The organism is Streptomyces sp. 1114.5, from assembly GCF_003635085.1.
Lineage (GTDB): Bacteria > Actinomycetota > Actinomycetes > Streptomycetales > Streptomycetaceae > Kitasatospora.
Genome location: NZ_RBXE01000004.1, coordinates 1 through 57,671, shown reverse-complemented (window position 1 = coordinate 57,671; position 57,671 = coordinate 1). Strand labels below are relative to the sequence as shown.

Sequence of the window (57,671 nt, the reverse complement as noted above, 5' to 3'; positions counted from 1 at the left end):
GACCACCTCGGCCAGGGCGGCGCCCTCTACAACGTCCCGATCGCCACCCGCCTGCGCGGCCCGCTCGACCACGCCGCGCTCGCCGCCGCGATCACCGCGCTCACCGAGCGGCACGCCGTGCTGCGCACCCGCTACCCGAGCCGCGACGGACAGCCGTACCAGCAGACCGTCCCGGCCGCCCCGGTGCCGCTGCCGGTCCTGGACGCCGAGACGGACCAGGCGGCCACCGAACGGCTCACCGCCGAAGCCGCCCGCCCCTTCGACCTCGCCGCCGGGCCGGTGCTGCGCGCCCTGCTGCTGCGGCGCGGCCCGGAGGACCACACGCTGGTGCTGACGATCCATCACATCGCCGTCGACGGCGGATCCCTGCCCGTCCTGGCCGCCGACCTCGCCGCGCTCTACGCCGCCGCACGCGACGGCGCCGAGCCGCAACTCGCGCCGTCCGGACCGCCGTACGCCGAGTACGCCCGCCGGGAACGCGCCCGCGACCCCGAACTCACGGCTGCCGCCGACACCCTCGCCGCCCGACTGGCCGGCGCCCGCCCGCCGGCGCTGCTGCGCCCCGTCCCGCCCGGCGCCCGCGAACGCCGGGCGGCGCTGCACGCCGCCCCGCTGGACCCCGCCGTGGTGGCCGGCCTGCGCAGCCTCGGCGCCCGGCACGGCGCCACACTGTTCACCGTCGTGCTGGCCGCCGCGTTCGCCACCCTGCGGACGGCCTGCGGGCAGAGCGACCTCGTCCTCGGCTGCGCCAGCGGCCACCGCGCCCGGCCCGAACTGCGGCGCACCGTCGGCCTCGCGGTCAACACCCTTGCGGTACGCGTCGATTCGGCCGAGGACGCATCGTTCGCCGAACTGCTGGCGGACGTGCGCGGCCGGCTGCTCGACGCGCAGCAGCACCACGAGGTGCCCTTCGACCTGGTGGTCGAGCGGCTCGGCGCGACTGCCCGCGGCGCGGACGGCACCCCGCTGCTCTCGGTCACCTGCGACCTCGTCCATCCCGTCGCGCCGCTCACGCTGCCCGGCCTCGACTCCGAGAACGTGGAACTCGACCTGGGGCTCGCCAAGTTCGGGCTGGCGCTGCTCCTGGAGGACGGCCCGGAGCCGCGCTGCCTGGTCCAGCACGACCGGGACACGCTGGACGTGACCACCGCCGGGCAGCTGCTCGACGCCTTCGCCGCCCTGCTCACGGCCGTGGCCGCCGACCCGGAGCAGCGGATCTCGGAGCTGCCCGGAAGCCTGCTGGTCGCCGCCCGGCACCCGGTGGTGGAGGGCCTGTCGGCCGAGCCGGGCGTGATCGAGGCAGCCGTGGTCGAAACCGCCGACGGCCCGCCGCTCGCCTACGCGGTGGTGCGCGGACCCGTCGCCCCGAACGGTGCCCAGCTGCGGGCCGCCCTGCGCCGTCGCCTCCCGGCCACCGAACTCCCGGACGCGGTCACGCTGGTGGACCGGATCCCCCGGCACCCCGACGGCACCCCCGACCACGGCCGGCTGCCCGGCGCCGCGGCGCACGGGGGCGGAAATCCGCCGAGCGGTCCGGTGGACACCGTCCGGGAGGCCTTCGGCGAACTGCTGGGCACCACACCGCCCGCCGACGGCGACTTCTTCGCCCTCGGCGGCCACTCCCTGATCGCCGTCCAGCTCGCCGAACGCCTGCGCACCCGGATCGGACTGCCGCTCACCGGCCTCGACGTCCTGGAGCGGCGCACCCCGCGCGCCCTCGCCGCCCTGCTCGCCACCCGCGAGGACGAGCGCCGCGCCGCCGTCTCCCGCACCGGCGCCCACCCGCGCACCCACGCCCGCGGCGGCACCCGCACCGGCACCGTGCTGCTCACCGGGGCCACCGGCGGCGTTGGAGCGGCCGTCCTGCAGGAACTGATGGCCCAGGGCCGGCCGGTCCGCGTCCTGGTCCGGCCCGAGTCGGCGCACCTGCCCGCCCTGAACGGCGCCGAACTGGCGGAAGGCGACCTCGCCGACCCGGACAGCCTGCGGCGCGCAGTGCAGGACGTGGACGCCGTCATCCACTCCGCCTGCACCTTCACCGACCACGCCACCGACCTCGCCGCGATGCGCACGCTGCTCGACGGCTGGCGGGGCGGGCCGTTCGTCTTCGTCAGCAGCATCGACGCGTACGGCCGACCGGCGGACACCGAGGTCCCCGAGGGCGGACCGAGCGGTCCGGCGGTCACCCCGTACGGGCAGGCCAAGCTGGACTGCGAGCGGATGCTGTTCGAGGCCGCCGGCCGTGGCCCCGGCCGTGGGCCGGTCACCGCCGTCCGCGCCCCGATCGTCTGGGGCCCGCACCACCGGCTGCGCGACCAGCTCCGCTGGGGCCCCACCGGCGACCTCTACCAGGCCGCGCTGGCCGGCCGGCCGATCGGCCTGCCGGAGGTCTCCGAGGGGGCCTGGTACGGCGCCTCCTGGGTTCACGCCGCGGCCCTGGCCCGCGCGCTCGCGGCCTGCGCCGTACCGGACCACCCGGCGGCCGGGCGGATCGTCAACGCGGTGAGCGGACACGTGCCCTGGGCGGAGTTCACGGCCGAACTGGTCCGGCTGCTCGGCTCCGCCAGCCCGCTGAGCGTCGGCCCCGGCGCCGAACAGGAACTGCGCCGCCCCTGGCGCTACCGGTCCGAGACCCTGGCCGGCCCGCTCACCCCCGAACCGGGCGAGGACTGGCGCACCGTCCTGGCGGCCATGGTCGGCTGAACCGACCCGAGCCGACCCGCGCCGGGCGGAGGGGTCCGCCGTCCACCGGACCCCTCCGCCCGGCTGCCGCAGCTGCCGGCCGGGTACTCGCCCGTCCCGTGGTCAGTGCCCACCCGGTATCGCGCTCGGCTCGGCGAGGAGGTGGATCTCGTGGACGGCGTTCCGGTCGCCGGTGAGCGGCTGGACGCGGCCGGCGGAGTCGGTCGCCCGGCAGCGGATGCGGTGCGGGCCCGGGGCGAGGTCGTGGCGGAGGCGGAAGCGCTGCCAGGCCGGGTCCGGGCCGCGCCGGTCCAGGGTGGCAGGCTGCCAGTCGGCGTCGTCCACGGCGATCTCGACCGACGTCACCTCGGTGGAGCTCCAGGCGTAGCCGGCCAGTTCGCAGCTGCCGGCCGGGACGGAGCTTCCGTCGCCCGGGGTGAGCAGCTTGCTGCTGACGTCCTTCTCGCGGACCGGCCGCGCCTCGTACTCGCCGGGCAGGACGCGGGTGTAGAGGCGGGTGGTGAAGACGTGGTCGGGGCGGTCGGCGGCCAGCACGATCCGGCTCAGCCACTTGACCGAGTTGGTGCCGAACATCCGGGGCGCCACCGCCCGCAGCGGGTAGCCGTGGTCGGGGCGCAGCGGCTCGCCGTTCATGGTGTGGGCGAGGACGACCTCGCTGCTCGCCTGGTCGAGTGGCAGGTCCTTGAGGTAGCTCAGGCCGCTCTCGCCCGCGAAGTCCCCCGTGTCCGCACCCTCCAGCCAGACGTGCCGGGCCTGCGGGAGCGGGCCGGCGAGCTCCAGCACGGCGGCGAGCGGGACTCCGGCCCACTCCAGGTTGGTGACGGCACGGGTCGGCACGGTGGGGCGCAGCGGGTTGCCGAAGCACTCGTGGACGGCCGTGAGGCGGATCTGCGGCAGGGCCTGGACGGCTGGGAAGTCCAGCCGCAGCGGCCGTTCCACCAGGCCCTCGACGGTGAGCGACCAGGTCGCGCGGTCGAGCCGCGGGTGCGGTCCGAGGTGGTTGCGGACGAAGACCTCGTCGACCGGGGTGAGGAAGAGGTCGGGTGTCTCCGGATCGGTCCTGATCATGTGTCGTGCCCCCGTGTCGAACGTGCCGTTCTTGCCGTCGTGTGCGATCGACAGTACAAGGAGGGACTGACAACGCCCGGAGAAGGGCCCCGGGCGGTCGGCCACCCGCTCATCCGATGGTGACCACCCGGGCCCACTCCGGCGGCGATTCCGGCCGGTAGTCCGGGTCCTCCGCGGCGCCCTCGTCGTGGTGGCCGGGGCGGGGGAAGAGGCCGACGACCGTGCGGCAGGGCGGTGGGGCGGACGGCCACGGGGTCTGACCGTCGGTCAGGGCCACCACGACGTCGGGCCGGGGGCGGTGCGCAGGGCGGCGCGGAAGCCCCTTCGCGGTGTCCGGTCAACCCGCCGGATGGCTGGCCGAATCGGCCCGCCTCCGCCGCCCGGCGGGTCGCGGCGGCCAAGTCGTCGGAGCAGACTGGCCGGTGTACCGCAGTCCCGACCCGCGAGGGGGCAGGCATGTCCGTACGAACCGGCAGGCGCAGGGCAGTTGGAGGGCTCCGGACGGCGGTCGGCGCGCTCGCCGTCGCCCTGGCGGCGGGAGCGGCGGTCTCGCTGCCCGCGGCACCGGCGGAGGCGGCCGGCGGGGCGGGTGGCAAGGTCGTCTACCTCACCTTCGACGACGGCCCGAGCCCCGCCTACACGCCCAAGGTCCTGGCGACGCTGGCCCGTTACGGGGTGCAGGCGACCTTCTTCGAGATCGGGCAGAACGTCGAGGCCCATCCCTTGCTCACCGCGCAGGTCGCCCGCCAGGGCCACAGCGTGCAGAACCACTCCTGGTCGCACCCCGACCTGCGCAGGCTCTCCGGCGCCGCCCTGGACGCGCAAGTGGCGAACACGGACCGGGCGATCCGCGCCAGCACCGGCCGCACCCCGAACTGCCTGCGCCCGCCGTACGGCGCGGTCAACGGCACGGTGCGCTCGCACGCGGCGGCGCTCGGCAAGCAGGTGGTGCTCTGGTCGGTGGACCCGGCGGACTGGTCCCGGCCGGGGACGGCCACCATCCGGTCGCGGGTGCTGAACGGCGTCCGCCCGGGGTCGGTGATCCTGCTGCACGACGGCGGCGGTGACCGCAGTCAGACGGTGGCGGCGCTGCCGGCGATCATCTCCACCCTCAAGGCGCGCGGGTACGGCTTCGCCACCCTGTGCCGCTGAGGCCGTTCGGCCGTTCGACCGCACCGCCGGACGGCCGAACGCCGGGTGGTCCGATAGTGCTTTCCCATTTGCCTAAACCATTTAGGTAATCCCATACTGGATGTAGCGCACCGGCGTGACAGCGCCGGTGCCGCAGCACACCGGTACGGGAGGAAGCACATGGCACGGGCAGGCCTGACCGTCGAACGCGTGGTCGCCGCAGGCGCCGAGCTCGCCGACGAGGTCGGATTCGAGCAGGTCACCGCCGCCGCTCTGGCCCGGCGCCTCGGCATCCAGACCGCCAGCCTCTACTCCCACGTCAAGAGCTCGCAGGACCTCAGGACCCGGATCGCCCTGTACGCCCTGGAGGAACTCGCCGACCTCGTCGCCGACGCCCTCGCCGGACGCGCCGGCCGCGACGCGCTCGGCGCCTTCGCGGACGCCTACCGCGACTACGCGGCCCGCCATCCCGGCCGCTACGACGCCACCCGCCTGCGCCTCGACGCCGAGACCGCCGCCGCCAGTGCGGGCGTCCGGCACGCCCAGATGACCAGGGCGATCCTGCGCGGCTACGACCTCACCGAGCCCGAACAGACCCACGCGGTCCGCATGCTCGGCAGCGTCTTCCACGGCTACATCAGCCTGGAAGCGGCCGGCGGCTTCAGCCACACCGCCGTCGACCCGCGGCAGTCCTGGGACTGGATCATCGACTCCCTGGACACCCTGCTGCGCGCGGGCGGAGCCCGCACCGCCACCTGAACTCCCGTACGGCCCCCGCGAGTCCGCGGCCCCGTACGACGACCCGAAGAAGCGCCATGACCACGATCACCACCCCCGTCACCGAAGACCTCCTGCACGGCCACCTCGACGTCGAGCACACCCGCCGCGGCCTGCTGCCGCACCGTCTCCCGGCCCGCGCCCGCCGCCGGATCCCAGACGACCAGCTCGCGATGGCCGAATCCCAGCCCTCCGGCGTCCGCCTGGCCTTCCGCACCCGCGCCACCGCGATCACCCTGCACACCGTCCCCACCAAACGCGCCTACCCCGGCGTCCCGAACGTGCCCGACGGGGTCTACGACCTCCTCGTGGACGGCGTGCTCACCGCACAGGCCACCGTCGCCGGCGGCAACCTGCGCACCGTCGACCTGGCCACCGGCCGCTTCGAGCTGGCCGAAGGGCCCGCGGGCAACGCGGAGTTCACCGGTCTGCCGGACCGGGACAAGACCGTCGAGATCTGGCTCCCGCACACCGAGACGACCGAACTGATCGCCCTCGGCACCGACGCCCCGCTGTACGCCCTGCCGCTGCACGCTGCCCCGCCCGGAGCGGCCGGCCCGCGCAAACGCTGGGTGCACCACGGCAGTTCGATCAGCCACGGCTCCAACGCCGCCCACCCGACCGGCACGTGGCCCGCCCTGGTGGCACTCGGCGCGGGACTCGACCTGGTCAACCTGGGCTTCGGCGGCAGCGCCCTGCTCGACCCCTTCACCGCGCGGACGATCCGCGACACCCCCGCCGACCTGATCAGCCTCAAGCTCGGCATCAACCTCGTCAATGCCGACGTGATGCGGCTGCGGGCCTTCACCCCCGCCGTCCACGGCTTCCTGGACACCATCCGCGACGGCCATCCGACCACACCGCTGCTCGTCGTCTCCCCGCTGCTCTGCCCCATCCAGGAGGACACTCCCGGCCCGCTCGCCCCCGACTTCAGCGACGGCACGCTCCGCTTCCGGGCCACCGGCGACCCGGCCGACCGCGCGGCCGGCCGCCTCACCCTCACCCTGATCCGCGAGGAGCTGGCCCGTATCGTCGCCGACCGCCGTGCCGACGGCGACCACGCCCTGCACCACCTGGACGGCCTCGCCCTCTACGGCGAGCCCGACCACCACACCCACCCGCTCCCCGACGGCGTCCACCCCTCCCCGGAGGCCCACCGCCTCATCGCCGACCGCTTCACCCGCCTCGCCCTCGCCCCCGACGGCCCACTGCCCTCCTGATCCGAGGGGCCGTGGGCGCCGGTGGGCAGGGGGGTGGGTGTCCGGTCGGTGGTCACCCGGTGGGGGTGGCGGGGCCGGGCAGTAGGATCGGCGGCGTTGCATTCCCGTACACCGCCGGTAGGAGGCTTTTCATGGCTCAGGTCACGCTGAAGGGGAACCCGGTCCAGGTCGGCGGCGCGCTGCCCGCCGCCGGCGCCCAGGCCCCCGCGTTCACGCTGGTCGGCGCCGGACTCGCGGACACCTCGCTCAAGGACTTCGCCGGACAGCGCAAGGTCCTCAACATCTTCCCCAGCATCGACACCCCCACCTGCGCCACCTCCGTGCGCACCTTCAACACCCAGGCCGCCGCCCTGGAGAACACCGTCGTGCTGTGCATCTCCGCCGACCTGCCCTTCGCCCAGGCCCGCTTCTGCGGCGCCGAGGGCCTGGACAACGTCAAGACCCTCTCCACCCTGCGCGGGCGCGACTTCCACGACACCTACGGCGTCGCCATCAACGACGGCCCCCTCGCCGGCCTCACCGCCCGCGCCGTCATCGTCCTCGACGAGAACGACACCGTCCTGCACACCGAACTCGTCCCCGAGATCGCCGACGAGCCCGACTACCAGGCCGCCCTCGCCGCCCTCAACTGACCCACCCCGCACCGACACCACAACGGCCCGCCCCCACACCACGGGAGCGGGCCGCCGTGCTACCGGTCGTCACCGGAGCGGTGCGGTCCCCGGCCGGTGCGGCCGGGGTGTGCGGCGGTCGGTGGTCAGTTGAAGACCGCGACGTCGGTGCGCATCGGCAGCGGGCTGCCCCAGCCGATGTTGATCTTGAACGTCACCACGCCGTTGCCGGGGGCGATGCTCGACACCTGGAAGGCCGCCGCACCGACGAACCGGTTCCCGTTGGCGTCGATCTCCGAGGCCGTGATGACGACCGTCGAGTCGATCCCGATGACGTTCCACGGGATCTGGAGGTTGAACGTCCCGTTGCCGGGGGTCCACGTCCACCACCCCCGCCACACGGCGCCGACGTTGCCGCCGATCGCGAGGCCCTGGTGCTGGTCGGTGGACTGCGAGCTGCTCGCGATCTGCGGCACCTCGGAGGCGGAAAGTTCGGCTGCGGACATGACGGCTCCCCTCGCGCCGGAAGGGCCCTTCAAGCCCTCCGTATACGTTGAGTGTCCGTTAGTGCGCGCAGCGTCACAATCACTCGTGCGAGTGAACCTCCGGCGTGTCGCCCCCGCCGCGGGGGAGGGCACCCGCCTCAGGAGTGGCGGTCGAGGAGGGCCTGGAGGTAGTCCTCCAGGCGGGCGGTGAGGAGGGCGGGGGTGAGGTCGGCGCGGCCCAGTTCGCGCCAGGGGGTGGCGACCTTCTCCGCGTCGGGGGCGAAGGCGAGGGCGTCGAGCAGTCGCCAGTACAGGTGGTCGCGGTCGTCGCCGAGCGGGGCGCCGGTGGCGCGGTAGTGGTCGGCGAAGGCCAGGCCGGCGGCGGGGCCGTGGAGCAGGGCCAGGGTGGTGGAGCAGTGGGCGACGTCGAGGTCGCGCGGGCCCCAGGAGGTTTCGACCCAGTCCACGACGCCGCTGACGGCCAGGGTGGCGCCGCTGCCGGTGAACAGGACGTTGCCGGGGTGGAAGTCGCGGTGCAGGAAGTGCGGGCGGTGCGCGGGTGGTTCGCGGCGGATCGCGTCCACCGCCCGGGCCCACAGGTCGGGGCGGCTGGTGTCGGCGGGGATGCGGACCAGGTCGGGGGCGGTCCACGCCTGCCAGGTGCGGGGGCGCCGGTCCTCGCCGACCTCCAGCGCGTGGATGGCGGCCAGCTGGGCGGCGAGCAGCTGCGCGCGCCGGGTGACGTCCTCGTCCTGCACCAGGCGCACACTGCCGGGCAGGTGGGTCATCATCAGCGACGGGTGGTCGCAGTGGGCCGCCTGCGCGTCGAGGGCGACCGGCCGTGCGGCCGGGATCCCGACGTGCTCCAGCAGGCGCAGCACGTCGGCCTCGCGGGCCAGCATGGCAGGGGCGTGGCGGCGGTAGAAGGGCATGACGAAGGAGCGCAGCACCAGCGCGTACGGGGGTGCGCTGCCGGGGCCTTCGATGTCCAGACGGCGCATCCGCGAGGTCCACCCGCCCTTGAGCGCCGTCACCCGCGCTATCCGCTCGCCGGGCGCGAGCGCCCCCTCGGCCCACCGCCGGGTGGCGGCCCACCCCTCCCCGGAGTCGCCGCCCTCGGTACTGGTGCCGCCGCTGCCGATGCTGCCGTCGTCGTTACCGATCATGGACCGACAGCCTACGTCCCCGGCCCGCGCCCGCCCCCGGCCTGGTCCCTCCGTGCGGCCGGTGATGTGTCAGGCCCGGCCGGGGAGTTGGCGGGCTTCGGCGTCCGCGGCGGCCACCACCGCCGTGAGCAGTCCGGGGAAGCGGTCTTCGAGTTCCTCGGTGCGCAGGGCGTTCATCTTGGTGGTGCCGACGTAGTACTGGCGCAGCAGGCCGGCTTCCCGGAGCACGGTGAAGTGGTGGCTGGAGGTCGAGCGTCCGACCGGCAGGTCGAAGGAGCCGCAGCTGAGGTCAGCGCCCGAGTGGGCGAGCGTGCGCACCACCGACCTGCGGGCCGGGTCGGCCAGTGCCTCCAGTACCTGTTGGACGTTCACGTCCTCCACGCCAGGGTGCACGATCACCCGTGCTGCCACGCGCGCCCGTCCCACACCCACCACCCCTTCCCAACGTCGACCCCCGTCTGCCGTGTGGTCAAAAGCCGCGCGGTGTGCGTGACTTCACGCTCCGACGCTACTACGCCGGGCGTGCCTGTCGCGTCCACCGCAACACCTCCGCAACACGCCCGCCGGACACGTGCCGGTCACCCGGGGCGGGCTCGGCCCGGCAGAGGGCGCCCGGCGGGCGGTTGCACGCCCCGGCTCGCGTGCCCGGGCGGTACGGGCCGGTTCGTGGCGGGAGTCAGATCGTGGCGGGAGTCAGGGCGTGGCCGGGCCCGTCCCCGGGAGGAGAGTCGGCAGGGCGGTGCTGTGGAGGAGGTGCGCCCGTGCGGGCAGGGCGGTGTGCAGCAGGGGGTCGTGGGCGTGGGGGTTCGGGTCCGCGATGGCGTCGGACAGGAGGTGGAGGCGGTAGTCGCGGTCGGCGGCGTCGGTGACGGTGGACAGGACGGCGCCGCTGGTGCTGAGGCCGCAGACGACCAGGGCGGTGATGCCGTGTTCGCGCAGTCGTCGGTCGAGGCCGGTGCCGGACAGGGCGCTGTGGCGGGTCTTGCGGATCAGGAGGTCGCCGCCGCGGGGGACCAGGCGGGGGTGGAGGGCGGCAGCGGGGTCCTGGTGGTGCAGGGCGCGGTGGTGGGCCACTGCGGCGAAGGTGGCGTTGGCCCCGGGGACGGCGTCCCAGTCGGCCTCGGTGAAGGCGGTGCGGACGAACACGACGGTGGCGCCGGCCGTGCGGGCGTGGGCGAGGGCTGTTTCGACGCGATCGAGGAGGGCGTCGCGCCGGGTGTCATCGGGCAGGGCGGCCAGCACCGCGGGCTGGCAGTCCAGGACGAGGAGCGCGGTACGGGCGGGGGCGAGGGCAGAAGTGGCGTTCATGGGGTGGTCTCCGTGCCGGTGGCCGGGCGGGGGCAGGGCGGGTTTCAGGAGGGCGTGCGGGCGGGTCGTGGTTCGGGCCGGGCGGTCCGGGCGGTCCGGGTGGGCCGGGGGAGCAGGAGGGGAGTGGTGAGGATGAGCAGTCCTGCGGCCGCGAGGGCGGTGCGTGGGCTGGTGGCGTCGGCGAGCAGTCCGCCGAGTGCGGTGAGGGTGGCGATGGCCGTCTGCTGGCCGATCGACCAGGCGGTCAGGGTGCGGCTGACGAGGTGCTGGGGGGTCTGTTCGAGCCGGTAGGCGGCGAGGACCGGGGTGTACAGGCTCATGTGGACGATGATCGCCAGTTCGACGGCCATCACGGTGAGCAGGCCGACGATGCCGGGACGTACGAAGGCCAGGCCGATCAGCCAGACGGCGCGCAGGGTGCCGGCGGTGCGCAGCACCCGGGTCCGACCGTGCCGGGCCACCACGCGCGGGGCCAGCCGGGAGCCGAGCAGGCCGCCGAGGCAGGGGAGGGCGAAGGCCAGGGCGTACTGCCAGGCGGGGAAGCCGAGTCGGCCGAGCAGGAGGACGGCCAACAGCGGTTCGGTGGCCATGATCAGGCCGGAGACGAGCATGTTGTTGAGGTAGAGCGCCCGCAGGGTGCGGTCGCCCAGGATGTGGCGCCAGCCCTCCAGCAGCGCGCCCGCCGGCACCGGGCCCCTGCCCCCGTTCGTGTTCGTGCTCCCGTCCTCCGTGCGGGGTGCTTCCTCGCGGCGGCGGATCGCGGTGATGCCCAGCGCGGAGAGCAGGTAGCTGAGCGCGTCGGCCACCACGGTGGCGACCGGTCCGAACAGGCCGACGGCCGCCCCGCCCAGCGGTGGCCCGATCGCGATGGAGCTCCAGTTCGTGGACTCGAAGCGGGCGTTGGCCACGAGCAGGTCCTGCGGCCGTACGAGGGCCTTGAGGTAGGCGCCGGTGGCCGCACCGAAGGCGATCTTGGCCGCGGCGACGACGGCGGAGACCACGAGCAGCTGGACGAAGCCGAGCAGGCCGAGCGCGTAGGCGACCGGGATCGTGGCCAGGGCGGCGGACCGGACCAGGTCCATCGCGATCATGACGGGGCGCTTGCGCCGCGACTCCATCCACGGCGCGAGCGGCAGCGCGACCAGCGCACCCACCGCCGGCCCCACCGCGGACAGCGCGGACACCTCGCCCGGGCCCGCGTGCAGTGCCAGCACGGCGATCAGCGGCAGCGCCCCGAAGCCCAGCCCGGATCCGTACGCGCTCACCGCGTACGCCGCCCACAGCCAGCCGAACTCCCGTCCCAGCGCCGCCCGGCCCGACGCCGGCTCGCCCGGTTTCGCCTCGCCCGTCATGCTGCCCCCACACTCCCGTCCGAACAAACCGAGGTTGACCGGAGAGAGCTAACCGAGCAGCACAACGGCCGGTCAAACAACCGAGCTCCCCGATCTGCACAACCATTCGTTGTTCCCTAAGGTGGATCGGCATGGACCTCGAAGCCGTACGCACCTTCGCCGCGGTCGTCGACGCCGGCCAGTTCCAGAAGGCCGCCACCGACCTGTCGCTCACCCAGCAGGCCGTCTCCAAACGCATCGCCGCCCTGGAACGCGACCTCGGCGTACGGCTGTTCACCCGCGCGCCCCGCGGCGCCGAACTCACCATCGACGGGCGGGCGTTCCTGCCCCACGCCCGCGAACTGCTGCGCGCCGCCGAACGCGCGCTCGCCTCGGTGCGCCCGGGCAGCCGCCCGCTGCGCGTGGACGTGATCGCCTCGCGCGGCGCGGCGGCCGGCCTGATGCGCGACTTCCACCGTGCGAACCCGGGCGTCGACCTCGACGTACTGATGCTGGTCGAGATCGAGACGGCCCTGGCGGCGATCCGCTCCGGTGCGATCGACGCGTCCTTCCGCGCGGTGGGCGCACCCGGGCGGCCCCTGCCCGAGGACATCGCCTCCGTGCGGGTCCTGGACGAGCCGCTCCAGCTGCTCACCGGCCCCGCCCACGTGCTGGCGGGCGCCCGCCGGGTGAGCCTCGCCGAACTGGTCGGGCACCGGATCTGGATGCCCGGCATCGTCCCCGGCACCGAGTGGGGCGCCTACTACGACGACCTCGTCGCCGAGTTCGGCCTCACCATCGAGGCCACCGGCCCCAACTTCGGCTCCGACGCACTCCTCGACACCATCGCCGACACCCCGGCCCTGGCCACCTTCATGGGCGAGCACACCCGCCTCATCTGGCCGGCCGACCACGGCCTGCGCCGCATCCCGATCACCGACCCCACCCCCGTCTACCCGCACTCCCTCCTCTGGCACCGCGACAACCCCCACCCGGCCCTGCCCGCCCTCCGCACCCACCTCGCCGCGACCACCACGGTGCCCACCACCTCCAGCACCCCCGACACCTGGCTCCCCACCTGGACATCCCCCCACTGAACCCCGCCGCCGCGCCTGCTGCCGCCGCCGTGACCGCTTCCGCCCTCTCTCGACGCCCGCCGCCCGCGCGCGGCGCCGAACCCGCGCACCCCGGGCCGCCCGCCGTCTGCCGCTCGCGGGCGTCCCGGGGTGCGCGGCGGCCGGTCAGGGGGTGTGGATGCCCTGGCCGGGGGTGAGGATCCCGGCGGGGTCGTAGCGGTGCTTGGCCCGCACCACCCGTTCCCACAGCCCGCCGTAGTGGCGCTGCCAGTCGGTGCCGGTCATCCCCGGGACCGCTCCGATCAGGTAGCGCTTGCCGCCGAGCCGGACGGCCCGGTCGTAGAGCCGCCGGTTGCGTTCCAGCATCGCCGCCGTGTCGGCGCCGGGGCCGGGGAAGGCGAGCAGGTCGAAGTGCCAGCCGATGTCGGAGTCCGGGAGCACCGCGAGCGGTGTCCTCACCTGCTCCCGCCGGTACGGGTAGAACAGCAGCAGCCCCGCGCCCAGATCCTGGGCCGTCAGCACCTCGGCTGCCTCCGCCATGAACACCCGCGCGGTCGACGCGGGCAGGAACACGCTCAGCCACGGCTTCGGCAGCCCCCAGAAGCCCGTGGCGCGCAGGTATCCGGCGAAGGCGTCGACCCGGAAGGCGTACTCGCGCCGGCTCTGCTCCACCACCGACACCCCGTCGGCCGCCGGGCGCAGCCCTGCCAGCAGTGCCTCGCGGTCCACCGTCTGCCCTGCGTCGGCGAACGCCACCAGCTCCGCCTTGTAGCGCCACCGCGTCCCGTCCGTGCTGCGCTCCACGTCGCCGACCTGCAGGTCGAAGCGGCCGTCGGCCATGACCTTCTCCTGGTCGGTGAGGTAGGTGTCCAGGTCGTCGTAGTACAGGGAGAACACGTGGGCGCGTTCGCGGACCGGGACCAGGGCGAGGGTGGCGCGAACGATGATGCCGGCCTGTCCGCCGCCGGCCAGGACGGCCTCGAAGAGGTCCCGGTTGCGGGTGGGGGAGGCCGTCACCAGTTCGCCGGCGCCGGTGACCACGTCCAGTTCCAGGACCTGATCGGTCTGCAGGCCGTGGCGCTGCACGCCGCCGCCGATCCCGCCCACGCTGAGCGTGCCGCCGACCGACAGGTGCAGGTAGTCGGTCAGGCACGGCGGTACCCAGCCCGCGGCCAGTCCTGCGTCGACCACCTGTGCCCAGGTCACGCCGGCCTCGACCACGGCGCGCCCGGGGCGTACGGAGACGATCTCGGACAGGCCGCGGGCGTCGATCGCGATGCCGCCGCGCGGGTTGGCCTGGCCGTAGCTGGAGTGCGACTCCAGCCCGGCCTCGCCGACCTGCGCCAGGTCCCCGCTCTGCCCGTTGACGGCCACCGGGATGCGGTGGCGGCGGGCGAAGGCCACCACCTGCTGAACGTCGCGCACCGAGCCGGGCCGCAGCACCGCCCTGGGCGCGGCGCTCACCAGGTGCCCGAAGTCGCCGCGGAACCGCTCCGGTACGGCCCCCTGGAGCGTCACCGTGCCGTCCAGCGGCGGCAGTCGGACGATGTCGGCGCCGGGCTCGGCGGCCCAGGCGCGGGCGGCGGTGTCCCAGCCGGTGACGGTGGCGGCGGCCCCGAGGGCGGCGACCCCGGCGGCGCTGAGGAGGGTGCGGCGTGACGGTGCTGGCCTGGACATATCAGAGGTTCTCCGATCAGTCGTCAAAGAGGGATTGTCGTACCGTAGCCGTCCCGTTTTCCGGTTGCCGTCCCGCCCGCTCGGCTCATCGCCGCCGTTGCCGCCCGCGCCTCTTCCGCCTTGTGGTCAAAATCCGCGTGGTGTGCGTGACTTGAGGTCTCGGCACTGCTCCGCTCGACGGGTCCGCCGCGTCCGCCCGTGACATTTCCGCGGGTCCGCGGGTTGGGGGTGTGTTCGGCGTAGTGTCGGTGTGTTGTCGGGTCGTCGGGGTTTCGGTGGGAGTGACTGGTAATGGTGGATGCGCGGGCCGGATTGCCGGTGGAGCTGGATGATCTGGTGGATGTGCCGGAGCTGGTGACGGCCTTCTACGCGGTGCGTCCGGATCCGCTGGAGGTGGGCCAGCAGGTGGTGTTCGGGACGTCGGGGCACCGGGGTTCGTCGCTGGACGGGTCGTTCAACGAGGACCACGTCGCGGCGGTGACGCAGGCGATCTGTGAGTTCCGGGCGGGGCAGGGGGTGGGCGGCCCGCTGTTCCTGGGAGCGGACACCCACGCGTTGTCGGAGCCGGCGCGGGTGACGGCCTTGGAGGTGTTGGCCGGCAACGGCGTCGAGGTGCTGGTGGACGAGGGGGGTGGACACACGCCGACGCCGGCCGTTTCGCATGCGATCCTTGCCCACAACCGGCGCAGTCCGCGGGCGTTGGCGGACGGGATCCTGGTGACGCCTTCGCACAATCCGCCGCGGGACGGCGGCCTGAAGTACAACCCACCGAGTGGGGGGCCGGCGGGTTCGCAGGCGACGGGGTGGATCCAGGACCGTGCGAACGAGCTGATCCGCGAGGGCCTGCGGGGGGTGAAGCGGGTGCCGTACGCGCGGGCGTCGGCCGCGGCGACGACGGGCCGCTACGACTTCCTGGGTGCGTACGTGGAGGATCTGCCGTCGGTGGTGGACGTGGCGGCGGTGCGTGCCTCGGGGCTGCGGATCGGGGCGGATCCGCTGGGCGGGGCGTCGGTGGCGTACTGGGGGCGCATCGCGGAGGTGCACGGGCTGGACCTGACGGTGGTCAATCCGGTGGTCGATCCGACGTGGCGGTTCATGACCCTGGACTGGGACGGCAAGATCCGGATGGACTGTTCGTCGCCGTACGCGATGGCCTCCCTGATCGGTGGTCGCGACCGGTTCGCGATCGCGACGGGCAACGACGCGGACGCCGACCGGCACGGCATCGTGACACCGGACGGCGGGTTGATGAACCCCAACCACTATCTGGCGGTGGCGGTGGACTACCTGTTCCGGCACCGGGCCGACTGGCCGGCCGACGCGGGGGTGGGCAAGACGCTGGTGTCCTCGTCGATGCTGGACCGTGTCGCGGCTGATCTGGGGCGCACCTTGGTGGAGGTCCCGGTGGGGTTCAAGTGGTTCGTCGACGGCCTGTTGGAGGGCTCGATCGGCTTCGGCGGGGAGGAGAGCGCGGGGGCGTCGTTCCTGCGCCGCGACGGCGGGGTGTGGACGACGGACAAGGACGGCATCCTGCTCGCCCTGCTGGCATCGGAGATGACGGCCGTGACGGGCGAGACGCCCAACGCCCGCTACCGGGAACTGACGGACCGCCACGGCGATCCGGCCTACGCCCGGGTCGACGCTCCGGCGGATCGCGAGCAGAAGGCCCGGCTGGCGCGGCTGTCCCCCGAGCGGGTCGGCGCCGGGGAACTCGCCGGGGAGAAGATCACCGCGGTGCTGTCCCACGCTCCGGGCAACGGCGCGGCGATCGGCGGCATCAAGGTCTGCACGGACAGTGCGTGGTTCGCCGCTCGTCCGTCCGGGACCGAGGACGTCTACAAGATCTACGCCGAGTCCTTCCACGGCCCCGATCACCTCGCCCGGGTCCAGGACGAGGCCCGCGCCCTGGTCGGCGAGGTCCTGGCAAGCTGACCGCCCCGCCCGTACGGCCGACCCGCGCGCCGGGGTCGGCCGTACGGACGGGATGCGCCGCACCGACCCCGACACCCGCTTCCCCGGCCTGCTCGACGCGCTCCTGGCCTCCTCCGCCGCCCCGCCACCGGCGGTTGGGCGTAGAACCTGTACGGTTCCCGGACGGGCCGGGTGAGCCGGGCGGCGAGTCGGCAGGGGAAGGACGGACTGTGCAGGTCAGAGGTGTGCTCTTCGATGTCGATGACACGTTGTTCGACTATTCGGGGTCGGAGGAGGCCGGCATCCTCGCGCACCTGCGGGAGTCGGGGCTGCTGGAGCGTTTTGCCTCGCCGGCGGCGGCGCTCGACGTGTGGCGCAGCATCATGCGGGTGCAGTACGGGCGTTTCCTGGCCGGTGAGTTGACGTTCGCGGGGCAGCAGTGCGAGCGCACCCGGCAGTTCCTCGCCCATCTGGGTGAGGGCGGCGCCGAGCAGCTGACGGACGGGCAGGCGGCAGCCTGGTTCGCCGGTTATGCGGTGCACCGGGATGCGGCCTGGGCTGCGTTCCCCGATGCCGCACCGGTGCTGGCCGCGCTCGCCCCCGTCTACCGGCTGGGTGTCGTCTCCAACTCCTCGGTCGGCCACCAGCGCCGCAAGCTGGACGCCGTCGGGCTGCTGGGTCATTTCGAGGACGCGGTGCTGGTCTGCTCCGACGAGTTCGGCCAGGCCAAGCCCGCTCCCGGGATCTTCCGGGCGGGCTGCGAGCGGCTGGGCCTGGCCCCGCACGAGGTCGCCTACGTGGGGGACAACTACGACCTGGACGCGCTCGGTGCCCGTGACGCGGGCCTGCGCGCCTTCTGGCTCGACCGCAGCGCGGGAGGCGCCGTGGTGGGGGAGGGCATCGGTGTCCTGCACGCGCTCACGGACCTGCCCCACGCGCTGGCTGCGCACTGACCGTAGCCCGCCAGTCCGAGGGTCCTCCGCCTTCGGGTCGGTGACCTACAGTCATGCCATGCGTGCACACCGTGACACGGCTCGGCCTGGGGGGCGGCTCCCCACCCTCACTGCGCTGCGCTTCGCCGCTGCCCTTGCCGTCTTCCTCTTCCACGTCTTCCTCACCACCGATCCGCTGTACCCACAGGCACCCCTGACCCTCTTCGCGGACCCGCGCACTGCTTCCGTCCTCGCGTGCGTCACGTCCAAGGCCGGCTATGCCGGGGTGTCCTTCTTCTTCGTTCTCAGCGGCTTCGTGCTGACCTGGTCGGCGCGCGGCCCGGAGCCGCCCGGGGTGTTCTGGCGCCGGCGGCTGGCTCGGATCTATCCGACGCATCTGGTGTTGTGGGTCGCGGCTCTCCTGTTGTTCGCTCGGGCCGGGCCGGTGCGGGTGTGGTTGCCGAATCTGCTGCTCGTGCATGCGAACTCGCCCGATGCGAACGTCAATTCTGGGATGAACATGCCCAGTTGGTCGCTCTGCTGCGAGCTGCTGTTCTACCTGCTCTTCCCGCTGCTGTACCGGGTGCTGCGCCGTCTGCCCGAGCGGGGCGTGCTGCCTGCTGCCGGCGTGTGTCTGCTGACGGCCGCGGTGGTGGCCCTGGTCGATGCCGTCCTGTTGCCCGGGCGGCCGAGGATTCCCCAACTTCCTGTTTCGCTGGACCAGTTGTGGTTCGGCTATCTGTTCCCGCCGGCCCGGCTGCCGGAGTTCGTCCTGGGGATGCTGCTGGCCCGTGCTGTCGCCGCGGGCGTTGCGCCGCGTCTTGGCCTGGCCCCGGCTGCCCTTCTGCTCCTGCCCGCGTACGCGCTCACGCTGGTGGTGCCCTCGCCGTTCGACTTCACGCTGCCGATGGTCGTGCCGCTGGCCCTGGTCATCTGCGCCGCCGCTCACCGGGACCTCCACCGTCCGTGCCCGGCGCACCCGTTGGGGCAGTGGCTGGGCAAGGTCTCCTTCGGCTTCTATCTGTGCCAGGGCGTCGTCCTCTTCCACGGCCGCCCTCTCCTGTTGGGCGAGCGCACCTTCGCCGCCCCGGCCGCGGCCGCGCTCACCCTCGCGGCCTTCGCCGTGACACTGGGGGCGGGGGCGCTGACGTACACGGCGGTGGAGCGGCCCGCTGTGGGGTGGCTCGCCCGGGCGGGTACGCCGGCGCGGGGCAGCGGCAGGGAGTGGGCCGGCTGACCGGAGGAGCGGTCTGTTTCTGATATGGGAAACGCTATGTTGCTTTCAGAAGGTTGACAACCATATCGTTGCGTCACATCAGAGTCCGGGCAGGTCAGCTGCGAGAAACCGTTGCGACAGGCGAGGTCTAACGCAACGTCACCTGTCGAACTCATTGCAATGGATGCGAGATGAACGCTAGGGTGGGGATCAAGGACCGCAGGAGCGTCGAGGACCTACCGAGGAGACCGTGATGCCGGGAGGCAGGCTCACCCAGCAGGAACGCCGGCAGATTGCGCTGGGACTGGCCGACGACCTCCCCTACGCCGAGATCGCCCGCCGCCTGGAACGCCCCACCTCCACCGTCACCCGTGAGGTGATGCGCAACGGCGGCCCCACCGCCTACCGCGCCGACCTGGCCCACCGCGCCACCGAACGCCGCGCCCACCGCCGTAGGCCGGCCCCCGCCCGGGGACCGCAGGCCGGCGACCAGGCGCACGGGCGCGACGGCCAGGCCGTGGCCGAGTACGAGGAGTCGCTGACCACCGTCCTCATGGGCTCGGGCCTGTCCAAGATGACGGCCCGGGTGCTGACCTGTCTGTTCACCACCGACGCGGGCAGCCTGACCGCCGCCCAGCTCGCCCAGCGCCTCCAGGTCAGCCCGGCCTCCATCTCCAAGGCGATCGCGTTCCTGGAGAGCCAGAGCCTGGTGCGCCGCGAACGCGACGAACGCCGCCGCGACCGCTACATCGTCGACGACGAACTCTTCTTCCAGGCGACCATCGCCAGCGCCCGCGCCAACGACCAGCTCGTCGCCACCGCACGTCGGGGCGCCGCCGTCCTGGGCGCCGACACCCCCGCCGCCCACCGCCTGGAGAACGTCGCCCGCTTCCTCGACTTCATCAGCGAAAGCATCGTCCGCGCCGCCGAACAGGCCCGTGACGTCCTCCACACCAAGCCGGCCCCCGCCCCGGACCCCGTCCCCGTCCTGGACCACCAGTAGCCTCCCGCCAGGGCAGACCGGGGGTCGGTGGCAGGCGGCCTGGGTGGGCCAGTGCGCGGGTGCGGGGTCAGGTGGCGTCGGGCAGGTGGCGGCCCGCCGCGAGATCGGCCATCGTGCGCAGCCGGGTGAAGTAGGCGGCGCAGTAGGCCTCGTCGAGCACGGGCACGACCGTGGCGAGGCCGGCGATGCGCGACCACAGGGCGGCGACGCCCGCGCCGTCGAGTCCGCCGTCCAGCTCCCGCCGCACGAGGCCGGCGACGTCGGCGTCCAGCAGGACCAGGTCGGTGCCGTCGATGTCCACGCCGCGAAAGCTCGCCGGGAACGGGGCGCTGCGGTGCTCCTCCCACAGCCGCGCCAGCCGGTCATGCGGCCCTTGCGCCCCGGCTTCCGTCTGCGCCTCGGCCTCAGGCCCGGGCAGCAGCAGGGCGACGCTGTCGAACACGGCGCGCAGCAGGTCGACGGCCCTGACCGGGTTGACGGTGGCGCTGGTCGCGCTGCCCGTCGCGAGCCGCTCGCGCAGCAGCAGCGCGCGCTCCAACTCCCCGGCCAGGTACACCGAGACGAGCCCTGCCCCGGCGGCCCGGGTGATCAGCTCCCGCAGCGGGGCCCGGGCGCCCAGGCGCTCGGCGAGGACCTGCTCCAGGGCGGACAGGGCGTGCGTGACGGCGACCGTCGCGAACTCGTACCGGTAGTAGGAGTGCCGTACGAGCTCGCGGGAGGTCTCCAGCGTGCTCATCACGGACATCGGCGCGCCCTCGGGCAGCACCAGGTCGGCGACCAGCGGGTGCATGCCCGGGTAGCCGGGCACGACATCACGGACGCGCAGGTCCGGTACGGGAGTGTCCATCCCCGCAGTCTCCCCGCCCACCGCCCGCCCCTGCCACCGGATTCACCCAACAGTCCCGAGCCGGACGAGTTCTGCCTCGACTGACCATCGCGCGAGCCGGGGGGACGGCGGGACAGCCGGACACTGGCCAAGAGGCCGTTCATCGGGGGAGCGGCCCTCCGGCGAGTGCGGCTGCTGCTTCCCCGGGTCCGGAATTCCTCCTGTGCTCGGCGAAGCGGGCGAACAGGCCGCCTGCCCGTCCTTCGCCACGGCCGGTGCGACGGCTGGGCTCAGGGGGTGAGCACCAGGCGCCCGCGCAGCCCGCCGTCGGCCAGGCGCCGGTGCGCCTGCGCAGCCTGCTCCAGGGGGAGGGTGTCCGCCACCCGCAGGGTGAGCCGGCCGTCGCCCGCGAGCGCCGCGAGACGCCCCAGGGCGGGTCCGTCGGCGGTGATCCAGACGTTGGCCACCCGGATTCCGCGCAGCCCCACCGGTTCGCTGCCGCCCGCCACCGCCACGAACGCCCCGCGGCCGCGCACCGCGCCCAGTGCCCGGACGCCCAGCAGGGCCGCGTCCACCGCACCGTTGACCCCGCCGGGGACCAACTCCCGTACGGCTGCTGCCACATCGCCCACTCCGCGGGGGACGAACCACTGCGCGCCCAGGGACCGGACGAGCTGTTCGTCGTCCTCTCCGGCGAGGGCGACGACCCGAAGGCCCCGCAGCGTGGCCAGTTCGACCGCGAAGCCGCCGACACCGCCGGCCGCGCCGGTGACCATCAGGGTGGAGCCGGCGGGCAGGTCGAGCAGGTCGAGGGCCTGCAGCGCGGTGAGCCCGTTGAGCGGCAGGGTCGCGGCGGCCGCCAGGGAGAGGCCGGCGGGGGCGGGGGCGAGGACGTCGGCGTCCAGGACCACGTGGTCGGCGTAGGTGCCCAGGTCCACGTCCAGGCGGTCGCGCAGTCCCACCACCCGCTGCCCGGGCGCAACACCCGTGACCCCCGGCCCGACGGCGTCGACCGTGCCCGCCACGTCCCAGCCGATTCCCGTCACCGCCCGGGGCGCCATCAGCCCGGCCACGGCCAGGGTCCCGGCGCGGGTGACCGCGTCCACCGGGTTGACCCCGGCGGCCGCCACCCGCACCCGCACCTGCCCGCGGCCCGGCCGCGGCAGCGCCATCTCGACCAGCTCCAGCGCCTCGGGACCGCCGAACTCCCGCACCACCACGGCACGCATCACGCACACTCCAGTCGACTCGACACAGCAGATCCGGGAACAGGGCCCAACCTAAGGAGAGTTACTCCCCATCAGGAAGCACGCACTTCAAGGTGCGTACCGCACGCAGAGGAGAGCGAGCCCGTGCCCACCACGACCGCCGCCCAGCGCCGCGCCACCGAGGCCGCCGGCTACGACGCCTACCTCGCCCAGTGCCCGGCCCGCCAACTCCTGGACCGCATCGGCGACAAGTGGACCAGCCTGGTCGTCAACGCCCTCGCCGACGGCCCACAGCGCTACAGCGACCTGCGCCGGCGGCTGGCCGGGGTGAGCGAGAAGATGCTCACCCAGACCCTGCGCGCACTGGAGCGCGACGGCCTGCTCACCCGCACCGTCACCGGCACCGTCCCGGCCCGAGTCGACTACGAACTCACCGCGCTCGGTCAGGGCTTGCTGCCGCTGATGCAGGCCATCAAGGCGTGGGCGGAGTCCCACATGCCGCAGGTGCTGGCCGCCCGGGCCGCCCATGACGGCGGGAGCGGGGGTGCGTCGGAGTGAGCGCGCCCGGGCCCGGGTACAGCGGCCTGAGTTCAGTGGCCCGAGTTCAGCGGCGCGGGGCCGTGCGGCCGCGGTAGGACTGCGCGGCGACGCCCAGGCCGGCGGTCACTCCCGCCGCAGGGTTACCCCGGTCCGGCGCGCCCTCCTCCCGGGAGGGGAGAACGGTCCCCGACCGGTGCGGGAGGGCTGAGCCCGTCACGCCTCAGGTCAGGGCGGCGGCCAGGCGCTCGGGCAGGGTGGCGTACGGGCGGCAGGCGAGCACGGGCAGGGCGTGGGCGGCGGCCTGGGTGGCGAGCCAGTGCGAGTAACGGGCGCTGACGGCGGCGCGTTCGTGCTGCGGGCCGAGGCCGGGCTCGCGGTCCGCGTAGTTGGCGGCGATGCGTGCGGGGTCGTCCTCGTGGAGGAAGAGGGCCCGTACCCGCCGGCCCCGGGCGGCGGCTTCGGCGCCGGCGCGGGCGGCGGCGGCCGGGGTGAGGTAGTCGCCTTCGACGATGGCGGGAACGTCCACGGTGAGGCGGTTGCGCACGACGCCGAGCAGGGCGTCGTCCAGGGCGCGGGCGGTGGCGATCTGCAGGGCCAGGACGCGGTCGGCGCTCATGGTCTCCTCCGCGGCGCCCGGGGCGCCCTGAGCGGCGGCGAAGAGGTGCAGGCCGGGGTGGGTGGCCGCGGTGGTGGCGGCCTGCAGGGCGGCGACGACGTCGTCGAACTCCACGGTGAACGCGCCGTGCCGGGCGGCGAGGAGGGCGGCGGCACGGCTCTTGCCCAGGCCCGAGGCGCCGCCGATCAGCAGGACGTCCCACGGGGTGTCGTCGGTGTGCATACCGGCACGGTAGGCGCTCCGGGGTCCGGGCCGGTTCGGCGGGGTGGGTCCGGTGCGGGTGTGGGGGTCAAGCATTACGGCCGGTGTCCGTGCTGCCGTCCAGGCGGCTCTGCCAGGCGGTGAGCAGGTGCTGCAGGGCGGCGGCCTCCTCGGGGGAGAGGTGGCCGAGCAGGCGGTGCTCGTTGCGCAGGTGGGCCGTGAAGGCCTCGTCGATCAGGCGCAGGCCGGCGTCGGTGAGGGCGACCACGCGCCCGCGCCGGTCGTCCTCGGCGGGGCGGCGGGCGACCAGCCCGGCGCGTTCCAGGCGGTCGATCCGCTTGGTCATCGCGCCGGTGGTGACCATGGTGTGGGCGGCCAGTTCGCCCGGTGCGCGCTCGTAGGGGGCGCCGGCGCGGCGCAGGGCGGCGAGCACGTCGAACTCGCCCTCGCCGAGGCCGTACCGCTGGTAGACGAGGGTGAGCTCGGCGGTCAGGCGGGCGGCGAGGCGGTGCAGGCGGCCGATGACGGCCAGCGGGGAGACGTCGAGGTCGGGGCGTTCGCGCCGCCACGCGGCCTGGATCTGCTCGACGTGGTCGGGGTGCTGCTCCGGGCGTTCCATGCTGCCCATCGTACTCCCAATAGCTTCCGAGGAAGTTATATTGTCTTCCATGGAAGCCAATGCCCGGTGGGTGCTGCCGACCGCCCTCGCCCCCCTTGCGTGGGGCGCCAACTACTACGTGACCCACGCCTACCTGCCCGCCGGTCACCCGCTGTGGGGAGCGGTCCTGCGCGCCCTGCCCGCCGGTCTGCTGCTGCTCGCCCTGGCCCGCCGCCGCCCGCACGGCCCCTGGTGGTGGCGCAGCGCACTGCTCGGCCTGCTCAATACCGCCGTCTTCTTCGTCCTGCTCTACCTCGCCTCCCAGCTGCTGCCCACCAGTGCCGCCGCCACCGTCATGGCCGCCTCCCCGCTCGCGATGCTCCTCACCGCTTGGGCCCTGGCCGGCCGGCGCCCGCACCGCGCGCACCTGGTCGGTGCGGTGGTGGGCCTGGCCGGGGTGGCACTCACCCTGCTCGGCACCGGCGGTGCGGTCGGCTTCGGCGGACTGGCGGCATCAGCGGCCGCGATGCTGGTCTCCTCCGTCGGCTACGTGCTCGCCGCCCGCTGGCGTGAGGGCGCCGATCCGCTCGCCGCCACCTCCTGGCAGCTGACCGCCGGGGGCCTGATGCTGCTGCCGTCGGCCGTTGCCGTCGAGGGCGCACCCCCGCCGATGGACACCTCCACTCTGCTCGCCTTCGGCTACAGCACCCTGATCGCGACCGCACTCGCCTTCGCCTGCTGGTTCGCCGGGCTGCGCCAACTGCCGGCCGGGACGGTGGGCCTGCTCGGCCTGCTCAACCCGCTGACCGGGGTGCTGTTGGGCACCGTGCTGGACGGGGACGCCTTCGGAGTGCGCCAGGGGGCGGGCCTGGCGCTGGTGACGACCGGGATCCTCCTGGGCCTGCCGCGCCGCGGCGGCGCCCGGCCGGACGGCGCCAGGCCCGAAGCCGCGCAGCCCGACGCCTTGCATCCCGCCCCTGACGCCCCTGATGCCCCTGACGCGCCTGACGCGCCTGCGGGGCCTTCTCGGGTGCCGGACGGGCGCTTGCCCCCCGAGGCCGGGCGACGTGATCCGATGGCGGCGGCATCGCGTGCCGGTGACGGACCGCGTCAGGCATGGAGGTGCCCGACCGAAAGGGATCCGCCACCCGTGGCCTCCCCCGACAACGGCCGTACGGCCGCCCTCAGCCTTCAACTCACCCTTGCACACCGGGAACTGCGTCGTCGCCTCGCCGAGGTCCGCGCCAACCTCGGCCGCCCCCGCCCCGCGGGCGACGACCACCTCCTCACCCACTGCCTGGCCTTCTGCACCGCCCTGACCAACCACCACCAGGGCGAGGACGACGGCCTGTTCGCCCAACTCCTGCGCGAGCGCCCGGACTTGGCGCCGACGATAGCGAAACTCGTCGAGGACCACGGCTTCATCTCCGCCATCCTCACCCGCGTGCGCGACCTCACCCAACAGTCCGCCGCCGGTTCGCCCGATGCCGACCGGGAGGCCATCGCACGCGAACTCGACGGCCTGGCCGCCATCATGGAGTCCCACTTCGGCTACGAGGAACGGGCCCTGGCCGCTGCCCTCGACGCCGGGGTGGACGACGACGGCTGGTCGCGGCCGGTCCTGCAGTTCGGGACACCGTGAAAAACCCTTCGCCCCGCCGCGCCCGTCGTCCCTAGACTCGCCACGCAGCCGCGCCCCACTGTGCGCGGCGACCGTACCGGCGACCGTACCGGCGAACGAGACGACGAACGAGACGAGAGAGGGGGCGAGCGGCCGTGCCGAAGCAGCGTGCTGCCGCTCCCTCTCCCGCGTCGCGGTACGAGGTGATCCTGGTGTCCCCGTCCTTCCGGTGCCCGCTGCGCGGCCGGCACCGGAGCAGTGCCGCCGCCATCTGAACCCTGGTCCTCCGAGCCCGCACGGGCTCCGCCGGTCAACGCCGTTGACGGATGATCGGAGTCGGCTCGGCACTGGCAATCGCGCGCCCACCCGTAGGAACCGCCTCGAAAGGCACCCGGGCCATGCGCACCGACACCACCACAGCCACCACCGCCATTTCCGCCGTCCGCAACCTCGGCATCCTCGCCCATGTCGACGCCGGCAAGACCACCGTCACCGAACGGATCCTCTACCTCACCGGCACCACCCACAAGCGCGGCGAAGTCCACGACGGCACCACCGTCACCGACTTCGACCCCCAGGAACGCGACCGCGGCATCACCATCTTCGCCGCCGCCGTCAGCTGCGCCTGGGCCGGGCACCGGATCAACCTCATCGACACCCCCGGCCACGTCGACTTCGCCGACGAGGTCGAACGCTCGCTGCGCGTCCTGGACGGCGCGATCGCGGTGTTCGACGCGGTCGCCGGTGTCGAGCCGCAGAGCGAGTCCGTGTGGCGCCAGGCCGAACGCCACGGCGTGCCCCGGATCGCGTTCGTCAACAAGCTCGACCGCGCCGGCGCCGACCTGGACGCCGCCGTGGCCTCCATCCGCGAGCGCCTGCACCCGCGCCCGCTCGCCGTCCAACTGCCCATCGGCACCGAGGAGTCGTTCACCGGCGTCGTCGACCTGCTGCGTCTGCGCGCGCTGACCTGGCACGACGACGGCACCCCGGTGGACGGCCCGGTCCCCGTCCACCTCACCGACCAGGCCGCCGAGCGTCGGCGCGCCCTGGAGGAGGCCGTCGCCGAACTGAACCCCGAAGCCCTGGAGGAGTTCTGCACCCACGGCACCGTCACCGCCGCCACCCTGGCCGCCGCCCTGCGCGAACTGACCCGCACCGGCGAGGCCGTGGTGGTGCTGTGCGGCTCCGCCTACCGCAACCGCGGCATCGAACCCCTCCTGGACGCCGCCGTCGCCTACCTGCCCTCCCCACTCGACGTCCCACCCGTCCACGCCACCGGGGCAACCACCGGCACGACCGTCGACGCGACGCAGCAGCGCACCGCCGACCCCGAACAGCCCCTGACCGCACTGGCGTTCAAGGTCGTCGCAGCCCCCACCGGCCGCCTGACCTACCTGCGCCTGTACGCCGGCACCCTGCACAAGGGAGCAACCGTGCTCGACGCCGCCACCGGCCGCACCGAACGCATCGCCCGCATCCTGCGCGTGATGGCCGACCGCCACACCGAGACCGACCACGCCTGCGCCGGTGACATCGTCGCCGTCATCGGCCCCAAGGCCGCCCGCGTCGGCGCCACCCTGTGCGACCCCGACCACCCGATCCTCCTGGAGGCACCCGTGAGCGCCGAACCCGTCGTCACCGTCGCCATCGAGGCCCGCCGCAGCGCCGACACCGACAAACTCGCCACCGCCCTGGCCCGCCTGGCCGAGGAGGACCCCTCGCTGCGCCTGGCCACCGATCCCGAGACCGGCCAGCGCACCCTGTCGGGCCTGGGCGAGCTGCACCTGGAGGTGGCGGTGGAGAAGGTGCGCCGCGACAGCGGCATCGAGGCGGTCACCGGGGCACCGAGGGTCGCGCTGCGCGAGGCCCTGGTCGAGGGCGTCACCGGCTTCGTGTACCGCCACGCCAAACAGGACGGCGGCGCGGGCCAGTTCGCCCACCTCGTCCTGGACGTCCGGCCCCTGGCGGACGGCAGCGAGGCGGAGTTCGTGTTCTCCTCGACCGTCACCGGCGGGCGGGTGCCGCGCGAGTACGTGCAGGCCGTCGAGGCCGGCTGCCGCGAGGCCCTGGCCGAGGGGCCGCTGGGCGGCCACCCGGTCACCGGCGTCGCCGTCACCCTCACCGACGGGGCCACCCACCCCAAGGACTCCTCCGAGCTCGCCTTCCGCACCGCCGCCCGCCTGGGCGTGCGCGAGGCGCTACGGATCTCGCGGATGCGGCTGCTGGAACCTGTCGCGGAGGTGACGGTCACCGTCCCCGAGGACGCGCTCGGTACCGTCCTCGGTGACCTCGCCGCCCGCCGCGGCCACGTCCGGGCCACCACCCCCGGGCGCGGCACCAGTGCCCAGGTGAGCGCGGTGGTACCGCTGGCCGAACTGTTCGGCTACGCGGGCCGCCTGCGCGGACGCACCCAGGGCCGCGGCACCTTCACCACCCGCCCGGCCGGCTACGCCCCCGCCCCGCGAGCGCCGGCTGAGCCCGCCGCCCGGCCCCGCACTCCACGGCGGGGCCGGGCGCCACGGAGGCCTCGGCCTCCCACGGTTCACAGGGCCCCGGCCTCGGCCGCCGTCCACGCCGACGGGTACAGCGGCCGCCAGCCCAGGTCCCGGCGTGCCGCCGCCGTGGACACCTGCCCCTCCCACGGGTCGAACGTCGTCTGCGACGAACCACCCGGGTGCGTACGGTCGTTGAGGACGTGCAGGTCCCAGGCCGTCAGCGGCGCATCGTCGGCGACGTTGTACGTGCGCCCCTCGATCCCGGGCGCCGTCGCCGCCCGCCACAGTGCCTGCGCCACGTCCGCGTGGTGCACCACCGCCAGGCGCTGGTGCGGGGGCCAGTGCGCGGCCCACTGCAGCGACTGCGCCAGGTGAGGGTCGCCCTGCCCGTACACGAACGCCAACCGCACCACCACCAGCGGCAGGGCGGCCTCCGCCTCCAGTGCGCGCAGTCCGGTCTCCGCCGCCGCCTTGGACGCCGCGTACGCCCCCCACGCCGGGTCCGGCGCCGGCCGGTCGCCCTCCACGGCGGGGCGGCCCAGCCCCCGCCCGTACACCAGGTTGGTGCTGGTGTGGACGAACCGGGCCACCCCGGCCTTCGCGGCTTCCCGGCCCAGTGCCACCGCAGCGTCCCGGTTGACGGCCCACGCCGTCTCGTCCGGCACCCCGCGCAGTGCCGCCGCCACGTTCACCACCACGTCGGCCCCGTGCAGCGCCCGCGCCCGGTCCGCCTCCTCGCACAGGTCGCCGACCACCACCTCCACCCCCAGCCGGGCCGCCGCGGCCGCCTTCGCCTCGTCCCGCACCAGCACCCGCACCGAGGAGCCCTGCTCGCCCGCCCAGCGCACCAGCCGCGGCACCAGCCGGCTCCCCACCGAACCGGTCCCGCCCGTCACCAGAATCCTCGCCATGGTCCGTCCCCTCCAGGGAAGTCGATGTCCTCCGACACCCACCACCCTGCCCGCCCCGCACCCGGCCCGGCAGAGACCTCCCGAACCAGGGACCGCCGATCCCTGGATACCGCCCACCCCCGCAGGCCATGCTGGGGAGCATGATCGACCGCGCGGCGCTGGCCGACTTCCTCACCCGCACCCGGGCCCGGCTCACCCCCGCCGACCTGGGCCTGCCACCCGGCACGCGCCGACGCACCCCCGGGCTGCGGCGCGAAGAGGTGGCCCAGGTGGCGGGACTGTCGGTCGACTACTACGCGCGCCTGGAACAGCGGCGCGGCCCACAGCCCTCACCGCACCTGCTCGCCGCCCTGGCCCGGGCCCTGCGCCTGAGCGAGGACGAACGCGACCACCTCTTCCGCCTCGCCGGTCACGAGCCGCCGCGCCGGCACGGCCCGCTGGGCCACGTACGCCCCGGACTGCTGCTCATCCTGGACCGCTTGCACGACACACCCGCCCAGGTCGTCTCCGACCTCGGCGACGTCCTCGCACAGAACCCGATGGCCGCCGCCGTCTTCGGCGACCTCGGCGCACTGCCGCCGCCGCGGCGCAACCTGCTGCTGCGCTGGTTCACCGAACCCGGGGCCCGGGACCTGTTCCCGCCCGAGGACCACGAGGACCTCGCCCGCGCGCACGTGGCAGGCCTGCGCGCCGCCCACTCCACCCGTCCCGCCGACCCGCGCGCCGCCGAACTGCTGCGGCAACTCCTCGCCAGTGGTGGGGAGTTCGCCGCCCACTGGGAGCGCCACGAGGTCGCCCAGCGCCGCAGCGGCCGCAAACGGCTGCTGCACCCGGTGGTGGGGCCGCTGGAGCTGGAGTGCGAGGTCCTGGCCGCCGGCGGCGAGAACCAGCTGCTGCTCGTGCACACCGCCGCACCCGGCAGCGAGTCCGCCTCCCGCCTGGAACTGCTGCGCGTCGTCGGCGCCCCGGCCTGATTCCCCGGGCCTCAGGCCCCCGCCCGGCGTCCGGGCCCTGCTGCGCCGTACCGCCGGCCGCTGCCCGTAGGCTGGGCGGGGCCGCCGACGGTACGGACCGTCACCAGCAGGGCGGAACACGACACAAGCGGGCAGGCAGAGCCGATGCAGTTCGACGACCAGGGCGACCTCGACACCTCGCAGGTGGACGACCGGCGCGGCATCCCCGGCGGAAAGGTCGCCATCGGCGGCGGGGCCGTGGGCCTGATCGCGGTCCTGTTCGCGATCGTCCTCGGCGTCGACCCGCAGCTGCTGGGCCTGTCCTCCGGCAGCGCCTCCACCTCCTCCACCGGTGTGCGCACCGCCGGCGAGGCCCAGCAGGCCTGCAAGACCGGCGCGGACGCCAACAAGCGCCAGGACTGCCGGATCGTGGCGGTCACCAACAGCCTGCAGGACTTCTGGCGCACCGAACTGCCGCGCCGCACAGGCATCCCGTACAGGAACGCCGAGACCGTGCTGTTCACCGGCCAGGTCTCGACCGCCTGCGGGGCGGCGACCTCCGCGGTGGGGCCGTTCTACTGCCCCGGCGACAAGAAGGCCTACTTCGACCTCGGCTTCTTCAACGAACTCTCCGCCCGCTTCGGCGCCAAGGGCGGCCCCTTCGCCGAGTCCTACGTCGTCGCGCACGAGTACGGCCACCACATCCAGACCCTCACCGGCGCGATGCAGAAGGTCGGCGGCGACCGCCAGGGCGCCAACAGCGCCGCCGTACGCCTGGAACTGCAGGCCGACTGCTACGCCGGGGTGTGGGCCCACCACGCCACCACCACCCCGCAGCCCTCTACCGGGCGCCCGTTGATCGCTTCCCTCACCGACCAGGACATCGCTCAGGGCCTGGATGCGGCCGCGGCCGTGGGTGATGACCGGATCCAGCAGCAGGCCACCGGGCGGATCAACCCGGAGGCGTGGACGCACGGTTCCGCTGACCAGCGCAAGGCCTGGTTCACCACCGGCTACCGCGGCGGCGACCTCGCGCAGTGCGACACCTTCTCCGCCGCCAAGCTGTAGCCGGCAGTCGGTCCCGCCGGTTCGTCAGCTGCCGCCGCCCGTCGCCCCGCTTCCGGTTCGCCGATCGAGCGCTCCACGGGGGACGTCCGCCACGGTCCGCCGCCACCGCGCAAGGCCGCGCGACGGCGGCACGTCCTCACTCCGGCGCGCTGACCCTGACTCCCATGGCGCTGCCGCTGCCGACCGAGGCACCCCGGCAGCCGTTCCGGGGCCGGTACCCCGGGGTCTGCCGACGACTGTGCCCCGCCGTCTCTGGGAGACGGCGGGGCACAGGACCTGCGGGTTCCCGCCGGCTAGCTGCGCCCGGCGGTGCGGGTGCGGCGGGTGAGGGAGTCGAGGACGACGGCGGCGAGCAGGACGGCGCCGGTGATCATGTACTGGATGGCCTGGGCGGCGTGGACCATGTCCAGGCCGGTGGTGATGGACTGGATGACCAGGATGCCCAGCAGCGCCGACCAGGTCTTGCCGCGCCCGCCGAAGAGGCTGGTGCCGCCGATGACGGCAGCTGCGATCGCGCTCATCAGTACGTTGCCGCTGCCGAGCTGCTTGTCCGCCGAGCCCTGCTGGGAGGCGATGAAGAGGCCGCCGAGTGCGGCCAGCAGCGCGGAGAGCATGAAGACGGAGATCCGCACCCGGGCGACGTTGATGCCGGCGCGACGGGCGGCCTCCACACCGCCGCCGACCGCAAAGATCTGCCGGCCGTAGGAGGTGCGGCGCAGCACGAAGTCAGTGAGGACGACGACGCCGAGCAGCACCACCAGGGGCAGCGGCAGGCCGCGGTCCTGGTTGAGCATGTAGGCGCCGGTCAGGGCGAGGACAGCGAGGGCGCCGGTGCGCAGGGCGATCTCGCCGGTGCCGCGCGCGGGCAGGCCGGAGGCGGTGCGGCGGCGGGCGTCCAGGAGCTGGGCGGCAAGGAAGGCGGCGACGGAGAGGACGGCGAGGAGCCAGGCGTAGAGGATGTCGCCGTCGCCCAGGAAGTACGTGTCCAGGTTGGCGACGATGCCGTCGTTGATGTTGTTGACGGTGCCGAGCTTGCCCAGCGTGTAGTCCTGCAGGCCGCTCCAGGCGAGCATGCCGGCGAGGGTGACGACGAACGCGGGGACGCCGATCCTGGCGAAGAAGAAGCCGTGCAGGGCGCCCAGGGCGACGGCGGCGGCGAGGGCGAGCAGGATGGCCAGACCCTCGTTCAGGCCTTCGCGCACGGCCAGCACGGAGGTGAGGGCGGCGCTGACGCCGGCGACGGAGCCCAGGGAGAGGTCGATCTCGCCCAGCAGCAGGACGAAGACGACGCCGACGGCGATCAGGCCGGGGCCGGCGATCCACTTGGTGATGTTGGTGAGGTTGTCGGCCTGCAGGAAGTGGCCGGTGATGCTCTGGAAGATGACGGCGATGAGGACGAGGCCGATGACGACGGGCAGTGAGCCGAGGTCGCCGCTCTTGATCCTGCGGCGGAACTCCTCGGCGTAGCCGCCCAGGCCCTGGCGGCGCACCAGCAGGCGGGGGTCGACGGCGCTCGCGGCGGGGGCCGTTCCGTCGGCGGGAGTGGTGGCCGGGGTGGGGGTGGTCTGGCTGGTGCTCACTTCGCTTCCTCCGCGATGCGTGCCTGGCGCCGGGTGACGGCGTTGTCGGTGGCGCCGGTGATGGCGGAGATGATCTCCTCGTGCGAGGTGTCGGCGACCGGGAAGACCCCGTTGTTGCGGCCCAGGCGCAGGACGGCGACGGTGTCGGCGACGGCCTTGACGTCCGCCATGTTGTGGCTGATCAGGATCACGCCCAGGCCGCGCTCGCGCAGGCGCTCGACGAGGTCGAGGACCTGGGCGGTCTGCTCGACGCCGAGGGCGGCGGTGGGCTCGTCCAGGATGACGATCTTGGGGTCGCCGACCAGGGCGCGGGCGATGGCGACGACCTGGCGCTGGCCGCCGGACAGGGCGGCGATGGGGATCCGGACGCTCGGGATGCGGATCGAGAGGGTGTCCAGCAGTTCCTTGGCGCGCCGTTCCATGGCGACCTCGTCGAGCGTGCCGTGGCGGCGCAGTTCGCGGCCGAGGAAGAGGTTGGCGACGACGTCGAGGTTGTCGCACAGCGCGAGGTCCTGGTAGACGGTGGCGACGCCGAGGGCCTGGGCGTCCTGGGGGCGCTCGATGCGCACCGGACGGCCCTCCCAGCTGATGCTGCCCTCGTCGATCGGGTGGACGCCTGCGATCGTCTTGACCAGGGTGGACTTGCCGGCGCCGTTGTCGCCGACGAGCGCGACGACTTCGCCGGCGTGGACGTCGAGGTCGACGTCGGTGAGCGCTTGGACGGCTCCGAAGCGCTTGGAGACCTCGCGCAGCGCCAGTACGGGTGCGCCTGTCACGTGAACCATCTCCTGCGGGGTTGTACGGGGTGGGGTGGGGGGTGCGAGGGCCGGCCCCGCACGCGCCCCGCCCACCCCTGCCCGCCCGCGCTCGGGGGCGGGCGGGGCGGGGCGGGTTACGGGAGGGGGTGCGGGGCCGGTGCCGCGGGGCCTACTTGATGCCGGCGGTGGCGCAGGCGGCGGCGAAGTCGGCGGTGCAGATGTCGGCGGCCTTGTAGAGGCCGTCGGCGATGACCGTGTCGTTGATGTTCGCCTTGGTGACGACCTTGGGCTCCAGCAGCTTGGCGGGGATGCCCTTGTCGGTGGCGCTGTCGACCGTGGAGGACGCGACGGTCTTGACGTCCTTGCCCTGCAGGAGGTCGACGGCCAGTTCGGCGGCGTTGTCGGCGAGGGGCTTGTAGGCCTTGTAGATGGTGTAGGCCTGGTCGCCGGCGACGATGCGCTGGACGGCGTCGAGTCCGGCGTCCTGGCCGCCGACGGGGATGGTGATGCCGGCGCTCTTGAGCTGGGTGATGATGGCGCCGGCCATGCCGTCGTTGGCGGAGTAGACGGCCTGGAAGCCGGTCTTGCCGAACTGGGTGATCGCGGCGCCGATCTTCTGGCCGGCGACGGTGGGCTTCCATTCGCCGGACTGCTCGTAGACGACCTTGCGGATCTTGCCGTCGAGGGCCTTGTGGGCGCCGGACTTGAACTGGGCGGCGTTGGGGTCGGCCTCGTCACCGTTGATCATGACGATGTCGGAGTCGGCGGCCTTGGCGCCGAGTGCGTCCAGCAGTGCCTGGCCCTGGAGTTCGCCGACCTTCTCGTTGTCGAAGGAGACGTAGGCGGCTACCGGGCCGGTGGCCAGGCGGTCGTACGCGACGACCTTGACGCCCTTGGCGGCGGCCTCCTGGACCCAGGACTGGGTGGACTTGGCGTCGAAGGCGTCCAGGACGATCACCTTGACGCCCTGGGCGATGAGGGTGTCGAACTGCTGCTTCTGCTTGGCGGCGCTGCCCTCGGCGTTGCTGTAGAGCACCTTGCAGTCCGCGCACAGGGCCTTGACCTTGGCCTCGATGAACGGGCGGTCGAAGGACTCGTAGCGGGTGGAGGAGGCGTTCTCGGGCAGCAGCAGGCCGATGGACTTGGTGTCTGCGGCGGCGGCGCTGTCCTTTTTGTCGGCGCCGGCCTTCCCGCAGGCGGCCATGGACAGGGCCAGCGCCATACCGGTGGTGGCGATGACGGCGCGACGCATCGTGGCGTTCATGTGGGGGTGCCTCTCCCTGACGTCGCCGCGACTCTGCGGCTGGGTGGGGGGAGTTAAACCTGGACCCGCGCATGACGTCAACAAGTAAACCGACTCAGACCGGAATATGCCTCTATTCGTTATCTTCATGAACACTCGACCCGGGCGGACCACCGGGCCCGAGCAACGGGGTAGGTCAGAGGGTCGGCACAGGGGGAACGGGGTGGAACAGGGGGCCGAGGAGGGGGCGGAGTAGCGGGGTGTCGCAGCAGGGAACGGAAGGGGGCTTCGGGTGATGGAGAGGTGGGGGGTTTGTGGATGAGCCTGCCGTTCAAGAGTTTGACTGGAAGGCCGAATGCATGTCAGGGGCACGTCAATACGGACGAGGGTGTCCGCCGCTCCCCGGTGGCAGCGGACACCCTCTTTCCCGTGGGTGACCGAGGGTGAAGGGCCGTCAGGGGCCGATCCGGGTGGGGGCGTCTGCTGTCCCCGGTGCGGCAGGCACCCCCGGGCTTGTGTCCGCGTGCTGTGCGCGGATGCGGATGTGATGAATGGTCAGGGACGGTCGAGGGTGATCGAGTTGATCGGTCCGAGGTCGTAGTAGACGCCGTTTCGGGCGGGGATGTCGTAGACGCAGTTCGTGCCGCCGGAGCCGCGGCACAGGTGGGCGTGGGCGCCGGCGGTCTGGTTGTTGAGGATCCAGTGGTTGCCGTACTGGTTGCTCAGGTTGTGGGCGCCGTAGCTGTAGTAGACGTCGGTGGGGGACAGGGCCGGGTTCTGGTTCTGCGGGTAGATGCAGACCGCGCCCGAGGGGCAGTTCGCCCAGGAGCCGTCCGCGGCGCCGGCACTGCCGGTACCCATCGCGGTCAGGGCGGCGGTGGCGAGGGCGAGGGCGGCTGCGGTGTGCGTGATCGCGCGCATGGGGTGGTTCTCCCTTGGCTGGTGCGGGGCCCGGCGGGTCGGCCCCGGCCGGTGCCGTCAGCGTAGGGACGGGGCCCTGGGCAGCGGTCCCTGACATCTGACAGGGGCGCGCCTGCTTGCCGCGCCCCTGTCCGGCGCGCCGGACCCGGCGGGGGAGGCCTTCGCCGGGGGCCTGGGGGTTTCGGTGCGGGTGGCCGGGGCCGGGGCCGGGCAGGGCAGGAGCAGGAAGCCGGCCTGCCCGACTTCCTGCTCCGGCCCGCAGGCCCGTGCGGCCCGCAGGCCCGCCAGGCCCGTGCGGCCTGCAGGGCCCGCGGGTTCAGTGGGGGTGACCCAGGTAGGGGAAGTGGGGCAGCAGGTCGGTGTGCGGGCCGATGTGGTCGGTGGCCACGGTGGCGTCGGTGAGCATCGACAGCCGCGTCGAGGTGACGTCGTCGGTCAGCGTGCGCCCGTTGGGGTAGCCGGGTGGGCGGGTGCGGTCGTAGCGCAGGATGTCCGGCAGGACGATGCGCAGCTGTGCTTCGGCGGCCTGGGTGGTGTATCCGCCGAAGTGCTGGAGCTTGGCCGTCCACGGTTCCCGGTAGGTCTGCCAGTCCTGGGCGGGCTCGCCCGCGTTGTAGGCGTCCTTGGCGTCCTCTTCGTTGAAGTACGCCGTCAGCGACGGATGCGCGCCGCGGTCCACCGACACCAGGTGCCCGTCCTTGCGCACGCTCACCCGCGCCCACACGCCGATCTGCGGCGCATCGCCGAACTCCGCGTCCGGTGCCTCCAGCACGATCCCGAAGACGTTCTTGTCCGCGCCCCAATCCACCCCGGTCCACTGGAAGTCGTGGACGATGCCGTCCAGGTCGGCGAAGAACGGGTCGCTGCGCAGTCCCGCGCTCACCCGGTAGGGGCCCGCCTCGACCACGGCCGGGTCGGCGGTGAAGCTCACCGGCGCGCCCGAGGCCAGTACCTGCCCGGTGGCCTCGTGCCCGCGGGCGCCTTCGCCGGTGGCGCGGCGCACCGTCATGGTCTGCGCGCCGTCCACGGGTTCGGAGAAGGTGAAGCTGAACGCGATGTCGGCCCGGTTGTCGCCGTCGGTGTCGATGTTGATCCGGTACACCGCCTGCGGGTGGAAGGCCTGTCCGCCGGTCGGCGCGACCGGGTTGACGTTCATGATCAGTACGGTGCGGCCCGCCACCGGCGAGGCGAAGGCGAACAGGTCGGTCAGATCCAGGCGCGCGTCACCGTCGGGTGAGCGCAGGTTCGGTCCGCTGAGATGGTGTGACAAGACGCTTCTCCTGAACATCGTGCGTACGGGCCCCGCCCTCGGGCCATTGCTAACACGCCCGCCCCGCCCAGGGCCCGTCACACTGCGCCGCGTGGGGCCTGCCCTGCCTTACCGGCCGCACGGCAGGGCAAGCCGGGGGAGTTGGGGCGAGGGGAGGGGCCCTGGCCGGCCCGGTGGTCCCGGGGATCGCCTCGCCCCGGGGAATGGTCACCCCGCTCGGCAGGTGGATGTCCTGGACGGCGTAGCGCAGCGGCAGGTGCGCCACCGGAGCGTCGCGGCCCAGCGTCTCCTCGACCACGTCGTTTGGCCGGCCTTGCCTGCGCGCACCCGGGCGAGCCGGTCGGGTGGTTCCCGCCGTCGGTCCCTGCCGCCCGCCCCCGCCCCCGCCCCCGCCCCCTGCCGCCGGTCCCCGACCCCTGGTCCCCGCCGGTCCTCGCCGCCGGACGGGTGATTGCCCCCGGCCCCGGCGCGCGGCGCCCGCCGGGGCGCTGGCGGCGCGTCGAATACTCGCGCCCAGGCGGCGCACGGCCGCTCCGCCCGGACGAGGGAGGACCCCCATGCGCCACCACGGCCCAGCCCGCCCCGCCGCCGCGCCCCTGCCGGCGGCCCTGCTGCTGAGCGCAGCGCTGCTCGCAGGGTGCACCGCCGCCACCGCTGGCCCCGAGGCCCCGCCCAGCACCACCACCCCCACCACCACAGCGGCCACCGCCCCGGCCACCGCGCCGCCGCGCCAGCCCCCGCCCCAGCTGACCGACCAGCAGGTGAACTCTGCCGTCGAGAGGATCGACGGCTACGTCCAGGACGCGATGCGCCGCACCGGCGTGCCGGGCCTGGCCCTGGCCGTCGTCCACCACGACAAGGTGATCCACGTCAAGGGCTTCGGCGTGCGCGAACTCGGCCGGCCGGACACCGTCACCCCCGACACCGTCTTCCAGCTCGCCTCCCTCTCCAAGCCGATCTCCTCCACCATCGTCGCCGGCGTCGTCGGCCACAAAACCGTCGCCTGGGACGACCCCGTCTCCGCCCACGACCCGGGCTTCGCCCTCGCCGACCCCTGGGTCACCGGCCACGTCACGATCGCCGACCTGTTCTCCCACCGCAGCGGCCTGCCCGACCACGCCGGCGACCTCCTCGGCGACCTCGGCTACCAGCGCGACTACATCCTCCAGCACCTGCGCGACCAGCCCCTGGCCCCCTTCCGCGCCTCCTACGCCTACACCAACTACGGCCTCACCGAAGCCGCCGTCGCCGTCGCCAAGGCCAGCGGCACCACCTGGGAGGACCTGGCCGCCGCCACCCTCTACAAACCGCTCGGCATGAACTCCACGAGCTCCCTGCGCTCCGCCTACGACAACGCGCCGAACAAGGCCACCGCGCACGTGCACACCGCCGCCGGCTGGCAGGTCTCCACCACCGAGAACCCCGACCCGCAGTCCCCGGCCGGAGGCGTCAGCTCCACCGTGCAGGACCTCGCCCGCTGGATGCGCCTGCAGCTCGCCGACGGCGCCTTCGAGGGCCGCCAGGTCATCGACGCGGCCGGCCTCGACCACACCCGGGTCCCGCACATCGTCTCCAACCCGCCCCAAGCTCCCGCCGCCGTCGCCGGTTTCTACGGCCTGGGCTGGAACGTCAACCAGGACTCCCACGGCCGGCTGCGCCTCAACCACTCCGGCGGCTTCGACCTGGGCGCCGCCACCACCGTCACCCTGCTGCCCTCCGAACAGCTCGGCATCGTCGTGCTCACCAACGCCCAGCCCACCGGCCTGCCCGAGGCGGTGGCCGAGGAGTTCTTCGACGTCGCCCAGAACGGCCACGAGAGCGTCGACTGGCTCACCTTCCTCGGCAAAGTCGTCCCCGCCGCCGCCGAACCCCAGGTATCCCCGACCGACTACACCAAGCCCCCGGCCGGCGCCGCCCCCGCCAAACCGGACGCCGCCTACGTCGGCACCTACGCCAACGGCTACTACGGCCCGCTGACCGTGACCGCCGGCGCCGGCGGGCTGACGATGAGCCTGGGCCCGGGCAACCTCCAGTTCCCGTTGCGGCACTACGCCGGCGACGTGTTCAGCTTCCAGACTCGCGGCGAGAACGCGGTGGGCCTGTCCGGGGTGACGTTCACCGTCGCCGCCGACGGCAGGGCCACCGAGGCGGTGGTCGAACAGCTCGACCACGAGGGCCTGGGCACCTTCACCCGCGGCTGAGCCCGCCCGGGGCCGACAGGCCGGCGTTCGCGGGCCTCACGCGTGGGAGCTGATCACGCCGCCGGCGGACAGCACGATATAGATGCCGTTGGCGACGGCACCCGCGTCGTGCCGGTCCGCCTCCAGCGCGCCCATCACCGCGTTGTCGCTGCCCAGGACCTGCGCACGGTAGTGGAGTTCACCGACCTTGGTGACCTTGGCCCGCCAACCGCCCGCGAGCGTGAACGTGCCCGGCCCCTGCTGCTCGCCGCCCATCCACGAGTGCACCGTACCGTCCATCGACAGCACGACGAACATGCCGTTGCCGTCCAGCCCGGCATCGCCGTCGTGGGTCTCCAGTGTGGCAAGGACCGAACCCTTGTTGACGATCCTGGCGCTGTAGTTCTGGTTCCCGCTCGCCTGGACCTCGGCCGTACTGCCGTCCACCAGCGTCTGACCGCGCGCCGGGGACGTCCCCTTGCCCGTGGCAGCCGCAGCGGCGGTGGCCTTGGACGAGGACGGCTTGGGGGAGACCGGCACGGTGGTCGCAGGCGCGGAAGGCGCGGCGGACGTCGCGGTCGCGGTGTCCGCAGTCGGCGCGGCAGGCGTGGTCGCCGCGGCGGTGCCGTGCGCGTCGGAGGAAGACGAGGAGGAGCACGCCGCCGCGGCAGGGACGAGCAGAGCGGCGGCCAGCACAGTGCCGGCCAGACGGGTCGTCACGAGAGGCATGCGGGATCTCCTGAGCACAAGGACGGGTGAGAGCACGAACAGTGCGCGGCGTGCACGATCGAACCTAGTGCGAACAGTCGACGGAATGACGCCTTCCGTGTCACCGCACTGCAACGCCCGCCCCGGCCGCCCTCCGTGCTGCGCCGCAGGTGCATCAGCGGCGAGTCGTGGCCGACACTACGGGCCAGGTGCGGGGTGACCAGGGCGTGCTCGTCGAAGCGGAACACGGACAGGAAGTGGAGGCGGTACCTGTCCTCGGGCTTGCGCTGCAGTGTCTGTGGCAGAGCGGGCTGCTTCAGGCATACCGAGGTAGGTGGTGTGGGCGGGGAAGTCCTCTGACCGGGTCTCGGGGGTCAGCTGCGTCCACACCGCCCCGGGGCCGGGCCGAACGGAACGGGTAGACGGCGAACACTTCCCGGTCGTGCCCGGTTTTCAGAGAGCCGGGGTTCCACTGTCTTAGCTGTAACACCGGCCCGGGATGCCGGCTGGTGGGGGGGGATGGGTGGGCTGCGGTTCTGTCTTGTTGAAGTGTTGGTTGTGGATGGTGGCACGGTCTCTCCGACCGCCCGTGTCACTGTCTTGCTGCGGTGTGTCGGTGGTTTGTTCGGTGTCTGTTTCGTCTCGGTCGGTGGCCTGTCGCGTCGCGTGGTTGTCTTCCGGGCTGGCCGGGTTGTCGAGGTCCTTGCCGGATATAGGGGGAGGAGGAAGGCCGCTGCCGGGGTGGCGGGTTGGTCGGTTCGGCGGGGGGGCGGGCGGGGGTCTGGTGGCCGGGGTGTCAGGGGGTGGTGCAGACGGCGGTGGCGCGGATGGATTCGTTGACGGTGTTGGTGTTGGTGCCGCGTACGACCCAGGCGCTGCCGCTCGGGTAGGAGTCGGTGAAGAAGATTTTGAAGGCGCTGGTCTGGCCGCCGCCGCCGGTGGGTACGTCGCCGGAGGGGCAGTCGACGGTGGCCACCGCGTTGCCGCCCGGGCCTACCACGACCCAGTCTCCGGTGACCTGCACGTGCCCGGCCAGCAACGAGGCGTCGGTGACGGCCGGGTCGCCCGGGACGGTGACGACCGGCTTCGCGGCGGGCTTGGCGTCGGGCCGGTCGGCGGGGCCGGCGTCGGCGATGGCGGCCGCGGTGCTTGCGGCCAGGAGCCCGAGGGCGGTGAGGGCGGCTGCAACGACGGGCTTGCGGCGGGCGGTGCGGGTGGTGGGGGTCATGGCGGTCTCCTGGGTCGTGTGGGGTGGGGGCCGGGGGTGCAGTGCAGCGCAGTGCCGGATCGGGCGGCGCTTCGTGATGTCCCGTCACCGGTTACCCTGCGCGGCCTGCGCGTCCTGTGCGTGCGTGTGGCGCTTCACCCGAACGGGGCCTGCCTGCGCACCGGGCGGCCCTGCGCCGCGGAGTGGGAAGTCGGCGCGGGCGACTTCCCACTGCGGGTCACTCCCGTCGTGCCTGCTACCGCTGCGGGCGCAGGTCGGGGTCCGAGGCCGGGTCGAGGTGGGCGGGCTTGTCGGGGTTGGACGCCGGTGCAGGGCTCGGAGGGCGTCGTCGGTGATGTCGAGTGCGATGGCGGTGGCGGTGCGCTCCTGGGGGTCGGGCAGGTTGGCGCCGGGGCGGCGGGTGATCCACTTGGCGCGGGTCAGGTTGAGGAAGGTGTCCTGTACCGGGTCCTCGGTGTCGCCCACCGAGCCCGTCATTTTGTGAGCGATGGAGAACAGCAGCGGCCGGTACCCGGCCGCCGCCTCCGCCCCTGCCGGCCCCGCAGCCACCGCAGCCCCTGCTGGTCCTTCCGCCGGATCTTCCCCGCCTGCGCTGTCTGGCTGTGGGTGGCGCACGTCACATTCGGGTGGTGTCACAGATCGCTTGGTTGTCCTGTCTTCATGGGCAACAGCGGACAACGTAGCGAGGAGCGCGTCATGGAAGCCCGTCTGAACCCGTTCACCAGCCCCGTGATGGGCAAGGTCTTCAAGCATCTGATCGCCGCGAACCAGGCGCTGCTGGCCTCCACCCTGCCCCTGGCCACCCAGGAGCTGGTGAAGCTGCGGGCCAGCCAGATCAACGGCTGTGGCTACTGCGTCGACATGCACTTCAAGGACGCCGTCCACGGCGGCGAGGACGCCACCCGGCTGAATCTGGTCGCCGTCTGGCGCGAGGCGACGGTGTTCACCGACGCCGAGCGGGCCGCCCTGGAGCTGGCCGAGGAGGGCACCCGCCTCGCGGACGCGGCGGGCGGGGTCAGCGACGAGGTGTGGGCCAACGCCGCCAAGTACTACGACGAGGAGCAGCTGGCGGCGCTGGTGAGCCTCATCGCGGTGATCAACGCCTTCAACCGCGGCAACGTCATCACCCGCCAGCGCGCCGGCGGCTACCAGCCCGGACAGCACCACAGCCTCTGACCCGCAACCGCTGCCCGCCCGGCCCCGTACGTCCGTACGCCCGTACGCCTGCAAGGAGAGTGCCCGTGAACCTCGCACTGTGGATCGTCGCCGCAACGCTGGCCGCCGCCTACCTGGCGGGCGGTGTCTTCAAGCTGGCCGTGCCCAGGGCGAGGATCGCCGCCGCCGGGCACAGCGGCCGCTGGGTCGAGGACTTCAGCGCGGGCGCGGTGAAGGCCATCGGGGCGGTGGAGATCGCGGCGGCGGCGGGGCTGGTGCTGCCCGCCGTCTGCGGTATCGCGCCGGTGCTCGTCCCGCTCGCCGCCACCGGGCTGGTGCTGCTGATGGCCGGCGCCGCCGTCGTACGGGCACGGCGCCGGGAGTACCGGCTGGTGGCGGTGGACGCGCTCTACATCCTGCTGGCCGCCTTCGTGGCCTGGGGCCGCTTCGGCCCCGCACCGTTCCTCAACTGACCGGAAGAACACGGACAGCGGGGCGGGCCGCCCCCACCCGCCCGCCCCCCGCCGCCCGCCCCCGCCCGGGCTCACCCCGGCAGGGCCACCGCCGCCGGGGTCCAGCACCCGGCCGCGCCGTGGCGGACGGCGAGGTGGCCGACACTGCGCCACGGGCCCGGGCGCAGGGCGCGGCCGGTACGGCGCACGCCAGGCCGCCGGGGGCGGTGAAGGTGAGCAGTGGGTGCTCGTCCAGGCTGCCGATGTGCAGCAGGCTCTCCCAGCGGCCCGGGCCGAGTCCGGCGCCGGGCGGGGGGCGCGTCTCCTGGCCGGCGATGCCGGCGACCTGCCCGGCCGTCAGCAGGTGGGCGTTGCAGGGCATGTTCCCCTGCACCGGCGGGTTGTGGAAGGCCGAGCCGCCGCCCTGTACCGGTGAGCGTCCGGCGAAGGACAGCGTGCCCGCCGGCGGGTGGCCGCTCCTCCGACAGCGTCCACAACCGTCGCCCGGCAGCCGGGGTGGCTGCGCGCCGCGCCTGCCGGGCGCTCGCCGTGCAGGTGGCAGGCGAGGCGGGCGGCGTGCAGGTTCGGCCTGTACGCCACGTACCGGATAGACCGCCCTCGCCTCCCGTCCGGGCCGGCCGGGGATGCCCCTCCGCCCCCACCGGGTGACCACCGACCGGACACCCACCCCCCTGCCCGCCGGGACAGGGCCTGTTCCGCCTCACGCCTGCGTGCCCGCCCCCGTGTTGGTGTCCGCGCCCGCGTCCGCGCGGGGGTCGGGGAGCGTGAAGCCCACACCCGTGAGCTCCTTGGTGGGGTTGTCGTTTCCTGGTTGTCGGTAGTGTGCCGGGCGCGGTGGTGTTCGTCGCCCTCCTTGTTTTGCTGGGGTGGTGTCGTGTGGTGGGGTGTTTGGGCTTCATCGGCGGGTTGATCGGCGGTACCCGGGGTGGTGTTCGGTTTGTTTTGTTGTCGGGGTTGTTCGGTGCAGATTCATGAGAATTGTCTGTGATCGTGTGCTGGCTGCGTCCGGTGCGGCATCGGTGGGGTCATGGTGGGTGGGCGCGTTTGCCGTCCGGTGACGCGTGTGCCGCTTGTTGTCACGGTCTGTTTGTGCTGTCGGTACGACCGGAGTCGAGGGAATCCCATCTGATGGACGCACGTGACGACTTGTCGGGTCCGGGCACGCTGGACCGCCCGTATCCGGGTCAGGCGGCGGGCTGGCCGTTGTCGCGGCCCGCGCATCCGCGTAGCTTGTTCGATGTCATTGCTGCTACTGCTGACGCCCATCCCGATGCGCTCGCGCTCGATACCGGCGAGGTCGTGCTGGACTATCGTGCTCTGCTCCGCCGGGTCGATGTCCTGGCCGCTTCGCTTGCCGCCCGTGGTATCGGTTGTGGTGACCGCGTGGGTGTGCGTATCCCTTCGGGTACGGCCGGCCTGTACGTCGCGATCCTTGCCGTGTTGCGCTGCGGCGCTGCTTACGTTCCGGTGGATGCCGAGGATCCCGACGAGCGCGCGGAGATGATCTGGCGGGATGCCGGTGTGTGTGCTGTCCTGGGCGCGGACGCTGTCCTGGATGCGGGGTGCGCTCGTCCGGGTGGGCGCCCGGCGTGGCCTGCGCCCGCTGACGATGCCTGGATCATCTTCACTTCCGGTACGACCGGCCGTCCCAAGGGTGTCGCGGTGACTCACCGTGCCGCTGCTGCTTTCGTCGATGCCGAGGCCCGTCTTTTCCTGCGCCATCGCCCCTTGGGCCCTGGTGATCGTGTCCTGGCCGGTTTGTCGGTGGCTTTCGATGCCTCGTGTGAGGAGATGTGGCTGGCGTGGCGTCACGGCGCCTGCCTTGTGCCTGCCCCGCGCTCTCTCGTCAAAGCCGGCAGCGATCTCGGCCCCTGGCTGGTGGAGCGGCGTATCACGGCGGTGTCCACCGTTCCTACCCTGCTCGCCTTGTGGCCGCAGGAATGTCTGGAGGCGGTGCGTCTGATCATTGTCGGCGGTGAAGCCTGCCCGGCCGAACTCGTCGAGCGTTTGGCCATCGGCGGCCGCGAGTTCTGGAATACCTACGGTCCTACCGAGACCACTGTCGTCGCCACTGCCGCCCGTCTGCTGCCCGGCCGTCCTGTGCGCATCGGTGCCCCTCTGGACGGCTGGGAGATCGCCGTCGTGGACCCGGCCGGAAACCCCGTGCCCTGGTACGGCAGTGGTGAACTGCTGATCACCGGCGTCGGTACCGCCCGCTACCTCGACCCCGTCAAGGACGCCGAGAAGTTCAGCGCCCACCCTGCCCTGTCCTCACCGCGCGTCTACCGCAGTGGCGACCTGGTGCGCAACGACCCCGAAGGCCTGGTCTTTCTCGGCCGTGCCGACGACCAGGTCAAACTCGGCGGCCGGCGTATCGAGCTCGGCGAGATCGACGCCGCCCTGCAGGCCCTGCCCGGTATCCGGGCCGCGGCCGCCGCCGTGCGCAAGACCCCCGCCGGCGCCGACCTGCTCGTCGGCTACCTCGTCGCCCGCCCCCACACCACCCCCGACCTCGCCGCCGCCCGCCGCCACCTCCTCGAACAGCTGCCCGCCCCGCTGGTCCCGGTCCTCGCCCTCGTCGACTCCCTGCCCACCCGCACCTCCGGCAAAGTCGACCGCGCCGCTCTGCCCTGGCCCCTGACCACCACCACCGGCCCCGCCACCACCACCACCACCGCCACCGCCGGAACCGCCACCGGCCCCGGCCTCGGCGGCACCGCCGGAACTGCGGGAACGGCCGGTCCCGGCCTCGGCGGCACCGCCACCGCCGCCGGAACTGCGGGAACGGCTGGTCCCGGCCTCGGCGGAACCGCCACCGCCGCCGGAGCCGCGGGAACGGCCGGTCTCGGTTTCGGCGGTACTGCCGGTCTGCTCGCCGGACAGTGGGAGCGGCTGTTGGGTAGCGCGCCTGGTCTCCGTGATGACTTCTTCGTCCTCGGTGGTTCCAGCCTTACCGCTGCCCGTCTTGTCTCGGAGCTGCGTACCCGTCACGGTGGCGTCTCTGTTGCCGATCTGTATGCCCACCCGGTCCTGGCTGACCTCGCGGCCTATCTCGACACCCTCACCCCCACCACCGCGCCCCCCGACACCGCCGGCACCGCCACCGCCGCGGGATCCGCGGGAACGGCTGGTCCCGGTTTCGGCGGTACTGCCGGTCTGCTCGCCGCGCAGTGGGAGCGGCTGTTGGGTAGCGCGCCTGGTCTCCGTGATGACTTCTTCGTCCTCGGTGGTTCCAGCCTTACCGCTGCCCGCCTTGTCTCGGAGCTGCGTACCCGTCACGGCGGCGTCTCTGTCGCCGATCTGTATGCCCACCCGGTCCTGGCCGACCTCGCGGCCTATCTCGACACCCTCACCCCCACCACCGCACCCCCCGGCCTCGGCGGCACCGCCACCGCCGCGGGAACCGCGGGAACGGCCGGTCCCGGTTTCGGCGGCACTGCCGGTCTGCTCGCCGCGCAGTGGGAACGGCTGCTGGGTAGCGCGCCTGGTCTCCGTGATGACTTCTTCGTCCTCGGTGGTTCCAGCCTCACCGCTGCCCGCCTTGTCTCGGAGCTGCGTACCCGTCACGGCGGCGTCTCTGTCGCCGATCTGTATGCCCACCCGGTCCTGGCCGACCTCGCGGCCTATCTCGACACCCTCACCCCCACCACCGCACCCCCCACCACCCCCGACACCCCCGACACCGCGGGAACCGCGGGAACGGCCGGTCCCGCCGGCACCCGCGACACTGCCGGCACCGCCGGCCCCGGCCTCGGCGGCACCGCCGACACTGCCGGCACTGCCGGCACCCGCGGCACTGCCGGTACGGCTGGCGGGCGGGCTGGGCATGGTGAGCCGGCTGCCGGTGTGCGGTGGCGCCCGGTGCGCGGTATCCCGCGTACTGCCGTGGTCTGGCAGAGCTTGCTGCTCTTGGTCATGTTCACTCTTGCCGGGCTGCGTTGGATCCTGGCGCTCATTGCTTTGGACAATCTCACCGGTAACCATCTTTCCTGGGCCCCGCACAGTTCCTGGTGGCCCGTTGCTGCCGGTCTCGTTCTCTTCTACAGTGCCCCCGGCCGTACCCTGCTCGCCGCCGTCGGCGCCCGCGTTTTCACGGCCGGTATCCGCCCTGGCAGTCATCCCCGTGGTGGTCATGTCCATCTGCGTCTGTGGGCTGCCGAACGCTACACCGCGCTGTTTGCTACCGCGGCGCTCGCCGGTACCCCTTGGGCGGTGCGCTATGCCCGTGCTCTGGGTTGCCGGGTCGGGGAGGGCGTGCGCCTGCACACTCTGCCTCCTGTCACCGGCCTCGCCCGCCTGGGTGCCGGCAGCTGTCTGGAACCCGAAGCCGACATTGCCGGCTGGTGGCTCGATGGTGACACTCTCCACCTGGGCCGCATCGACGTCGGTGAAGGCGCCCGTATCGGCCACCGTGCCACCCTCATGCCCGGCGCCCGTATCGGCGCCCGCGCCGAGATCGCCCCGGGCTCCTGCGTCACCGCCGCCGTCCCTGCCGGCGAACACTGGCACGGCTCCCCGGCCCGCCCCGCCGCCCGACCCGGCGCCTGCTGGCCCGCCGAGCCCGCCCCCGCTGCGCGTACCCGCAATCCCTGGAACCTCGCCTACGGTGCCGCTTTCGCCTTCCTGGGCCTCGTCCCGGTCATCTCCGCCCTGCCGGCCCTGGCCATCGTCTACCCCCTCATCGACACCGACCGCACCCTGGCCGACGCCCTCCTGCAGCTCCTGCCCGCCACCATTCCCCTCGCCGCTCTCACCCTGCTGTGCCACGCCGCGCTCATAGTGCTGCTCGTGCGCCTGTTCTCCCTGCCCCTGACGCCCGGCCACCACCGCGCCGACGGCCGTGTCGCCTTCTGCGCCTGGGCTGTCAGCCGCCTCAGCGACACCGCCCGCCGCACCCTGTTCCCCTTCTACGCCGGCTTGTTCACCCCCGTGTGGCTGCGCCTGCTCGGCGCCCGCATCGGCCGGCGTGTCGAAGCCTCCACCGTCCTGGCCCTGCCGGGCCTCATGCACGTCGACGACGGCGCTTTCCTCGCCGACGACACCCTCATCGCCCCCTACGAACTGCGCGGCAACTGGCTGCGTCTGGGCCCCGCCCACATCGGACGCCGTTCCTTCGTCGGCAACTCCGGCATCGTCGGCCCCGGCCGCCACCTGCCCGCGAACTGCCTTGTCGGCGTCCTGTCCGACGCCCCCCAGGGCGCCCCCGAAGGCTCCTCCTGGCTCGGCCGTCCCGCCTTCGCGCTGCCTCGCGTCGCCGACAGCGGCGCCGACGCCCGCACCTACAACCCGCCCCGGCGCCTGATGTGGGCGCGTGCCGGCGTCGAAGCGTGCCGGCTGCTGCCCGTCATCCTCGCCGCCCTCCTGGGCGACCTCGTCCTCGCCGTCCTGCAGGAACTGCGCGACGCCTACGGCCTGGGCACCGCCCTGGCCGGCGCCGGCCTCGTCCTCATCGGCGCCGCCGTCATCGCCTGCGCCCTCACCACCGCCGCCAAATGGCTGCTGGTCGGACGCTTCCGCCCCGCCGAACACCCCCTGTGGTCCACCTTCGTGTGGCGCAACGAGCTCTACGACACCTTCGTCGAGGAACTCGCCATGCCCTTCGGCGGCCACACCATCACCGGCACCCCCTACCTGAACGTGTGGCTGCGCAGCCTCGGCGCCCGCATCGGGCGCGGCGTGTGGTGCGAGACCCACTGGCTGCCCGAGAGCGATCTGGTCACCGTCGAAGCCGGCGCCAGCGTCAACCGCGGCACCGTCCTGCAGACCCACCTCTTCCACGACCGCGTCATGCGCCTGGGCCCCGTGCACCTCGGCGCCGGCTCCACCACCGGCCCGCACTCCATCGTCCTGCTCAACGCCACCCTGGGCGCCGGCGCCTGCGTCGGCCCCGCCTCCCTCGTCATGCGCGGCGAGAACGTCCCCGGCGCCACCCGCTGGCTCGGCAACCCCGTCGCCGCCTGGAACGCCGACCCCACCCCACCCCCGGCCGGCGCGCCCAACACGGGCGCCGCCGCAGCACCACCCGCTGACCCGGGACCGGCCACCGCACACGGCCCCGGGACGGGGCACCGCACACGGCCCCGGGACCGGGCCCAGGTGCCGCCCGGACACCGGCACCCGCTCACGCACCGGCATCCGCTCACGCACCAGCACCCGCTCACGCACCGGCACCGAACACGGCCCCGGGACCGGGCACCGCACACGGCCCCGGGCCCAGGTGCCGCCCGGACACCGGGGCACCCGCTCACGCACCGGCATCCGCTCATGCACCGGTGCTGCTCATGCACCGGCGCCCGCTCACGTACCGGCATCCGCTCACGTACCGGCACCGCACACGGCCCCGGGACGGGGCACCGCATACGGCCCCGGGACCGGGCCCGGGTGCCGCCCGGACACCGGCATCCGCTCACGTACCGGCACCGCACACGGCCCCGGGACGGGGCACCGCACACGGCCCCGGGACCGGGCCCAGGTGCCGCCCGGACACCGGCACCCGCTCACGCACCGGCGCTGCTCACGCACCGGCATCCGCTCACGCACCGGCAACCGCACACGGCCCCGGGACCGGGCCCAGGTGCCGCCCGGACACCGGCATCCGCTCACGCACCGGCGCTGCTCACGCACCGGCGCTGCTCATGCACCGGCATCCGCTCACGCACCGGCACCGCACACGGCCCCGGGACCGGGCCCCGGGTGCCGCCCGGACACCGGCATCCGCTCACGCACCGGCATCCGCTCATGCACCGGTGCTGCTCGTGCACCGGAGGTGCGGGCGCGCAGTTGGTAGTGGAGGTCTTCCCGGCGCCCGGCGCCCGGGCTGCGGTGGTTCCTCAGGCCGGCCCGGATCTCCTCCAGGGTCGCCGTGCCGCGTGCGTCGCCGCGCAGGGCCAGCGCGGCGGCGGCTTCCAGACGGGCGTCGACGTGAGGGTCCGCGAGGCGGGCCGCCAGCACGGCGCGTAGCGCCGGGGAGTCGGTGTCGCAGCGGGCCAGGCCGTGCAGCGCGCTCGTCCGGATGTGCTCCACCGGGTCGTCGGCCAGGCGCAGCAGGGCGGCCAGGCGTGGGGGCGCTGGGCCGTGAGAGCGGGCAGCGCCCGGGCGACGGCCCCGTGTACGTCCGGGGCGCGGTGGCCGGCGTGGGCCGGGACGGCCGCCGGTCCTCGCGCGTGCATGGACGCGCTCCTCGGGCTGAGGCCCGAGGATTGCGGCCCGTGCCGCAGAGTGCGGCACGACCGTGGCTATCCTGCTTCACCGACCTGTGCCGACGCTTGCGCTGGTCTTACCTGGTCTCCACAGGTCTTTCGAACCCGAGGGTTGCGTTCCCGCCCGTCCAGCGGTACCTGACCCGTCGGCGGTACCTGACGCCGTTGCGCCGTGACGGCGAAGCGGCTCTTTCTGACCCGCTGACGCGGGAAAGTCGGCTTCACCACCGCTGTGAACGGCGGAGCACTGCCGACGATCCCGGTAGCCGGTGAAGGGGGAGACGACGGCGGCTCGCAGGGCGTACGGGTCGCGTTCGGTGCCGGCAGCGGGCGCAGGAACGCGGCTGCCTCCCGGGCGTACGGCGGTTCGCCCTCGACCTCGGGGTTGAAGCCGTACCCCAGGAAGTCGATCGCGTCGAGCGCGAAGCGCCTACGGCCCAGCGCCCCGCCGCCGTCGCCGTCGCTGCCGCTGCCGTCGCTGTCGCTGCTGCTGCCGCCGTCGTCGCTGCCGCTGTCGCCGTCGCTGCCGCGTCGCTGCCGCCGTCGCTGCCGCTGCCGTCGTTGCCGCTGCTGTCGCCGTCGTCGCCGTCGTTGCCGCCGTCGTCGTCGTCGCTGCCGCTGTCGCCGTCGCTGTCGCTGTCGCTGCTGTCGTCGAGGGTGTCTTCGGCGGCCGCGCGGGCCCAGTCGAACATCTCCTGGCTCTGCGCAAAGGCGATCCGGCACAGCGACTCGTGCCAGTCGTCGTGGCCGGGGTCGGCGTGGACCAGGGCGCGGGCCATCAGCTCGTCCGGCGGGTGGTGGATACCGAGCCTCGCCTCCACAGCGGTGACGACCGCCCACAACGCCGACAGCCCGCACCGCCCCGGCCCGGGCCGCCAGGGCGGCCAGGGCCATGCGCAGCGTGCGCCGGTGCGGGCTGTCGGCGTCCGGCGGGTCGCGCACGGGGGGCAGCGGCGCGTCCAGGGTCCGGTAGGCGCCGTTCCCGGCGGCCCAGGTGACGGGGTCGACGGCGCCGGCCCAGGGGCGGGCCGGGTCGACGTCCCAGCGCACGACGAGCTCCCGGGCGGCCTCCGGGCGCCCGGCGTACGCGGCGGGCGCCGGCAGCGCGGTGCCGTCCTCGTCGGTGAACCCGCGCGCGTCCTCCAGCACTTTCGAAGACCGTGGTGTCGCCGCCGCGCTCGACGGCGGCCGGCAGCAGGGGAAGACCCGCCGGCCGATCATGCCCGCGCCGCGCCCATCCCTGGGCGAGCGCTTTTGCCGGCGACCGCCGGCCGTCCCTTCGGCGCCCGGGGTGCCGGACAAGGCCGGGGGCCGGGGCCGCCGACGGCACGATCGAAAGACGGCGGCCCCGGCCCCGGGTCCGGGTTCCGTACGGGCGGGGGCATCGACCGCGGACGTGCCCGTACGGGTGCGGTCGCCCGCCATTCGACAACTTCAACAGGACTTGAAGTCAAGCCCCCGCACCTCCCGGCAGGCCACCGGCAGGCCACCGGCACCTCCCGGCAGGCCCCGGCACCTCCCGGCAGGGCCCCGGCACCTGCCCGGCAGGGCCCCGGCCGTCCGTGCGGTCCCGGTGCCGGGTAGCCTCGCTCTGGGCAGGGCCTTGGGACGAGGCGGACAGGGCGGGCGGATGACGGAGCAGCAGCGCAGCTACTGGCGGGTGTCGGACGGTGCGGCCGTCAGCGCCTCCCAGGCACAGATCGTGTGGACCAGGGCGGCCTACCCCGCTCTGGTGGAGGTGGCACGCCGCTACCACGCGGTGATCACTTCCGCGGACCTGGCCGAGGCGGTCCAGGAGGCCTCCGGGGTGCGTACCCGGGTCAACCAGCGGCACTGGATCGGCAAGGTCCTGTCCCTGGTGGTCCTCGAAGCCCACCGGCGCGGCGACCCGCCGCTGACGGCTCTGGTGGTCCACGCGGCGGACGGCAAGGTCGGCGCCGGCTACCAGGAGGTGCTGGCGGTGGCCGGACAGCCGCCGCTCGCGCAGGAGATGGACCGCGAACAGCACGCCGCCGCCGCCCGCCTGGCCTGCTACCGGCACTTCGGCGCCGACCTGCCCGCCGACGGCGGCACCCCGCCCTCGCCCCGCGCCTGCGCGCCGCACTGCAGCGCAAGACGGCCGCCACCACCACCCGCACCTCCGCGCACGCCGCCGCCTCCGTCTCGGCTGCGGCCGCTGCGCCGCGGCCGCCGGCGATCTGCCCGAACTGCTTCCTGGAACTGCCGGCCACCCGGGTGTGCGACTCCTGCGGGCAGAGCGTCGCACCCTGACCGCCCCTTTGGCGCAGGCGGCCGGTGGCCGGCCGTCACCGGGTGCCGGCCGTCACCGGTGGCCGGCTGTCACCGGGTGCCGGCCGGCGCGGGCATCCGCCCGGGCATCCGCCAGCCCTGGGCCAGCCGTGAGGGGGCCAGGCGCCGGCCGCCGCCGAAGAACTCGCAGAACTTCATGATCAGCGGGTCCCAGCCGAGCGGGTCCACGTAGTGGCCGGTGCCCGGCACGATCAGGCTCTCCTCGACGTGCGCGCGCACGACCGTGACCTCGAAGGCCGTACAGCCCTCGTTGCCCGCCATCGGCGTCGCCGCCTCCAGCCGGCACTCCAGCTGCACCGGGCACTCGGCCGCCCGCGGTGCCCGCACCAGCTCGCCCGCCACCTCGGTCAGCCCGGCCGCGGCGAACTTGCCCCGCTCGTGGCGGTAGCCCTGGCGCAGCCGGTACTCGGCGATGCGCGGGTTGGCGGTCAGCAGCGCCAGGGCGTCCACGGCGTCCACCTGCGCCGAGGAGGGCAGGTTCAGCACGCACTCGCCCTCGCGCCGCAGGTTGGCCGAGGTCTGGGAACTGTTGCCCAGCCCCAGCACGCAGGACTGCCCCAGCCACCACGCCGAGGACATCGGCGCGAGGTTGGCGCTGCCGTCCTCGTTGCGCGAGCCGATCAGCACCACCGGGGTGCCGAAGTACAGGACCTTGAGGTCGGTCACCTTGTGCACGGGAACTGCCGTCCTTGGGGGTCGGGGGAGGGGACTGTCGTCGGCCACCGACTCTGCCCCCGCCCGCCCGGCGGCGCTGGCGGGGATCGGACATCCAGTTCCCGCCACCCGCCGCCCCGCCGCCCGCCGCCTGCCGCCCGCCGCTGACGGACCGGTCGGCCTGTCAGCTCACCGGTCCCCGGGCGGCGACCTGACGGGCCTGGCCGTCACGCAGCGGTAGGACAGGCCCACCACCGCCACCGTGCCCTGGGCGACCTTCGCCGCCAGCGCCTGGGAACGCTCCACCAGCAGGTCCACCGTCTGACGGATGTGCTCGTCCACGATCGCGTCCCGGTCCTCGATGCCCGCCGCCTTCGCGGACAGCACGCTCGGCGTCACCCGCTCCACCACGTCCCGCACGAAGCCGCCCGGCATCCGCCCCTGCTCCAGCGAGTCCAGCGCCGCCGCCACCGCACCACAGGAGTCGTGCCCCAGCACCACCACCAGCGCACAGCCCAGCACGCTCACCCCGTACTCGATGCTGCCCAGCGCCTCCGCACCCGTCACGTGCCCGGCGGTACGTACCACGAACAGGTCGCCGAGCCCCTGGTCGAAGATGATCTCGGCGGCCAGGCGGAGTCCGAACAGCCGAACAGCACCGCGAACGGCCGCTGCGCCGGCGCGAGCGCGGCCCGGCGCCCGGCGTCCTGGTTGGGATGCTCCGGGTTGCCCGCGACGAACCGGGCGTTGCCCTCCAGCAGCACCCGCAGCGCCTCGCCGGGGTCGGATATCGGATCGGGATCGGAGGCCGCCGTGGGGCCGGATATCGGTGTGGGGATCATGCCAGCACCCTAGATCGTCCCAGGTCGGGCCCGCAGCCGGGGGCCGGGCGGGGGCCGGGCGGTGCCGGTCGGTGCTGGTCGGCCGCGGGCGGGTTGCCACGGGGCTGCGCAGGGCCAGGACGCCCGGTGCCCTGCTGTCCCCTGCGCCCGGCCGGCCGGGCCGTCCCCCGGGCCGTCCCTCGGGCCGTCCCCCGGGGTGGTCGGCGCGGTGGGGCGGGCGCAGGCGGGCCGCGCCGGACGGGGAGGCCCGTCTGTCACCGCCGGTGGGTACGGTGGCAGGCGTGTCCGCCCCCGAGCCCCGCCCGGCCTCCGAGCCCCGCCCGGCCTCCGAGCCCCGCCCGGCCTCCGAGCCCCGCCCGGCCTCCGAGCCCCGCCCGGCCTCCGAGCCCCGCCCCACCTCCGAGCCCCGCCCGGTTCGGGTGCCCGTCGCCGACCTCGTGCGGCTGCGCCGGGCCCGCGACCGGATGGACCGCGACTACGCGCAGCCCCTCGACGTGCCGGCGCTCGCCCGCACCGCGCTGATGTCGCCCGGCCACTTCTCCCGCAGCTTCCGCGCCGCCTACGGCGAGACCCCGTACAGCTACCTGATGACCCGCCGGATCGAGCGGGCCAAGGCGCTGCTGCGGCGCGGGGACCTGAGCGTCACCGAGGTCTGCCTGGCGGTCGGCTGCACGTCGCTGGGCTCCTTCAGTACCCGCTTCGCCGAACTCGTCGGCGAGAGCCCCAGCGCCTACCGGCCCGCGACCACGAGGACGGCGCCGCGATCCCCGCCTGCATCGCCAAGATCCGCACCCGCCCGGTGCGCCGCCCGCAAGCCAGCGGCGGGATCCCTCCCGTAGCGTGAGCCCCATGAGCATCGAACTCGCGCAGTGCTTCATCGCCGTCGACGACCACGACCGGGCCCTCGCCTTCTAACCGCGACGTCCTCGGCTTCGAGGTGCGCAACGACGTCGGCTTCGAGGGCATGCGCTGGGTCACCGTCGGCTCGCCCGACCAGCCCGGTGTCGAGATCGTGCTGGAGCCGCCGCTGGCCGACCCCAACGCCTCCCAGGACGACCGCCGGGCCGCCGCCGAACTCCTCGCCAAGGGCCTGCTGCGCGGCGTCATCTTCCGTACCGACGACTGCGACGCCACCTTCGAACGCCTGCGCGCGGCCGGCGCCGAAGTCCTCCAGGAACCCATGGACCAGCCCTACGGCGTGCGCGACTGCGCCTTCCGCGACCCGGCGGGCAACATGCTGCGCTTCAACCAGCCCCGCACGCGGCCTGACCGCCCACCGCCCCGGTCCGGTCCACCCCCGTGGGGCCGGGCCGGGGCAGCCGGCGCGCGGTCAGTGGTCAGTGGTCAGGGGCCCGGCCGGTGGGTGCGCAGGCAGGCCAGCAGGACCTGGGCCACCGTGAGGGCGGCAAGCACCGACCACGGCAGGAGCCCGGCCCCCGCGGCCAGGATCGCCGGGGCGAGGACGGGCCAGACGGTGGCCAGGCCTGCGCCCGGGTGCGGGTGCGGGTGACGGAGCATCATCGGTGCTCCTGCGGGCATCGCGGCGGGCGGGTCTTCGGGCGGGCCGGTGTGCGGGCCGGTGGCGGTCATGAGGCCTGGCGGGCCCGGTCGAGGAAGGTGCGCAGCGCGGCCCAGGCGTCGGCGGGGGCATGGGGGTCGCCGGACATCGCGGCGGGGTCCTCGCGCCAGGCGGTGCGCACGGCGCTCGACAGGGTGGTGTCGCCGCCGCTGAAGAGGCGGGCGAGTTCGTCGAGGCGTTCGGCGATGCGCCGCACCCGGGGGTCGGTGGGGGCGGTGCCGGCGGTGCGCAGGGCTTCGGCGCGCCGGTAGAGCTGGGGCCATTCGACCTCCAGCAGGTAGTGGGCGGCGGGGCCGAGGGCGGCGGCGTGGTCGGCGAGGGCGTGCAGCTGGTCGTCGTCGAGGTGGCGGCGCAGGGCCTCCTGGGCGGCGGGGCCGGTGGATCCGGTGGCGCCGGTGGCCCGGACCAGGCGCAGCAGGTCGGCGGTGTCGGGGGTGCGTGAGGCGGTGAGTTCGCCGTGCAGGTGGGCGAGGCGTTCGTGCAGGGTCTGCAGGGCGGTGAGGGAGGCCTCGGTGGCGGCCAGGTGCTCGCCCACCAGCCGCACGGGGTCGATGCCGGCGTCGAGGCAGGTGGCGATGGTCTCCAGGCCCAGGCGGCGGCGCAGGGCGAGGACCTGGTAGAGGCGCACGACGTCCTGTTCGGTGTAGGCGCGGTGGCCGGAGGCGGTGCGCCGGGAGGGGCTGAGCAGGCCGGTCCCAGTGGTGCAGGGTGCGTACGGTCAGGCCGCAGGCCTCGCGAGCGGGCCTTCCAGGTCTGTTCGGTGGGCATGGCACGTCCCTCGTCGTCAGGTGTGCAAGCCCGGGTGCCTCAGGCCCGGACCTCCCTATGCGAGAAACCCCCCCCGCCCGCCGCTTCGCCCCGGCCGTCGGCGCCGACGGGCTGCACTGCGCCGTGCGCCGCCCCGGCGTTCGGCCCGAACAGGGCCACTGCCGCCCGTTCGGCGGCTGCCACGACCGGTCCACCGTCCACGACCCCGCGCTCGCCCGCGACCTCGACGGCTGGTTCCTGACGGACAACGCCCCCGGCGGCCGGGTCGCCGGCGCCCGCCCGTTGCGGCACGCCCCGCACGCCCGTTCGGCCCGCCCGTTGCGGCCCGCCCGTTGCGGCCCGCCCGTTGCGGCCGTGCGGGCTCAGGGGGAGGGGGCCGGCGCCGCGCCGGGCGCGGCCTCGCCCGTCAGGGTGCGCAGCAGGTCCTCGCCCAGGGCGAGGCCGGCCTCGGACTCGTCGGGCAGGCCGTAGTCGCGGTACAAGTCGCCCGGGGCCTCCGGGTGCGGGCCGCTGACCGCCACCCGCCCGGCACCGTACGGGGCGACGACCACGGCCGGGCGCCCGCCCGGGTAGCGGGCGAGGACCTGGGTGCCGGGGCCGTCGACGTCGAAGTACGGCCCGTCCTGGAAGTACATCCGCTGCGGGCGCCCGCGCCACAGCACGTCGACCAGCCGGTCCCGCTCGTCGCTCACGCTCGCGCCCGGCGAGCGCACGTACTGCCCGGAGTCGCCGGCAGCAGGTCGAAGCCCGGGTCGCCGGCCAGGTAACCGCCCATGCACAGCCCCAGGTACCGGCCGCCGCGCACATAGGCCCGCACAGCTCCGGGGAGAAGCCGCTCTCGCGCCCCAGCAGCTCCCACGCGGTGCTCACCTCCTGCCCGTTGCTGCCACCGGGCTGCACGTACAGCGCCACGCGCCCGCCAGCGCGGACGGCCGAACCGCAGCCGCTCCCGCGGCGCGCGCCCGCCGCCGTGCTCCAGCATCGTGCGCGCGCCGCCTCCGGACAGCCCTCGCAGGCTGCCGGCCCCCGGTACACCAGCGCCAGCGGCCGGCCGTCCGCCGGCTGCGCCTGCCCGTCCCCGCCGGGGGAGCCCCCGCAGCCCGCCGCCACCACCGCCAGCACCACCGCCAGCGCAGCCCGCACCCGACCACCCGCACCGCCCACCCCCACCCGCGCCACTCCTCCCGGGGCCGCGAACCGCCTGCCGCGACGACGCTACGTCCCGCCCGCGGCCCGCCGCGAACCCGGGCCACGATCGGGTGGGTCCGCCGCGCCCGCGTTGACGACCGGTCCGGCTGCCAACGGTGCGGGCAGGCAGGGCAGTTACCGGTTTCCGGGCAGGCAGCCCGCCACCGCGGCAGGTCCTGCTCGGCGATCGGCGCATCCGCCGGCCGCACCTCGCGGGCCGGCTCCTGCAAAGCGCCCAACTCCCCGGCCATCGCCAGCACTTCACCGGCCACCGTCACCGAGGCGACGATCGCGCCGATCACCACCACCAGCTTCCACGCCGCCCCCGCCCCCGGCCCGCCGCAGCGCCGCACCCTGTCCGCCGCAGCGCCGCAGCGCCGCACCCTGCCCCGCTGCTCCAGGACGGGCTGCGCGCGGTCCGGGTCGGCGTCCTTGCCGCCCGCGGGGACCATCAGGTCGCCGGTGGCCGCCGGTCCCGCACTGCCGATCACCGGCGCATCCACCAGGGCGACGCCGTACGGACGTTGTGCCCGCAGCCCGGCGACGGCCCGCGGGCCGATCGAGGACATGTCGATCCACGGGTGCCCGGCGCCGGCTCCGGGGCGAACCGCCGGGCGTGGCGGCCTCGGTGACGCCCCGGCCCGAGAGCGGCCCCGAGAGCGGCCCCGGCGGCCCCGGGAGCGGCCCCGGTGGTGGGGGTGACGGTGAGGGCGGCCCGGGTGAGGCCGTCGGCGCGGCCGGGGGAGCGGTTCCCCGGTCCGCGATCTCCCGGCAGGTCGCCACCCGGGAAGGCGAGTCGGGTACCGCGCTGTTCGACTGCCTGGCCCGCGCAGTGCGCCTGACCGGACACGGCCGCACCCTGCTTCCGCACGCCGAGGCGATGCCGGAACGCCTCGGCGCCACCCGCAGCGACCTGGCCGCGCTCACCGAACTCACCGCCGGGTGCCTGCGGGTGGGCGCCTT

The 57,671-nt window shown here is 74.0% G+C and carries 42 protein-coding genes and 7 pseudogenes (1 of these 49 running past the window's edge); 22 read left to right on the top strand and 27 right to left on the bottom strand.

The annotated features are described in order from the left end of the window. Nucleotides 1-2,703: the 3' portion of a condensation domain-containing protein gene (locus BX285_RS39420; RefSeq protein WP_121179622.1), read on the top strand. It extends 141 nt beyond the left edge of the window; 2,703 of the gene's 2,844 nt are visible here — the last part of the coding sequence; the start codon falls outside the window, past its left edge; it ends in the stop codon at nucleotides 2,701-2,703. Nucleotides 2,704-2,805: 102 nt separating this feature from the next. Here the strand turns inward: BX285_RS39420 and BX285_RS35360 are convergent, their stop codons facing one another. Together BX285_RS35360 and BX285_RS35355 are read right to left on the bottom strand one after the other, a co-directional pair. Then, nucleotides 2,806-3,771, bottom strand: coding sequence for a molybdopterin-dependent oxidoreductase (locus BX285_RS35360; RefSeq protein WP_121179621.1), 966 nt, complete (start codon nucleotides 3,769-3,771; stop codon nucleotides 2,806-2,808). Nucleotides 3,772-3,880: 109 nt separating this feature from the next. Then, the gene (locus tag BX285_RS35355) at nucleotides 3,881-4,048 is read right to left on the bottom strand and encodes a hypothetical protein (RefSeq protein WP_398901881.1); all 168 of its coding nucleotides are present in this window, start codon (nucleotides 4,046-4,048) and stop codon (nucleotides 3,881-3,883) included. A gap of 179 nt (nucleotides 4,049-4,227) precedes the next feature. On the opposite strand from BX285_RS35355, the gene BX285_RS35350 reads away from it, so the two are divergent. The 4 genes from BX285_RS35350 (at nucleotide 4,228) to tpx (ending at nucleotide 7,531) form a co-directional block, all read left to right on the top strand. Next, a complete protein-coding gene (locus tag BX285_RS35350) occupies nucleotides 4,228-4,923 on the top strand; it encodes a polysaccharide deacetylase family protein (RefSeq protein ID WP_121179620.1) in 696 nt (231 codons plus the stop codon). Nucleotides 4,924-5,082: 159 nt separating this feature from the next. Beyond that, nucleotides 5,083-5,661 carry a TetR/AcrR family transcriptional regulator gene (locus tag BX285_RS35345; protein ID WP_121179619.1) on the top strand — a complete coding sequence of 193 codons (579 nt, stop codon included), beginning with the start codon at nucleotides 5,083-5,085 and terminating at the stop codon, nucleotides 5,659-5,661. 56 nt (nucleotides 5,662-5,717) lie between these two features. Then, entirely contained in the window at nucleotides 5,718-6,899 is a 1,182-nt protein-coding gene (locus BX285_RS35340) for an SGNH/GDSL hydrolase family protein (protein WP_121179618.1), read from the top strand. Between the two features lie 131 nt (nucleotides 6,900-7,030). Then, entirely contained in the window at nucleotides 7,031-7,531 is a 501-nt protein-coding gene (tpx, locus tag BX285_RS35335) for a thiol peroxidase (RefSeq protein ID WP_097234559.1), read from the top strand. A gap of 125 nt (nucleotides 7,532-7,656) precedes the next feature. On the opposite strand, the gene BX285_RS35330 is transcribed toward tpx, so the two are convergent. From BX285_RS35330 to BX285_RS35310, 5 genes are all read right to left on the bottom strand, one after another. Then, nucleotides 7,657-8,016, bottom strand: coding sequence for a hypothetical protein (locus BX285_RS35330; protein ID WP_097234558.1), 360 nt, complete (start codon nucleotides 8,014-8,016; stop codon nucleotides 7,657-7,659). A gap of 137 nt (nucleotides 8,017-8,153) precedes the next feature. Then, entirely contained in the window at nucleotides 8,154-9,161 is a 1,008-nt protein-coding gene (locus BX285_RS35325; RefSeq protein ID WP_121179617.1) for a phosphotransferase family protein, read from the bottom strand. Between the two features lie 69 nt (nucleotides 9,162-9,230). Next, nucleotides 9,231-9,572, bottom strand: coding sequence for a helix-turn-helix transcriptional regulator (locus BX285_RS35320; RefSeq protein ID WP_257032208.1), 342 nt, complete (start codon nucleotides 9,570-9,572; stop codon nucleotides 9,231-9,233). A 282-nt stretch (nucleotides 9,573-9,854) separates the two neighbouring features. Next, entirely contained in the window at nucleotides 9,855-10,469 is a 615-nt protein-coding gene (locus BX285_RS35315; RefSeq protein ID WP_121179616.1) for a cysteine hydrolase family protein, read from the bottom strand. Nucleotides 10,470-10,513: 44 nt separating this feature from the next. Further along, nucleotides 10,514-11,821: an MFS transporter gene (locus BX285_RS35310; protein WP_121179615.1), complete on the bottom strand. Its 1,308-nt coding sequence runs from the start codon at nucleotides 11,819-11,821 to the stop codon at nucleotides 10,514-10,516. 131 nt (nucleotides 11,822-11,952) lie between these two features. On the opposite strand from BX285_RS35310, the gene BX285_RS35305 reads away from it, so the two are divergent. Continuing rightward, complete coding sequence (locus tag BX285_RS35305) at nucleotides 11,953-12,897, top strand: LysR family transcriptional regulator (protein ID WP_121179614.1); 945 nt, start codon at nucleotides 11,953-11,955, stop codon at nucleotides 12,895-12,897. Nucleotides 12,898-13,041: 144 nt separating this feature from the next. Here the strand turns inward: BX285_RS35305 and BX285_RS35300 are convergent, their stop codons facing one another. Further along, a complete protein-coding gene (locus BX285_RS35300) occupies nucleotides 13,042-14,553 on the bottom strand; it encodes an FAD-binding protein (RefSeq protein ID WP_121179613.1) in 1,512 nt (503 codons plus the stop codon). A 291-nt stretch (nucleotides 14,554-14,844) separates the two neighbouring features. Here BX285_RS35300 and pgm point away from each other — a divergent pair, with 291 nt between their 5' ends. The 4 genes from pgm to BX285_RS35280 all read left to right on the top strand — a co-directional run bounded on the left by pgm (nucleotide 14,845) and on the right by BX285_RS35280 (nucleotide 19,615). Next, nucleotides 14,845-16,485: a phosphoglucomutase (alpha-D-glucose-1,6-bisphosphate-dependent) gene (gene pgm / locus BX285_RS35295; protein ID WP_121179612.1), complete on the top strand. Its 1,641-nt coding sequence runs from the start codon at nucleotides 14,845-14,847 to the stop codon at nucleotides 16,483-16,485. 209 nt (nucleotides 16,486-16,694) lie between these two features. Continuing rightward, entirely contained in the window at nucleotides 16,695-17,417 is a 723-nt protein-coding gene (locus BX285_RS35290; RefSeq protein ID WP_121179611.1) for an HAD family hydrolase, read from the top strand. A 58-nt stretch (nucleotides 17,418-17,475) separates the two neighbouring features. Next, nucleotides 17,476-18,633, top strand: a complete 1,158-nt coding sequence (locus BX285_RS35285) for an acyltransferase (RefSeq protein ID WP_147465299.1) — start codon at nucleotides 17,476-17,478, stop codon at nucleotides 18,631-18,633. A 232-nt stretch (nucleotides 18,634-18,865) separates the two neighbouring features. Then, nucleotides 18,866-19,615, top strand: a complete 750-nt coding sequence (locus tag BX285_RS35280) for a helix-turn-helix domain-containing protein (RefSeq protein WP_121179609.1) — start codon at nucleotides 18,866-18,868, stop codon at nucleotides 19,613-19,615. 67 nt (nucleotides 19,616-19,682) lie between these two features. On the opposite strand, the gene BX285_RS35275 is transcribed toward BX285_RS35280, so the two are convergent. After that, the gene (locus BX285_RS35275; protein ID WP_121179608.1) at nucleotides 19,683-20,462 is read right to left on the bottom strand and encodes a hypothetical protein; all 780 of its coding nucleotides are present in this window, start codon (nucleotides 20,460-20,462) and stop codon (nucleotides 19,683-19,685) included. A gap of 269 nt (nucleotides 20,463-20,731) precedes the next feature. Beyond that, nucleotides 20,732-21,670 (bottom strand): NADP-dependent oxidoreductase, encoded by a 939-nt coding sequence (locus BX285_RS35270; RefSeq protein ID WP_121179607.1) that lies wholly within the window; start codon nucleotides 21,668-21,670, stop codon nucleotides 20,732-20,734. A gap of 123 nt (nucleotides 21,671-21,793) precedes the next feature. Here BX285_RS35270 and BX285_RS35265 point away from each other — a divergent pair, with 123 nt between their 5' ends. Beyond that, nucleotides 21,794-22,207, top strand: a complete 414-nt coding sequence (locus BX285_RS35265; protein ID WP_121179606.1) for a helix-turn-helix domain-containing protein — start codon at nucleotides 21,794-21,796, stop codon at nucleotides 22,205-22,207. Nucleotides 22,208-22,409: 202 nt separating this feature from the next. On the opposite strand, the gene BX285_RS35260 is transcribed toward BX285_RS35265, so the two are convergent. After that, nucleotides 22,410-23,027, bottom strand: a complete 618-nt coding sequence (locus BX285_RS35260; protein ID WP_121179605.1) for an AAA family ATPase — start codon at nucleotides 23,025-23,027, stop codon at nucleotides 22,410-22,412. A gap of 67 nt (nucleotides 23,028-23,094) precedes the next feature. Continuing rightward, nucleotides 23,095-23,634, bottom strand: coding sequence for a MarR family winged helix-turn-helix transcriptional regulator (locus BX285_RS35255; protein WP_121179604.1), 540 nt, complete (start codon nucleotides 23,632-23,634; stop codon nucleotides 23,095-23,097). A gap of 40 nt (nucleotides 23,635-23,674) precedes the next feature. Here BX285_RS35255 and BX285_RS39415 point away from each other — a divergent pair, with 40 nt between their 5' ends. Both BX285_RS39415 and fusA read left to right on the top strand, forming a co-directional pair. Further along, entirely contained in the window at nucleotides 23,675-25,246 is a 1,572-nt protein-coding gene (locus BX285_RS39415; protein WP_121179603.1) for an EamA family transporter, read from the top strand. A gap of 377 nt (nucleotides 25,247-25,623) precedes the next feature. Next, nucleotides 25,624-27,693 (top strand): annotated as a pseudogene (fusA, locus tag BX285_RS35245) (elongation factor G); the annotation flags it as partial. Between the two features lie 74 nt (nucleotides 27,694-27,767). Here the strand turns inward: fusA and BX285_RS35240 are convergent. Further along, nucleotides 27,768-28,631 (bottom strand): NAD(P)-dependent oxidoreductase, encoded by an 864-nt coding sequence (locus BX285_RS35240; RefSeq protein WP_097234543.1) that lies wholly within the window; start codon nucleotides 28,629-28,631, stop codon nucleotides 27,768-27,770. A 143-nt stretch (nucleotides 28,632-28,774) separates the two neighbouring features. Between BX285_RS35240 and BX285_RS35235 the strand changes: the two genes are divergently transcribed. Together BX285_RS35235 and BX285_RS35230 are read left to right on the top strand one after the other, a co-directional pair. Continuing rightward, on the top strand, nucleotides 28,775-29,605 hold the full coding sequence (locus BX285_RS35235; protein ID WP_097239740.1) for a helix-turn-helix transcriptional regulator: 831 nt from the start codon (nucleotides 28,775-28,777) through the stop codon (nucleotides 29,603-29,605). A gap of 144 nt (nucleotides 29,606-29,749) precedes the next feature. Continuing rightward, nucleotides 29,750-30,652, top strand: a complete 903-nt coding sequence (locus tag BX285_RS35230) for a neutral zinc metallopeptidase (protein ID WP_097234542.1) — start codon at nucleotides 29,750-29,752, stop codon at nucleotides 30,650-30,652. A gap of 293 nt (nucleotides 30,653-30,945) precedes the next feature. Here the strand turns inward: BX285_RS35230 and BX285_RS35225 are convergent, their stop codons facing one another. From BX285_RS35225 to BX285_RS35205, 5 genes are all read right to left on the bottom strand, one after another. Then, on the bottom strand, nucleotides 30,946-32,232 hold the full coding sequence (locus BX285_RS35225; RefSeq protein ID WP_097234541.1) for a sugar ABC transporter permease: 1,287 nt from the start codon (nucleotides 32,230-32,232) through the stop codon (nucleotides 30,946-30,948). Further along, a complete protein-coding gene (locus tag BX285_RS35220; RefSeq protein ID WP_179852638.1) occupies nucleotides 32,229-33,017 on the bottom strand; it encodes an ATP-binding cassette domain-containing protein in 789 nt (262 codons plus the stop codon). The genes BX285_RS35225 and BX285_RS35220 overlap by 4 nt, the downstream gene beginning before the upstream one ends. A gap of 142 nt (nucleotides 33,018-33,159) precedes the next feature. Next, complete coding sequence (locus BX285_RS35215) at nucleotides 33,160-34,254, bottom strand: sugar ABC transporter substrate-binding protein (protein WP_121179602.1); 1,095 nt, start codon at nucleotides 34,252-34,254, stop codon at nucleotides 33,160-33,162. 534 nt (nucleotides 34,255-34,788) lie between these two features. Continuing rightward, nucleotides 34,789-35,154 carry a hypothetical protein gene (locus BX285_RS35210; RefSeq protein WP_097234538.1) on the bottom strand — a complete coding sequence of 122 codons (366 nt, stop codon included), beginning with the start codon at nucleotides 35,152-35,154 and terminating at the stop codon, nucleotides 34,789-34,791. 316 nt (nucleotides 35,155-35,470) lie between these two features. Beyond that, nucleotides 35,471-36,424, bottom strand: coding sequence for a DUF4331 family protein (locus BX285_RS35205; protein WP_097234537.1), 954 nt, complete (start codon nucleotides 36,422-36,424; stop codon nucleotides 35,471-35,473). A gap of 557 nt (nucleotides 36,425-36,981) precedes the next feature. Here BX285_RS35205 and BX285_RS35195 point away from each other — a divergent pair. Continuing rightward, nucleotides 36,982-38,625, top strand: coding sequence for a serine hydrolase (locus BX285_RS35195; protein ID WP_097234535.1), 1,644 nt, complete (start codon nucleotides 36,982-36,984; stop codon nucleotides 38,623-38,625). 36 nt (nucleotides 38,626-38,661) lie between these two features. On the opposite strand, the gene BX285_RS35190 is transcribed toward BX285_RS35195, so the two are convergent. From BX285_RS35190 to BX285_RS38975, 3 genes are all read right to left on the bottom strand, one after another. Next, on the bottom strand, nucleotides 38,662-39,333 hold the full coding sequence (locus BX285_RS35190; protein WP_097234534.1) for a hypothetical protein: 672 nt from the start codon (nucleotides 39,331-39,333) through the stop codon (nucleotides 38,662-38,664). A 775-nt stretch (nucleotides 39,334-40,108) separates the two neighbouring features. Further along, complete coding sequence (locus tag BX285_RS35180; RefSeq protein WP_121179601.1) at nucleotides 40,109-40,540, bottom strand: hypothetical protein; 432 nt, start codon at nucleotides 40,538-40,540, stop codon at nucleotides 40,109-40,111. An 84-nt stretch (nucleotides 40,541-40,624) separates the two neighbouring features. Further along, nucleotides 40,625-41,089, bottom strand: coding sequence for a sigma factor (locus tag BX285_RS38975; RefSeq protein ID WP_259470988.1), 465 nt, complete (start codon nucleotides 41,087-41,089; stop codon nucleotides 40,625-40,627). 147 nt (nucleotides 41,090-41,236) lie between these two features. Here BX285_RS38975 and BX285_RS35170 point away from each other — a divergent pair, with 147 nt between their 5' ends. The 3 genes from BX285_RS35170 (at nucleotide 41,237) to BX285_RS35145 (ending at nucleotide 49,128) form a co-directional block, all read left to right on the top strand. Beyond that, nucleotides 41,237-41,716: a carboxymuconolactone decarboxylase family protein gene (locus BX285_RS35170; RefSeq protein WP_097234531.1), complete on the top strand. Its 480-nt coding sequence runs from the start codon at nucleotides 41,237-41,239 to the stop codon at nucleotides 41,714-41,716. A 65-nt stretch (nucleotides 41,717-41,781) separates the two neighbouring features. Next, the gene (locus BX285_RS35165; protein ID WP_121179600.1) at nucleotides 41,782-42,168 is read left to right on the top strand and encodes a DoxX family protein; all 387 of its coding nucleotides are present in this window, start codon (nucleotides 41,782-41,784) and stop codon (nucleotides 42,166-42,168) included. A 1,128-nt stretch (nucleotides 42,169-43,296) separates the two neighbouring features. Continuing rightward, complete coding sequence (locus BX285_RS35145; RefSeq protein ID WP_398901867.1) at nucleotides 43,297-49,128, top strand: Pls/PosA family non-ribosomal peptide synthetase; 5,832 nt, start codon at nucleotides 43,297-43,299, stop codon at nucleotides 49,126-49,128. Between the two features lie 2,579 nt (nucleotides 49,129-51,707). Here the strand turns inward: BX285_RS35145 and BX285_RS35135 are convergent. Continuing rightward, complete coding sequence (locus tag BX285_RS35135; RefSeq protein WP_097234526.1) at nucleotides 51,708-52,352, bottom strand: flavin reductase family protein; 645 nt, start codon at nucleotides 52,350-52,352, stop codon at nucleotides 51,708-51,710. A gap of 163 nt (nucleotides 52,353-52,515) precedes the next feature. Then, nucleotides 52,516-53,173, bottom strand: a pseudogene (locus BX285_RS35130) (carbonic anhydrase). Nucleotides 53,174-53,637: 464 nt separating this feature from the next. On the opposite strand from BX285_RS35130, the pseudogene BX285_RS35125 reads away from it, so the two are divergent. After that, nucleotides 53,638-54,017 (top strand): annotated as a pseudogene (locus BX285_RS35125) (helix-turn-helix transcriptional regulator). Between the two features lie 5 nt (nucleotides 54,018-54,022). Further along, nucleotides 54,023-54,431: pseudogene (locus BX285_RS35120) on the top strand (VOC family protein); the annotation flags it as partial. 328 nt (nucleotides 54,432-54,759) lie between these two features. On the opposite strand, the gene BX285_RS38035 reads toward BX285_RS35120, so the two are convergent. The 4 genes and pseudogenes from BX285_RS38035 to BX285_RS39680 all read right to left on the bottom strand — a co-directional run. Continuing rightward, nucleotides 54,760-55,380 (bottom strand): MerR family transcriptional regulator, encoded by a 621-nt coding sequence (locus BX285_RS38035; RefSeq protein WP_220784028.1) that lies wholly within the window; start codon nucleotides 55,378-55,380, stop codon nucleotides 54,760-54,762. A 3-nt stretch (nucleotides 55,381-55,383) separates the two neighbouring features. After that, nucleotides 55,384-55,440: pseudogene (locus tag BX285_RS39685) on the bottom strand (hypothetical protein); the annotation flags it as partial. Between the two features lie 442 nt (nucleotides 55,441-55,882). Next, the gene (locus BX285_RS35105; protein WP_121179597.1) at nucleotides 55,883-56,212 is read right to left on the bottom strand and encodes a hypothetical protein; all 330 of its coding nucleotides are present in this window, start codon (nucleotides 56,210-56,212) and stop codon (nucleotides 55,883-55,885) included. Between the two features lie 174 nt (nucleotides 56,213-56,386). Next, nucleotides 56,387-57,298, bottom strand: a pseudogene (locus tag BX285_RS39680) (NAD(P)-binding domain-containing protein); the annotation flags it as partial. A 38-nt stretch (nucleotides 57,299-57,336) separates the two neighbouring features. On the opposite strand from BX285_RS39680, the pseudogene BX285_RS37800 reads away from it, so the two are divergent. Further along, a pseudogene (locus tag BX285_RS37800) lies at nucleotides 57,337-57,671 on the top strand (LysR family transcriptional regulator); the annotation flags it as partial.

Coding starts and splice junctions, on each gene's coding strand:
- BX285_RS35360 (WP_121179621.1), bottom strand. CDS start 3,771: ATGATCAGGACCGATCCGGAGACACCCGACCTCTTCCTCACCCCGGTC.
- BX285_RS35350 (WP_121179620.1), top strand. CDS start 4,228: ATGTCCGTACGAACCGGCAGGCGCAGGGCAGTTGGAGGGCTCCGGACG.
- BX285_RS35345 (WP_121179619.1), top strand. CDS start 5,083: ATGGCACGGGCAGGCCTGACCGTCGAACGCGTGGTCGCCGCAGGCGCC.
- BX285_RS35340 (WP_121179618.1), top strand. CDS start 5,718: ATGACCACGATCACCACCCCCGTCACCGAAGACCTCCTGCACGGCCAC.
- tpx (WP_097234559.1), top strand. CDS start 7,031: ATGGCTCAGGTCACGCTGAAGGGGAACCCGGTCCAGGTCGGCGGCGCG.
- BX285_RS35330 (WP_097234558.1), bottom strand. CDS start 8,016: ATGTCCGCAGCCGAACTTTCCGCCTCCGAGGTGCCGCAGATCGCGAGC.
- BX285_RS35325 (WP_121179617.1), bottom strand. CDS start 9,161: ATGATCGGTAACGACGACGGCAGCATCGGCAGCGGCGGCACCAGTACC.
- BX285_RS35315 (WP_121179616.1), bottom strand. CDS start 10,469: ATGAACGCCACTTCTGCCCTCGCCCCCGCCCGTACCGCGCTCCTCGTC.
- BX285_RS35310 (WP_121179615.1), bottom strand. CDS start 11,821: ATGACGGGCGAGGCGAAACCGGGCGAGCCGGCGTCGGGCCGGGCGGCG.
- BX285_RS35305 (WP_121179614.1), top strand. CDS start 11,953: ATGGACCTCGAAGCCGTACGCACCTTCGCCGCGGTCGTCGACGCCGGC.
- BX285_RS35300 (WP_121179613.1), bottom strand. CDS start 14,553: ATGTCCAGGCCAGCACCGTCACGCCGCACCCTCCTCAGCGCCGCCGGG.
- pgm (WP_121179612.1), top strand. CDS start 14,845: ATGGTGGATGCGCGGGCCGGATTGCCGGTGGAGCTGGATGATCTGGTG.
- BX285_RS35285 (WP_147465299.1), top strand. CDS start 17,476: ATGCGTGCACACCGTGACACGGCTCGGCCTGGGGGGCGGCTCCCCACC.
- BX285_RS35280 (WP_121179609.1), top strand. CDS start 18,866: ATGCCGGGAGGCAGGCTCACCCAGCAGGAACGCCGGCAGATTGCGCTG.
- BX285_RS35275 (WP_121179608.1), bottom strand. CDS start 20,462: ATGGACACTCCCGTACCGGACCTGCGCGTCCGTGATGTCGTGCCCGGC.
- BX285_RS35270 (WP_121179607.1), bottom strand. CDS start 21,670: ATGCGTGCCGTGGTGGTGCGGGAGTTCGGCGGTCCCGAGGCGCTGGAG.
- BX285_RS35260 (WP_121179605.1), bottom strand. CDS start 23,027: ATGCACACCGACGACACCCCGTGGGACGTCCTGCTGATCGGCGGCGCC.
- BX285_RS35255 (WP_121179604.1), bottom strand. CDS start 23,634: ATGGGCAGCATGGAACGCCCGGAGCAGCACCCCGACCACGTCGAGCAG.
- BX285_RS39415 (WP_121179603.1), top strand. CDS start 23,675: ATGGAAGCCAATGCCCGGTGGGTGCTGCCGACCGCCCTCGCCCCCCTT.
- BX285_RS35240 (WP_097234543.1), bottom strand. CDS start 28,631: ATGGCGAGGATTCTGGTGACGGGCGGGACCGGTTCGGTGGGGAGCCGG.
- BX285_RS35230 (WP_097234542.1), top strand. CDS start 29,750: ATGCAGTTCGACGACCAGGGCGACCTCGACACCTCGCAGGTGGACGAC.
- BX285_RS35220 (WP_179852638.1), bottom strand. CDS start 33,017: ATGGTTCACGTGACAGGCGCACCCGTACTGGCGCTGCGCGAGGTCTCC.
- BX285_RS35215 (WP_121179602.1), bottom strand. CDS start 34,254: ATGAACGCCACGATGCGTCGCGCCGTCATCGCCACCACCGGTATGGCG.
- BX285_RS35210 (WP_097234538.1), bottom strand. CDS start 35,154: ATGCGCGCGATCACGCACACCGCAGCCGCCCTCGCCCTCGCCACCGCC.
- BX285_RS35195 (WP_097234535.1), top strand. CDS start 36,982: ATGCGCCACCACGGCCCAGCCCGCCCCGCCGCCGCGCCCCTGCCGGCG.
- BX285_RS35190 (WP_097234534.1), bottom strand. CDS start 39,333: ATGCCTCTCGTGACGACCCGTCTGGCCGGCACTGTGCTGGCCGCCGCT.
- BX285_RS35180 (WP_121179601.1), bottom strand. CDS start 40,540: ATGACCCCCACCACCCGCACCGCCCGCCGCAAGCCCGTCGTTGCAGCC.
- BX285_RS35170 (WP_097234531.1), top strand. CDS start 41,237: ATGGAAGCCCGTCTGAACCCGTTCACCAGCCCCGTGATGGGCAAGGTC.
- BX285_RS35145 (WP_398901867.1), top strand. CDS start 43,297: ATGGACGCACGTGACGACTTGTCGGGTCCGGGCACGCTGGACCGCCCG.